Source organism: Flavobacterium beibuense, from assembly GCF_004151245.1.
In the GTDB taxonomy this organism is placed as follows: domain Bacteria; phylum Bacteroidota; class Bacteroidia; order Flavobacteriales; family Flavobacteriaceae; genus Flavobacterium; species Flavobacterium beibuense_A.
On record NZ_JUIW01000006.1, the window covers coordinates 230216 to 287886 of the forward strand.

Annotated in this window: 51 protein-coding genes (2 of these 51 running past the window's edge); 24 read left to right on the forward strand and 27 right to left on the reverse strand. The window is 36.8% G+C overall.

Translation table 11 applies throughout. The features are described from left to right. Together NU09_RS10045 and NU09_RS10050 are read right to left on the reverse strand one after the other, a co-directional pair. On the reverse strand, positions 1-283 hold the 5' portion of the coding sequence (locus NU09_RS10045) for a DUF2752 domain-containing protein (protein WP_129751152.1). Its footprint begins 125 nt before the window's first position; only the first 283 of its 408 coding nucleotides appear in the window; its start codon is at positions 281-283; its stop codon lies beyond the left edge, outside the window. Positions 284-289: 6 nt separating this feature from the next. Then, positions 290-625: a TM2 domain-containing protein gene (locus NU09_RS10050; protein WP_129751153.1), complete on the reverse strand. Its 336-nt coding sequence runs from the start codon at positions 623-625 to the stop codon at positions 290-292. Positions 626-816: 191 nt separating this feature from the next. Between NU09_RS10050 and NU09_RS10055 the strand changes: the two genes are divergently transcribed. Continuing rightward, positions 817-2082 (forward strand): aminotransferase class I/II-fold pyridoxal phosphate-dependent enzyme, encoded by a 1266-nt coding sequence (locus NU09_RS10055; protein ID WP_129751154.1) that lies wholly within the window; start codon positions 817-819, stop codon positions 2080-2082. A gap of 72 nt (positions 2083-2154) precedes the next feature. Here the strand turns inward: NU09_RS10055 and NU09_RS10060 are convergent, their stop codons facing one another. Together NU09_RS10060 and NU09_RS10065 are read right to left on the reverse strand one after the other, a co-directional pair. Further along, a complete protein-coding gene (locus tag NU09_RS10060; protein ID WP_129751155.1) occupies positions 2155-3273 on the reverse strand; it encodes a GTP cyclohydrolase in 1119 nt (372 codons plus the stop codon). Continuing rightward, positions 3274-4245, reverse strand: coding sequence for a transporter (locus NU09_RS10065; RefSeq protein WP_129751156.1), 972 nt, complete (start codon positions 4243-4245; stop codon positions 3274-3276). It lies immediately after the preceding gene. Between the two features lie 123 nt (positions 4246-4368). Here NU09_RS10065 and NU09_RS10070 point away from each other — a divergent pair, with 123 nt between their 5' ends. The 3 genes from NU09_RS10070 to NU09_RS10080 all read left to right on the forward strand — a co-directional run bounded on the left by NU09_RS10070 (position 4369) and on the right by NU09_RS10080 (position 8573). Further along, positions 4369-4632, forward strand: a complete 264-nt coding sequence (locus tag NU09_RS10070) for a DUF4834 family protein (RefSeq protein WP_129751157.1) — start codon at positions 4369-4371, stop codon at positions 4630-4632. A gap of 149 nt (positions 4633-4781) precedes the next feature. After that, positions 4782-7268: a YfhO family protein gene (locus NU09_RS10075; protein ID WP_129751158.1), complete on the forward strand. Its 2487-nt coding sequence runs from the start codon at positions 4782-4784 to the stop codon at positions 7266-7268. A gap of 6 nt (positions 7269-7274) precedes the next feature. Continuing rightward, positions 7275-8573, forward strand: a complete 1299-nt coding sequence (locus NU09_RS10080; protein WP_129751159.1) for a glycosyltransferase family 4 protein — start codon at positions 7275-7277, stop codon at positions 8571-8573. A 367-nt stretch (positions 8574-8940) separates the two neighbouring features. Here the strand turns inward: NU09_RS10080 and NU09_RS10085 are convergent, their stop codons facing one another. The 3 genes from NU09_RS10085 to uvrA all read right to left on the reverse strand — a co-directional run bounded on the left by NU09_RS10085 (position 8941) and on the right by uvrA (position 13136). Then, entirely contained in the window at positions 8941-9303 is a 363-nt protein-coding gene (locus NU09_RS10085; protein ID WP_129751160.1) for a glyoxalase, read from the reverse strand. 181 nt (positions 9304-9484) lie between these two features. Beyond that, positions 9485-10168 (reverse strand): J domain-containing protein, encoded by a 684-nt coding sequence (locus tag NU09_RS10090; protein ID WP_129751161.1) that lies wholly within the window; start codon positions 10166-10168, stop codon positions 9485-9487. 175 nt (positions 10169-10343) lie between these two features. After that, positions 10344-13136: an excinuclease ABC subunit UvrA gene (uvrA, locus tag NU09_RS10095; protein ID WP_129751162.1), complete on the reverse strand. Its 2793-nt coding sequence runs from the start codon at positions 13134-13136 to the stop codon at positions 10344-10346. Between the two features lie 95 nt (positions 13137-13231). Here uvrA and NU09_RS10100 point away from each other — a divergent pair, with 95 nt between their 5' ends. The 4 genes from NU09_RS10100 (at position 13232) to NU09_RS17080 (ending at position 15067) form a co-directional block, all read left to right on the forward strand. Continuing rightward, positions 13232-13531 carry a hypothetical protein gene (locus tag NU09_RS10100; RefSeq protein ID WP_129751163.1) on the forward strand — a complete coding sequence of 100 codons (300 nt, stop codon included), beginning with the start codon at positions 13232-13234 and terminating at the stop codon, positions 13529-13531. 44 nt (positions 13532-13575) lie between these two features. Next, positions 13576-14043 (forward strand): YdeI/OmpD-associated family protein, encoded by a 468-nt coding sequence (locus NU09_RS10105; protein WP_129751164.1) that lies wholly within the window; start codon positions 13576-13578, stop codon positions 14041-14043. Positions 14044-14285: 242 nt separating this feature from the next. Continuing rightward, the gene (locus tag NU09_RS10110; protein ID WP_129751165.1) at positions 14286-14870 is read left to right on the forward strand and encodes an RNA polymerase sigma factor; all 585 of its coding nucleotides are present in this window, start codon (positions 14286-14288) and stop codon (positions 14868-14870) included. A gap of 50 nt (positions 14871-14920) precedes the next feature. Further along, entirely contained in the window at positions 14921-15067 is a 147-nt protein-coding gene (locus NU09_RS17080; protein WP_165357685.1) for a hypothetical protein, read from the forward strand. A 15-nt stretch (positions 15068-15082) separates the two neighbouring features. Here the strand turns inward: NU09_RS17080 and NU09_RS10115 are convergent, their stop codons facing one another. After that, positions 15083-15742: an endonuclease III domain-containing protein gene (locus tag NU09_RS10115; RefSeq protein ID WP_129751166.1), complete on the reverse strand. Its 660-nt coding sequence runs from the start codon at positions 15740-15742 to the stop codon at positions 15083-15085. Positions 15743-15777: 35 nt separating this feature from the next. Here NU09_RS10115 and bcp point away from each other — a divergent pair, with 35 nt between their 5' ends. Together bcp and NU09_RS10125 are read left to right on the forward strand one after the other, a co-directional pair. Then, positions 15778-16230, forward strand: a complete 453-nt coding sequence (gene bcp / locus NU09_RS10120; protein WP_129751167.1) for a thioredoxin-dependent thiol peroxidase — start codon at positions 15778-15780, stop codon at positions 16228-16230. A gap of 76 nt (positions 16231-16306) precedes the next feature. Beyond that, positions 16307-18814: a YCF48-related protein gene (locus NU09_RS10125; RefSeq protein WP_129751168.1), complete on the forward strand. Its 2508-nt coding sequence runs from the start codon at positions 16307-16309 to the stop codon at positions 18812-18814. Between the two features lie 30 nt (positions 18815-18844). On the opposite strand, the gene NU09_RS10130 is transcribed toward NU09_RS10125, so the two are convergent. Both NU09_RS10130 and NU09_RS10135 read right to left on the reverse strand, forming a co-directional pair. Next, positions 18845-19939 (reverse strand): transglutaminase domain-containing protein, encoded by a 1095-nt coding sequence (locus NU09_RS10130; protein WP_129751169.1) that lies wholly within the window; start codon positions 19937-19939, stop codon positions 18845-18847. A 63-nt stretch (positions 19940-20002) separates the two neighbouring features. Beyond that, entirely contained in the window at positions 20003-21472 is a 1470-nt protein-coding gene (locus NU09_RS10135; RefSeq protein ID WP_129751170.1) for a TonB-dependent receptor, read from the reverse strand. An 84-nt stretch (positions 21473-21556) separates the two neighbouring features. Here NU09_RS10135 and NU09_RS10140 point away from each other — a divergent pair, with 84 nt between their 5' ends. From NU09_RS10140 to NU09_RS10150, 3 genes are read left to right on the forward strand one after another with little or no spacing between them, the layout of a single operon-like run. Continuing rightward, positions 21557-22321, forward strand: coding sequence for an MBL fold metallo-hydrolase (locus NU09_RS10140; protein ID WP_129751218.1), 765 nt, complete (start codon positions 21557-21559; stop codon positions 22319-22321). 7 nt (positions 22322-22328) lie between these two features. After that, the gene (locus NU09_RS10145; RefSeq protein ID WP_129751171.1) at positions 22329-22829 is read left to right on the forward strand and encodes a hypothetical protein; all 501 of its coding nucleotides are present in this window, start codon (positions 22329-22331) and stop codon (positions 22827-22829) included. Positions 22830-22862: 33 nt separating this feature from the next. Beyond that, positions 22863-23345, forward strand: a complete 483-nt coding sequence (locus NU09_RS10150; protein WP_129751172.1) for a hypothetical protein — start codon at positions 22863-22865, stop codon at positions 23343-23345. A 43-nt stretch (positions 23346-23388) separates the two neighbouring features. Here the strand turns inward: NU09_RS10150 and NU09_RS10155 are convergent, their stop codons facing one another. Genes NU09_RS10155 through NU09_RS10170 form a run of 4 tightly spaced genes read right to left on the reverse strand, consistent with a single transcriptional unit; the run spans position 23389 to position 27540 of the window. After that, on the reverse strand, positions 23389-24033 hold the full coding sequence (locus NU09_RS10155) for an alpha/beta hydrolase (protein WP_129751219.1): 645 nt from the start codon (positions 24031-24033) through the stop codon (positions 23389-23391). A gap of 2 nt (positions 24034-24035) precedes the next feature. Further along, positions 24036-24359 carry a hypothetical protein gene (locus NU09_RS10160; RefSeq protein WP_129751173.1) on the reverse strand — a complete coding sequence of 108 codons (324 nt, stop codon included), beginning with the start codon at positions 24357-24359 and terminating at the stop codon, positions 24036-24038. Then, a complete protein-coding gene (locus tag NU09_RS10165) occupies positions 24359-25615 on the reverse strand; it encodes a dihydroorotase (RefSeq protein ID WP_129751174.1) in 1257 nt (418 codons plus the stop codon). Before NU09_RS10165 ends, NU09_RS10160 begins: the two co-directional genes overlap by 1 nt. Beyond that, on the reverse strand, positions 25612-27540 hold the full coding sequence (locus tag NU09_RS10170) for a vWA domain-containing protein (RefSeq protein WP_129751175.1): 1929 nt from the start codon (positions 27538-27540) through the stop codon (positions 25612-25614). Before NU09_RS10170 ends, NU09_RS10165 begins: the two co-directional genes overlap by 4 nt. Positions 27541-27656: 116 nt before the next feature. Between NU09_RS10170 and NU09_RS10175 the strand changes: the two genes are divergently transcribed. Continuing rightward, positions 27657-28769 carry a lactonase family protein gene (locus NU09_RS10175; protein ID WP_242501852.1) on the forward strand — a complete coding sequence of 371 codons (1113 nt, stop codon included), beginning with the start codon at positions 27657-27659 and terminating at the stop codon, positions 28767-28769. A gap of 13 nt (positions 28770-28782) precedes the next feature. Here NU09_RS10175 and NU09_RS10180 read toward each other — a convergent pair whose 3' ends face one another. From NU09_RS10180 to NU09_RS10195, 4 genes are all read right to left on the reverse strand, one after another. After that, positions 28783-30132, reverse strand: a complete 1350-nt coding sequence (locus tag NU09_RS10180; RefSeq protein ID WP_129751176.1) for a DEAD/DEAH box helicase — start codon at positions 30130-30132, stop codon at positions 28783-28785. Between the two features lie 67 nt (positions 30133-30199). Then, positions 30200-30850, reverse strand: coding sequence for a response regulator transcription factor (locus NU09_RS10185; RefSeq protein WP_129751177.1), 651 nt, complete (start codon positions 30848-30850; stop codon positions 30200-30202). 2 nt (positions 30851-30852) lie between these two features. Then, complete coding sequence (locus NU09_RS10190) at positions 30853-31623, reverse strand: sensor histidine kinase (RefSeq protein WP_165357686.1); 771 nt, start codon at positions 31621-31623, stop codon at positions 30853-30855. A gap of 637 nt (positions 31624-32260) precedes the next feature. Beyond that, on the reverse strand, positions 32261-32977 hold the full coding sequence (locus NU09_RS10195) for a hypothetical protein (RefSeq protein ID WP_129751179.1): 717 nt from the start codon (positions 32975-32977) through the stop codon (positions 32261-32263). A 261-nt stretch (positions 32978-33238) separates the two neighbouring features. On the opposite strand from NU09_RS10195, the gene NU09_RS10200 reads away from it, so the two are divergent. The 4 genes from NU09_RS10200 to NU09_RS10215 all read left to right on the forward strand — a co-directional run bounded on the left by NU09_RS10200 (position 33239) and on the right by NU09_RS10215 (position 41416). Then, the gene (locus tag NU09_RS10200) at positions 33239-34951 is read left to right on the forward strand and encodes a hypothetical protein (RefSeq protein WP_129751180.1); all 1713 of its coding nucleotides are present in this window, start codon (positions 33239-33241) and stop codon (positions 34949-34951) included. Between the two features lie 135 nt (positions 34952-35086). Beyond that, positions 35087-37063, forward strand: coding sequence for a T9SS type A sorting domain-containing protein (locus NU09_RS10205; RefSeq protein ID WP_129751181.1), 1977 nt, complete (start codon positions 35087-35089; stop codon positions 37061-37063). A gap of 168 nt (positions 37064-37231) precedes the next feature. Then, positions 37232-38989 (forward strand): APC family permease, encoded by a 1758-nt coding sequence (locus tag NU09_RS10210; RefSeq protein WP_129751182.1) that lies wholly within the window; start codon positions 37232-37234, stop codon positions 38987-38989. A 153-nt stretch (positions 38990-39142) separates the two neighbouring features. Beyond that, complete coding sequence (locus NU09_RS10215) at positions 39143-41416, forward strand: T9SS type A sorting domain-containing protein (protein WP_129751183.1); 2274 nt, start codon at positions 39143-39145, stop codon at positions 41414-41416. Between the two features lie 270 nt (positions 41417-41686). Here the strand turns inward: NU09_RS10215 and NU09_RS10220 are convergent, their stop codons facing one another. From NU09_RS10220 to xylE, 4 genes are all read right to left on the reverse strand, one after another. Next, positions 41687-43684 (reverse strand): glycoside hydrolase family 97 protein, encoded by a 1998-nt coding sequence (locus NU09_RS10220; protein ID WP_129751184.1) that lies wholly within the window; start codon positions 43682-43684, stop codon positions 41687-41689. Positions 43685-43944: 260 nt separating this feature from the next. Next, entirely contained in the window at positions 43945-45267 is a 1323-nt protein-coding gene (gene xylA / locus NU09_RS10225; protein WP_129751221.1) for a xylose isomerase, read from the reverse strand. A 1-nt stretch (position 45268) separates the two neighbouring features. Then, positions 45269-46762 carry a xylulokinase gene (locus NU09_RS10230; protein WP_129751185.1) on the reverse strand — a complete coding sequence of 498 codons (1494 nt, stop codon included), beginning with the start codon at positions 46760-46762 and terminating at the stop codon, positions 45269-45271. Between the two features lie 23 nt (positions 46763-46785). Then, entirely contained in the window at positions 46786-48399 is a 1614-nt protein-coding gene (xylE, locus tag NU09_RS10235) for a D-xylose transporter XylE (protein WP_129751186.1), read from the reverse strand. A 251-nt stretch (positions 48400-48650) separates the two neighbouring features. Here xylE and NU09_RS10240 point away from each other — a divergent pair, with 251 nt between their 5' ends. The 5 genes from NU09_RS10240 (at position 48651) to trxA (ending at position 52036) form a co-directional block, all read left to right on the forward strand. Next, the gene (locus NU09_RS10240) at positions 48651-49316 is read left to right on the forward strand and encodes an NUDIX hydrolase (protein ID WP_129751222.1); all 666 of its coding nucleotides are present in this window, start codon (positions 48651-48653) and stop codon (positions 49314-49316) included. 46 nt (positions 49317-49362) lie between these two features. Next, the gene (locus NU09_RS10245) at positions 49363-50406 is read left to right on the forward strand and encodes an aldose epimerase family protein (RefSeq protein WP_129751187.1); all 1044 of its coding nucleotides are present in this window, start codon (positions 49363-49365) and stop codon (positions 50404-50406) included. 118 nt (positions 50407-50524) lie between these two features. Beyond that, on the forward strand, positions 50525-51424 hold the full coding sequence (locus NU09_RS10250; protein ID WP_129751188.1) for a DnaJ C-terminal domain-containing protein: 900 nt from the start codon (positions 50525-50527) through the stop codon (positions 51422-51424). A 3-nt stretch (positions 51425-51427) separates the two neighbouring features. Beyond that, a complete protein-coding gene (locus tag NU09_RS10255; RefSeq protein WP_129751189.1) occupies positions 51428-51721 on the forward strand; it encodes a chaperone modulator CbpM in 294 nt (97 codons plus the stop codon). 9 nt (positions 51722-51730) lie between these two features. After that, complete coding sequence (gene trxA / locus NU09_RS10260) at positions 51731-52036, forward strand: thioredoxin (protein ID WP_129751190.1); 306 nt, start codon at positions 51731-51733, stop codon at positions 52034-52036. A gap of 1 nt (position 52037) precedes the next feature. On the opposite strand, the gene NU09_RS10265 is transcribed toward trxA, so the two are convergent. Then, positions 52038-53393 (reverse strand): MBL fold metallo-hydrolase, encoded by a 1356-nt coding sequence (locus NU09_RS10265; protein WP_129751191.1) that lies wholly within the window; start codon positions 53391-53393, stop codon positions 52038-52040. Between the two features lies 1 nt (position 53394). Then, positions 53395-54225, reverse strand: a complete 831-nt coding sequence (locus NU09_RS10270) for an ATP cone domain-containing protein (RefSeq protein WP_129751192.1) — start codon at positions 54223-54225, stop codon at positions 53395-53397. Positions 54226-54543: 318 nt separating this feature from the next. Between NU09_RS10270 and hemN the strand changes: the two genes are divergently transcribed. Continuing rightward, on the forward strand, positions 54544-55908 hold the full coding sequence (hemN, locus tag NU09_RS10275; protein WP_129751193.1) for an oxygen-independent coproporphyrinogen III oxidase: 1365 nt from the start codon (positions 54544-54546) through the stop codon (positions 55906-55908). A gap of 78 nt (positions 55909-55986) precedes the next feature. On the opposite strand, the gene NU09_RS10280 is transcribed toward hemN, so the two are convergent. The 3 genes in view from NU09_RS10280 to ccoG are tightly spaced (at most 17 nt apart) and all read right to left on the reverse strand, a layout consistent with a single transcriptional unit that may run on beyond the window. Further along, a complete protein-coding gene (locus NU09_RS10280) occupies positions 55987-56688 on the reverse strand; it encodes a sulfite exporter TauE/SafE family protein (protein WP_129751194.1) in 702 nt (233 codons plus the stop codon). 17 nt (positions 56689-56705) lie between these two features. Next, positions 56706-57155: a FixH family protein gene (locus tag NU09_RS10285; protein ID WP_129751195.1), complete on the reverse strand. Its 450-nt coding sequence runs from the start codon at positions 57153-57155 to the stop codon at positions 56706-56708. A gap of 12 nt (positions 57156-57167) precedes the next feature. After that, on the reverse strand, positions 57168-57671 hold the end of the coding sequence (gene ccoG, locus NU09_RS10290) for a cytochrome c oxidase accessory protein CcoG (RefSeq protein ID WP_129751196.1). The gene runs 915 nt beyond the window's last position; only the last 504 of its 1419 coding nucleotides appear in the window; the start codon falls outside the window, past its right edge; the stop codon is at positions 57168-57170.

The following is a 57671-nucleotide window of genomic DNA, read 5'->3' on the forward strand; positions in this document are numbered from 1 at the left end:
TAAAAAGAATGTCGTATAAAAGCCAGAGCGGTAAAACCAATAATCCGGCTGCTATAATGTATCCGAAGGGATTGAGCAGTAAGGCATCGTAAAAATTGCCTTTTGATATCTCAATAATGCTACGGGTACTGCCACAAGAAGGGCAGGCTATACCTGTTATGTTTTTAACAGGGCAGAAGGTTAGGTTATTATTTTGGTGTATATGTAATATAGACCATGCTGTATAAAAATAACCCGCTGTAAATACTGTTACTAAAATCAGATATAGCCTGTTTCTTGTCATAATTTATTAAAGAAAAGCCTGAAGTTTTTCCATGTTTTTATCTCTGGTAATATCCATAATAAGGAACCAGTCTATAATTGTCCATATACCAGCGCCACCACAGGTAAGCAGTTTGGCTACACCAAGACCGATATCACCTATAAGAAAACGGTCAATTGCCAGTCCGCCACCTACTATTGATACTATTAGTATTGTTGTAGGGTCTTTTAGATCCAGTGACTGAATCATGGCCCATTTCGATTCGTCTGCCATTAACAGTCTTTCGCGAATATAGTTTAAATGTTCGCCTTTAAAATACTTACCGTTCATCATGATGAACATGTCTACTTTTTGAGAATCCATAAAATTGATTGATTTTGGTTGTTAATATTGTTTTGATTTTGATTTGATGCTTAAATATATACATCGTCCTTAACAAATAAGTAACATTAACTGTATATTTGTTACACGTATTCTTGAAAATTATTATGAAGGTATGGATATAATAATTACTTTTGGTGCGTTTTTTTAAACATAGAAAAATTTCTAAAACAATGGTAAAAGATTTATTTGACAGGATACAAAAAAATAAAGGCCCTTTAGGAAAATGGGCTTCACAAGCTGAAGGTTATTTTGTTTTTCCTAAACTGGAAGGCCCTTTAGCAAACAGAATGATGTTTCACGGTAAAGAGGTTATTAACTGGAGTATAAACGATTACCTTGGATTAGCAAATCACCCTGAAGTAAGAAAAGTTGATGCTGAGGCAGCTGCCGAATTTGGTGCTGCATACCCTATGGGTGCAAGGATGATGTCTGGTCACACATCTGTTCACGAACAGTTGGAGCAGGAGCTTGCAGCATTTGTACACAAACAATCGGCATATTTATTAAACTTTGGTTACCAGGGTATGGTGTCTATTATTGATGCCCTTGTTTCTAAAAACGACATTATTGTATATGACGTAGACTCTCACGCATGTATTATAGACGGTGTTCGTCTTCACATGGGTAAGCGTTTTACATACAAGCATAACGACGTAGAAAGTTTAGAGAAAAACCTTGAGCGTGCTACTAACATGGCCGAGACTACAGGCGGAGGTATTCTTGTAATTACCGAGGGTGTATTTGGTATGAGAGGGCAGCAGGGTAAACTTAAAGAGATTGTAGCTCTTAAAGAGAAGTACAACTTTAGGTTATTAGTGGATGACGCACACGGTTTCGGTACACTTGGTAAAACAGGTGCCGGAGCAGGTGAGGAGCAGGAATGCCAGGATGGTATTGATGTTTACTTCTCTACGTTTGCAAAATCTATGGCAAGTATAGGAGCATTTGTCGCTGCTGATAAAGACGTTATTGATTTTCTTAAATATAACTTACGTTCGCAGATGTTTGCTAAATCATTACCAATGATCTTAGTGAAAGGGGCTTTAAAACGTTTGGATTTACTTAGAACAACTCCACAGCTTAAAGACAAGCTTTGGGAAAATGTAAATGCATTACAAAACGGATTAAAAGAGCGTGGCTTTAACATTGGAGATACTAATACATGTGTTACACCTGTATACCTTGAAGGTAGTATTCCTGAAGCTATGGTAATGGTAAATGACCTTCGTGAAAACTACAGTATTTTCCTTTCTATAGTTGTGTATCCTGTAATACCAAAAGGAATCATCCTTTTGAGAATGATCCCTACAGCTACTCATACTATGGAAGATATCAACATAACGCTTGCTGCGTATGAAGCTATCCGTGAGAAACTTGTAAATGGTACTTATAAGAAAATTGCTGAGCAGACAACAGTTGACGTTTCTGCAGAGTAATTAAAATATACTAAATAAAAAAGCCTCCTTTATTTAAGGAGGCTTTTTTGTTTACAAGACTTAACGGTTAGCCTATAAGTCCTTTTTATATGTCTTTCTGCGTTTGTGGATAATAGGGTTAAAGTTTTTCCACAGGTTGTTCATGGCATGGTTTTCTTCAAGCTCAGGAGTCCTTATACAGTTTTCTATCTTGTTTTTAGTGAATACCTTATGGAAGTCATCAAAAATAATGGCTGTAACGCCTTTGTTCTGATATTCCGGGTCAATACCTATAAGGTAAAAAACAACGTCCCTGCTGCTTTTACGTGCCTTTAAAAGGTGGATAAAACCAAACGGGAACAGTTTGCCTTTAGCTTTTATAAGTGCTTCAGAAAAAGAAGGCATTACTATCGTAAATGCTACCATATTATCGTTTTCATCCATTACAAATTTTATGTACTCCGGATTGATAAGTCCAATATATTTCTTTTTAAAGTACTCTATTTGTACATCACTTATAGCTACAAACGATGAAAGCCTTTCATAAGTAGTATTAAATAACTTAAACATTTTGTCTACATAAGGCATAACCTCTTTTGTGGAAGTAAAGCTTACCGACTTAAGGTTGTATCTTTTTCTGATAAGCTCGCTTGCTTTTTTAAAAGGGGCTGGATCCACATCAGTCATAGAGAAGATACTTTCCCTATACTCTTTTTCAATTGTAAAGCCCAGTTTTTCAAAATGTTCCTTGTAGTAAGGATAGTTATACCATGTAATCATGGTGCCTATCTGGTCGAACCCTTCGGTTAGTACACCTACTTTATCTAAGTTAGAGAAGCCCATAGGTCCTTCTACGTGGTCAAGATTGTGTTCACGGCCATATTCGTATACTTTTTCAAGGAGTGCTTTTGTAACTTCAATATCGTCAATTACATCAAACCACCCAAAGCGTACTTTTCTTTTTTGCTGGTTATTTACTTCCTGCCAGTTGATAATGGCAGCTGTTTTTCCTACTATTTTACCGTTTTTATAGGCCAGGTAGAATTTAGCCTCGGCATTTTCAAATGCAGGGTTTTTTGTCTTGTCAAAACTTTCAAGTTCTTCGGCTATTATTGGCGGAACCCAATACGGGTTATCTTTATATAAGTCGAACGAAAACTTTACAAAGTCTTTTAATTCGATTTTGGTTTTAGCTTCTTTTATAGTAATCATTTAATCTTCTCCTGTTTCAAATTCGTCTACGCGTTCTTTTTCTTTGTCCTTTTTCTTATCTTTTTTCTCTTCTTCTTTACTCTTTTCTTCCTCAAACTCAGCTTTACCAGGTAAAAGTATATCTCTGTAATCGGCATCAAAGCGCCATGATATACCTACACCTCCGTATAAAATGAAAGGAGTATCCTTAAAGTTTTTACTTATGGAAGCATCAACTTGTAAATTATCACTCAACAGGCGGGCAGCTCCTAATCTGAAAATAGCATCGGAGTAATAGTCACTGCTATATCCCTGGAATTCTCCAAAAGCTGACCATTTGTCATTAAATCCGTGTGTCAGTGTAGAGATAAATCCTATGCTGGGGTATTCGGTAGTTATCTTATCAGCAATAATATTGTTTACCCAAACCCATCTCCCGTAGTGGTTATGGGTAATAATCATAACTTTCGGACTAACCTTATCCTGCGGGAAAGTATACACACTCTTACCACCTACAAGGTTTACTCCGGCATAAGCAGCTACGGCAGGTATAAGGTTTCTCAACTTAAATTTATGATTGGCTTTCCAGCTGTATAAGTTTGGTTCCGGATTATAGTTTTTATCAGGATCGTAAATAAGGTATTTAGCTCCTAATATAAATGTTTTAAAGTCGTTACGGGTAGTGGTTTGCAGTGCGTTATCATACCAGTCAAACTGATACTGCACATCGGCAATAAACTCCAGTTCCTCAAGAAATGCACCATAGCGAAGCTGTAAATCCAGTCCTGCACCTTTGGCATCGTAGTTTAAAATATCGTGGTCTTCCCAAATACCATAAAGGCCCGATTCAAGTTGTAAAACAGTTTTACCAACTGCAAATCCTGACATGGATTTTCCCGGTCGGTTAGAGTTTATCTGATCGGTATATTGTGCATGTAAGCACGCAGATGATAGTAGTAAGGCAAGCGGAAAAATTTTTTTAATAAAATTCATGTTTGGCTCGTTTATTGAAAGTAATAAATTACATTTTCCCAAAAGTAGTATATTTTATTATTTTAAGGAAGGTAATTTATTTTTAAGGAAGAGATTCCGTAATTTTGAGAAAAAGTTATTACAATGGATACTGCAAGTTTTACAGGTTTATTAAAAACGATATTCTGGATTATAGTAATTTATTATTCACTTAGGTTTATTATGCGTTTACTGGCGCCTGTACTTATACAGCAGGTTGTTAAGAAGGCAGAGCAGAATTTTTATGGTAAGCAACAAGAATATTACAACCAGAATACCAATACTCAGCAGCAGTATGTAAAAAAAGAAGAACAGCCTAAAGAAAGTAAAAAAGTAGGCGAATATATTGACTTCGAAGAAATTGACTAAATAAAGCATAATCCCTCTTTAATGGAGGGATTTTTTATTTTATACCCTTTTATTAATTACTGTCTTATGGCAGTATTTTTAATGAAATTAAGTATCTTCACGGCGTTTAATCAAAAATCCGTAAAGGAAAAGAAATTAATAAAAGGTATATGAAAAATATCAGTAAGACCTATCAGCACCTGATTGCTATTGTTGGTTTTGTAGTTGTTTCGCTTATTTACTTTTATCCTGTTTTACAGGGTAAAAAAATATTCCAGTCAGACATTGTTCAGTACACCGGAATGGCAAAAGAGCAAAACGACTTCAGGAAAGAGATGGGGCAGGAGCCTTACTGGACAAACAGTGCCTTTGGAGGTATGCCAACTTATCAGTTAGGGGCAAATTACCCGCATAACTATATCAAGAAAATTGATAGTGTTTTACGTTTTCTTCCACGTCCTGCAGATTATTTATTCCTTTACTTTTTAGGGTTTTATATACTTATGATGGCTTTACGGGTTAGTCCGCTTAAGGCCTTTTTTGGTGCGCTTGCCTTTGGTTTGTCCACTTACCTCGTTATAATACTTGGAGTTGGGCATAACGCAAAAGCACATGCTATAGCCTATATGCCTATGGTTGTTGCGGGGGTTATAATGGTTTTCCAGCGAAGATATGTAGTGGGCGGATTGCTCACCATGATTGCTGCGGCACTCGAAATTAATGCCAACCATTTCCAGATGACCTACTACCTGTTACTGTTATTATTGATACTGGCTGTTTATTTTATAATTGAGATAATTAAGGATAAAGAATTTAAACATCTGGGTAAAGCGATAGGTGTGTTTGTTGTTGCCGGGATACTGGCCTTTGGTGCAAATGCCACTAATCTTATGGCTACTTCAGAGTATACCGGTTTCAGTATGCGAAGTAAAAGCGAGCTTACCTTTAATCCTGACGGTAGTGAAAACACCACAAAATCAGCCATGGATTATAGTTATATTACCGAATATAGCTATGGGAAGGCTGAAAGCTTTAACCTTATTGCACCAAGGCTTTTTGGTGGCGGTGCACGCGAGGATGTAGGCGAAGGGTCTCACATGTATGAATTTATACTTGGAGTAGGGGCATCTCCGGCTGAAGCCAGGGAATTTGCAGCCAATGTACCTACTTACTGGGGTGATCAGCCAATAGTTGAGGCTCCGGCATATATAGGTGCTATTGTATTCTTTTTAGCGATACTGGCCTTATTCATAGATAAGCGTAAAATAAAATATGCCTTTTTGGCAGGAGCTTTATTGTCGCTTATGCTTTCTTGGGGTAAAAACTTTCCGGGGCTTACAAACTTCTTTATCAATAATGTACCGCTATATGATAAGTTCAGAGCAGTATCATCTATACAGGTAATACTGGAATTATGTTTCCCTGTGCTTGCAATAATGGGATTACAGTCCTTCTTTAAATCAGAAAAGGAACAACAGTTAAAATCGCTTTATATAGCAGCAGGTAGCGTTTTAGGTATTTTAGTTATGCTGTTCCTGTTTAAAGGTTCGTTTGATTTTACAGGAGGAAGCGATGAGCAGATAAGACAGATGTACGGACAAATGGGACCTGATTTTGTTGAAGCATTAAAGGTACAGCGAGCACAAATGTATAGTTCAGACCTGTTAAGGTCCGGAGCGTTTATTCTTATTGCAGCAGCTGCACTATGGTTGTTTGTAAGTAAGAAAATAAGTGATATGACAGCTGTTTTGGTAGTATGCTGCCTAATGGTTATCGATCTTTTTGCTATCGACCAGAACTATGTAAATAAATCCAACTTTAAGAGTGCAAGACAGGTTGACAAACCTTTTGATGCTACTCCGGCAGATGAATATATACTTAAGGATACCACTAACTACAGGGTCTATGAACCATATGCAAGGCTACAAGGAAGAACTTCTTACTTCCACCAGTCAATAGGGGGGTATAGCGCAGTAAGACCACAAAGAACAGATCAGTTGTTTACTTATAACGTTGAGAGTAATCTTTCATCCCTTTTTACGGCTGTTAATCCTGAAACGATGAGTTTTGACAAGTCACTTCCTATATTGGATATGCTTAATATTAAGTATGTGCTGCTACAGTCTCAGGACGGGCAGGATATACCGGTTGAGAATCCGAATGCTAACGGAAGTGCCTGGTTTGTGAGCTCTGTTAAGGAAGTTTCAACACCGGATGAGGAAATGAAATCTTTGGATAACCTAGATACTAAAAATGTAGCTGTAGTTAACAAAACCAAATTTGGCAAAGAGTTAAGTAAAACATCTTTTGTAAAAGACAGTACGGCAACAATAAACCTTGTAACACATGAGTCTAATTATATCAGATATAAGACTGATAATGCAAACGACGGTTTAGCTGTTTTCTCAGAAATATATTATCCGAAAGGATGGAATGCTTTTATAGACGATAAACCGGCAACACACTTCCAGGCCGATTTTGTACTACGTGCCATGTATGTTCCGGCAGGTAAACACACCATAGAGTTTAAATTTGAACCTCAGGTTGTAAAAACAGGAAGTACCATAACGCTTATAAGTTTTATAGTTATGATACTGTTAGTGGTTGCAGGTGTTTATCTTAAAAAGAAAAAAACTCCGCAACCTGAAAAGGAATAGGTTTTAATGGACAAAGGAACTAACAAAAAAGTACTTATAGTAACCTACTATTGGCCTCCTGCGGGAGGGCCGGGTGTACAACGTTGGCTTAAGTTTGTAAAATACCTTCCTGATTTTGGTATTGAACCCATTGTCTATATACCTAAAAACCCGACTTATCCTTTAATTGATGAAGGATTACAGAGGGAGGTGAGCTACGGTACAAAAATCCTTAGGAACAATATAATTGAGCCCTATGGCTGGGCATCGGTATTTTCTAAAAAGAATACCAAAAAGATAAGCTCGGGTATTATCCCGGATAAAAAGAAGCAGTCGGCATTGCAACGATTAATGCTGTGGGTTAGGGGTAACTTGTTTATTCCTGACGCAAGGGTATTATGGGTAAGGCCTTCGGTAACTTATTTGTCGAATTATATTTTAGAAAATAAAATAGATACTATTATCACTACAGGTCCGCCTCACAGCCTTCATTTAATAGGCATGGAGCTTAAGAAGAGGCTTAAAGTGGAATGGATAGCCGATTTTAGGGATCCGTGGACAACCATAGGCTATCATAAGGAACTTAAGCTGTCTGCTAAATCGCAGCTGAGGCATAAGGATATGGAAAAGGCTGTACTAAACACGGCTGACAAGGTAATAGTAACCAGCTCTACCACTAAGGCGGAGTTTGAAGCCTTAACCGATAACCCCGTATCTGTAATTACCAATGGTTATGATATGGAAAAGATTACTAAAGAGCCGCTTGATGAAAAATTTACACTGGCACATATAGGCTCTTTTCTATCAGAGCGTAATCCTGAAATCTTATGGCAGTCGCTGGCGGAACTTGTTAATGAAAATGAAGCCTTTAAAGAGAAGTTTGAACTAAAGCTTATAGGTGCTGTTAGTCAGGAAGTATTTAATGCTATTGAGAAATACGGATTGTCTGATTATGTAAACGCCATGGGATATGTTTCGCATGACGAGGCTATTGCACAGCAGCGTAAATCGCAGGTATTACTCTTGGTGGAAATAGATTCACCTGATACCCGATGCATCATTCCGGGTAAGTTATTTGAGTATATGGTTTCTGAAAGGCCTGTACTAGCAATAGGGCCGGATGGTGCAGATTTTGCACAGATAATTAAGGCTACCAATACAGGGATGTTTGTAACATATAATGAAAAAGAATTGCTTAAAAAGGCTATTGAAGGCTATTTTAAACAGTTTACAGAAGGTAGTTTAAAGTCACATCCTATAGGTTTACAGCAGTATTCGCGTAAGAACCTTACAGGGCAGCTTGCAGATTTGTTAAAACAAAGTTAAAAAACAAAGATTTAGTTTTTTAAAAGCTCTAAAATTCTAACCTTTAGCTGGTTAAAAAGAAAATCCCGCTATTCTGGGAGAATAACGGGACTTAACAAACCAACCAACCAATTATTAACAAACCTCAAAATTAAAATCCTGAGATTTAATTAATTATTTACAATTACCGTGCCAAAAATTAACCTAAGGTTAATTATTTTTACAGCAATTGATAATACAAAATTAACGAATATTTAATTAATAAATTATAATTTACCTTTTAAATGTAGTTTCTTAAGTGAAATTTAATTTTGGATAACTAGTTGAAATTCTTCGTAGTACCTATAATTACTGGTGTTTAGAAGAATTTTTTGTATGTCGGAAAAAATTAAAAAAATTCTCCAAAGTGCCATAAAACTCCACTCGGGTCATGCACGAAACATTCACTGCCCCAATCCATCTCGCGAATAGGTACTAATCGCACTCCATCATATTTTTCAGAAAGGCCTAAAGTAACCAGTTTATCCCAAAAACTTTTTACATCATCAATTTCCATAAATACCATGGTATTGTCTATCCAGTCTTTTATATAGGCACGCTGAAGGTAAAAAGCCTGATTTCCGCTTTTAAACACCGACATATTGTGAGATAATACCTTTTCTTTAAAACCAAGGTCACGGTAAAAACTGCGCGAAACCTCAAAGTCTTTAGATCCTATAAAGGGGCGTATGGATTTGGCATTATGATTCATTGTTTAGAAAAGTTTTTTATAAGGTTTCTTCTTTATTAGCCAATAAATATAAAAAATGAGAAATGGAGACCATACAATTATAAAAAGTAATATCATAATTAATCAAATATTTATAGAATCTAAATGAAAAGAGGTTATATAAATATATCAATTATTATTTTATAATTTGTGAGAAAAAAAGCTACCGATTTTGCATATACAAAAAGAAAATAAACAATAACACAAACAGCAGGAACATAAATATAGCCGTACGGGAAGGAGGGTTGTCCTTTATTTCCTGGATGTTCTTTTTTTCTGTTTTGGTATCGTTGTTAGGGCGTACCGTGCTAATGAGTTTTATCCTGTTTAGCATGCGTACATTGCCATCAGCAATTTTAATAAGCTTTTCATGTATTGCAGGCCTGTTCTCTTCGTTAAGGAAGATACAGCAGGTAAGCGCTTCATCTATTATGAGGTGATTTACACCTATGTCCTGTTTTCTTATCAGGAGGTAAATGTTTTCGTCGTTCAGCAGGTTGTCAATTACCCTGTAGAGTGCTGTTTTGTTAATGTGCCCACCGGCATTCATTACGGCTTCCTTAATTTTTTTAATCTGTATAAGGAATTTTACGGGCGATGGTTTACCGGGTTCGCTGTATACCCTGCGGCCTTTTTTAAATCCTTTAAGATAATCATATTCAATTCTTGTTTCTTCGTCACTTAGTATGATGTAGGATTCTAATATCTCCTTAAAGCTTTCTTCGCTGTCTTTGTCGCCATTATTTTTATCAGGGTGGTACTTTACCGCCAAAAGCCTGTAAGCCTTTTTTATTTGGGCCTGCGAGCAATTGGGGGTAACACCCAGTATTTCATAATGGTTTTTCATTTAAGCAATCATTCGGATTGTAAAAATAAGGAATTTTGGTTGTGGTTTTTATATGTCATAGGCTGTAATTGCGAGGAGGTACGACGTGGCAATCTTTTAGTTTAAACCAAGGAGATTTCTCACTTCGATGCTCTACGTTCGAAATGACAGTGCGTAACCAGCAACTCGTAACAAATTATATCTTCTCCTTCAAATACTTTCCTGTTTCTGATTTAGGATTTTTGGCAATCTCTTCCGGAGTACCGAATGCAACCAGATGCCCGCCGTTTTCACCACCTTCAGGCCCAATGTCTATAATATAATCGGCACACTTAATAAGATCAAGGTTGTGTTCAATTACAATAATAGAGTGTCCTTTATCTATAAGGGCGTCAAACGAAGCCATCAGTTTCTTTATATCATGGAAATGGAGTCCGGTAGTAGGTTCGTCAAATACAAACAGTGCTTTGTCTTTTGTAGCTCCTTTTACCAGGAACGATGCCAGCTTAATACGTTGTGCCTCACCACCCGAAAGGGTAGAGGACGACTGACCCAACTGCACATACCCTAAACCAACATCCTGTAGCGGCTGTAGTTTCTGTACAATTTTGGCCTGCTTGTGCTCCCCAAAGAATGCCAGTGCATCATCTATGGTCATGGTAAGCACATCGTCTATATTTTTACCTTCAAAGGCAACTTCCAGTATCTCTTTCTTAAAGCGTTTTCCGTTACAGGTTTCACATTCAAGGTGTACATCGGCCATAAACTGCATTTCTATGGTAACCTCACCTTCACCTTTACAGGTTTCACAACGGCCCCCGTCTACATTAAAGGAGAAATGCTTCGCCTGATAGCCACGCAGTTTGGAAAGCTTTTGCTTGGAAAACAAATCCCTTATATCATCGTACGCCTTTATGTAAGTAACCGGATTGGAACGCGAGCTGCGGCCTATAGGGTTTTGGTCTACATATTCAATATGCCTGATGTGTGAATAGCTGCCCTGCAGTTCGGTAAACTGTCCTGCTTTTTCGCCCACACCTTCAAGCTTTTTCTGTATGGCAGGGAAAAGTATCTTTTTTACCAGCGTACTCTTACCACTACCCGAAACCCCTGTAATTACCGTAAGGCAATCCAGCGGGAAAGTAATATCTATGTTTTTAAGGTTGTTTTCACGTGCGCCAATAACATCCACATGGTTTTTAAACTTGCGGCGTTTTTTAGGTACGCTAATCTCCAGGTCACCGTTAAGGTATCTTGCTGTAAGTGAGTCCGACTTCAATATCTCAGCATAAGTACCCTGAGCTACCAGTCGGCCACCAAAGGTGCCTGCTTCCGGCCCGATGTCTATGATCATATCGGCAGCCTTCATGATATCCTCGTCGTGTTCAACCACAATTACGGTATTGCCCAGATCGCGAAGCCCTATAAGTACTTTAATAAGCCTTTCGGTATCTTTAGGGTGAAGCCCTATACTTGGCTCATCCAGAATATACATAGATCCCACAAGGCTACTGCCTAAGGATGTTGCCAGGTTAATACGCTGCGACTCACCACCCGATAGGGTAGATGACCTACGGTTAAGCGTTAGGTAATCCAGTCCCACTTCCTGAAGGAAACGCAGGCGGTTGTTTATCTCTATAAGCAGGCGCTTGGCTACTTTCTGGTCATATTCTGATAGTTGGATGCCATTGAAGAACTCGATAAGGTTTTTAATAGGCATATCCACAAGGTCGGATATGGTATGGTTATCTACCTTTACGTGATTGGCTTCCGGTTTAAGGCGTTTACCCTTACAGGCAGGACACTTGGTTTTGCCACGGTAACGTGAAAGCATCACACGATTTTGTATCTTATAGTTTTTCTCTTCCAGTTCGGCAAAAAAGTCATCCAGTCCGGTAAAGTACTGGTTACCTTTCCATATAAGCGCTTTGTCGCTTTCCGATAACTGGAAGTAGGGTTTGTGTATAGGGAAGTCAAATTTGTGTCCGTTGTTAACCAACTGGTCACGGTACCAACCCATACTCTCACCACGCCACGGATAGATTGCATTTTCATAAACCGAAAGGTCGGTATTTGGTATTACAAGCTCTTCGTCTATACCTACAATGCTGCCGTAACCTTCGCAGGAAGGACAGGCACCATATGGGTTATTAAAACTGAAAAGGTGTACGTTAGGCTCAAGGAAAGTAATACCATCCAGCTCAAAATTGTTGCTATAGGCAAATCGTTTTCCGGTGCTTACATCCTGAAGGAATGTTTCGCCCTTGCCTTCATAAAATGCAGTTTGTACAGCATCGGCAAGACGGTTGTAAAACTCCTCTTCGTCCTTAACCACAATACGGTCTATAATAAGCATTACCTCTTTGTTGGCAAAGTCGGTACTGCCTATAACCTCGTCAAGGCGCAGCATCTCGTTATCTACCAGTATACGGGCAAAACCCTGTTGTAATAGTACACCAAGTTTTTCTTCCAGTGTACGGCCTTTTTCTATATGTATAGGCGAAAGCAATAGCCAACGGCTGCCTTCTTCCTGTTTTTTTACCTCTTCCACCACATCGGTTACCGTATGCTTTTTCACCTCACGACCCGAAACAGGGGAGTAGGTACGGCCCACACGGGCAAAAAGCAGTTTTAGGTAATCGTAAATCTCGGTACTGGTACCTACGGTAGACCTGGCATTGGTAGTGTTTACCTTTTGCTCTATGGCAATAGCGGGCGCTATCCCTTTAATGTACTCTACTTTTGGTTTGTCCAGTCGGCCCAAAAACTGACGTGCATACGACGAAAGGCTTTCCACATAACGGCGCTGTCCTTCGGCATAAAGCGTATCAAACGCAAGGCTCGACTTACCGGAACCCGAAAGTCCGGTTATAACCACAAGTTTGTTGCGCGGAATGGCTACATCCACATTTTTAAGATTATGCAGCTGTGCGCCTTTTATAATTATGTTTTTTTTGGGTTCGAGTGTTGATATATCGGTTTTTATCATAGCAAAAAGGGTAATGCACAAAGATACTATTTTAGACCGAAAATTTTGTTAAAGGGGAGAAGGGATAAAGAGTTATATTTGGAGATAAAAAAGTTATGGAACAAGGACTGTTTGATATTATAGAGAGCTTTGCAATTCTTAAGAGAGGTGAGTTTTATATTATAGGCAATCTTAAAGAAGGTAAAGTTCAGGAAGGTTGGTTTATTAATATAGCATTTAATCCATCTTTAGCATTAAGTTTAAGAATAGCTTCAATAGAAGACGTAATTATATCAAATGATGAAATGAACTATAAGTTGTTAATAATAAGAACCGACAAGGAGACTATGGATTTATTATTAGCATTAAAAATAGGGGCTGAGTATGCCAATATAAGTATTGAGGGTAAGGATTAAATTATAAGAACTATATTGTTATAATCTCTACCAAAGTTATAGATATGGAACCTCTAACAGATAACGAATACCTCTTGCAAAAGTTCCCCGGAAAGGGAGGGTGGACCTATGCGACCATTCCTCAAATAAAACCAGATAAGGAAGCACCTTTTGGCTGGGTTAAGGTAAAAGGTAATATAGATGGTTATGAAATAAAAAGTTATCACCTTATGCCTATGGGTAACGGTAACCTGTTTTTACCTGTTAAGGCAGAAATTCGTAAAAAGATTAAAAAGCAGGCTGGGGATTATGTACATATAACATTGTATAAGGATGATTCGGTTTTTGAAGTGCCACAGGAAATTACAGACTGCCTTAAGCTCGAGCCGGGTGCTTTTGAAAAGTTCTTTGCAATTACAAAAGGACAACAGAAAATATTTGTTGACTGGATTTACAGTGCTAAAAAAGAGGAAACTAAAGCTAATAGGATTGCTAAAATGCTACAAATGCTTGAAAAAGGGGAAATGTTATAAAATTCATAAAACTTTGAAAAATGCTTTATACTCTGCTGTTTTTGGGGAATTTTAGTTTATTTATTGCGCTCCAAATGTTAAAATTTAGATTTATTTTTGCATATTAAAATTAAATTATGCTATATTTGGGATATAATTAATTCAAAATTAACATTGCCTATAGAAAAAATTACTTTTTAGGAACAGAAATAAAATTCTGGCTATTTATCGAACCCAAATTCAAAAAACTAAAAAGTATTGCTATGGCTAATGTTGTAATCCCAGATGCCGTTCTGGTTAAGAACTATATGAGCGGCGACGAAAATGCTCTTGCTTGTTTAATCAACAGGCACCAATCAAAAATCTACGGTTTTATTTACTCTAAAGTTACTGACAGGGATATTGCAGATGATATCTTTCAGGATACTTTTATTAAGGTTATCAAAACCCTTAAATCAAACGCGTATAATGAAGAGGGTAAGTTTCTTCCGTGGGTAATGCGTATTTCGCACAACCTTATTGTGGATCACTTCAGAAGAAATAAGAAAATGCCAATGCACCGTGAGACTGAAGAGTTTTCAATCTTTTCTATCATGACAGATAATGCTCCTAATATTGAGAGTATGTTAATTACTACTCAGGTAGAAAACGACCTGCAAAGACTTATTGAAGAGCTACCTGATGACCAGAAAGAGGTACTTCAAATGAGAATTTATCAGGATCTTAGTTTTAAGGAAATTGCCGATTTGACTGATGTTAGTATTAATACTGCATTAGGAAGAATGAGGTATGCTCTTATGAATTTGAGAAAACTGATAGAAAAAAATAAAATAATTTTGACGAATTAAACAATATGGGGGCTTCGTTTTGCGTTGTATAGAAAATTAAACATACATACATGGCAAAACTTTACTCTAAAAAGAAATTAGAAGCTCCGGAAATGTTACCAAAGAAAGAAACCATTGCATTTTTACTTAACTATTCTAAAGCATTGACGATAGTTAAGACTTCCGGTAACATTACCTTTGAGAGCATTGCTAATTAAGGAAACCTCCCGCTATTAACGGGAGGTTTTTTTATTGTACTCGTCTAATATGGTTTTGCGGCCTATAGTTCGTGTAATAGTGTCTTTCTCTAAATTCCAGCCTCGTGCAGGTGAATATTCCCTTCCGTACCATATAATCTGTAAGTGAAGGTCATTCCATAATTCTTCCGGAAAAAGTCTTTTGGCATCCTTTTCGGTTTGCACCACATTTTTACCATTACTGAAACCCCAACGGTACATTAATCGGTGTATATGGGTATCTACTGGAAAAGCAGGTACACCAAAAGCCTGAGACATAACCACGCTGGCCGTTTTGTGGCCTACAGCAGGTAATGCTTCCAGATCTTCAAAATTGGCAGGTACTTCACCGTTATGTTTATCTATAAGTATTTCAGACAGGCCGTGTATACCTTTTGCCTTCATTGGCGAAAGCCCTACAGGTTTAATTATTTCCCTTATTTCATCTACCGATAGTTTTATCATATCATACGGATTATCGGCGCGTTCAAAAAGGAGAGGGGTTATCTGGTTTACCCTTACGTCGGTACTTTGTGCCGACATCAATACGGCAATAAGCAGTGTATAGGGATCTTTATGATCTAACGGAATAGGAATAGTTGGATATATTTTGTTTAAGGTGTCTATTGTAAACTGTACCTTTTCTGCTTTGGTCATTTTTATGTATTTTTATGAAAAACAAATATACACTTATGACTACATTAAAAAAAGGAGATAAAGCTCCTGATTTTTCGGGAATTGACCAGGATGGAAACAAGCATACATTAGCCGACTATAAAGGTAAAAAACTGGTTGTTTTCTTTTATCCTAAAGCAAATACCCCGGGATGTACGGCAGAAGCCTGTGATTTAAGAGATAATTTTGAACGTTTTAAAGCCAATAACTACGAGCTTTTAGGTGTTAGCGCCGACTCGCAAAAGGCACAGGGTAAGTTTAGGGATAAGTATGAGTTTCCTTTTCCGCTTATTGCCGATGAGGATAAAGCAGTGATTAACGCCTTTGGCGTATGGGGACCTAAAAAGTTTATGGGCCGTGAGTATGACGGTATTCACCGAATCACATTTGTAATAGATGAAAACGGTATTATTGATGAGGTTATAGAAAAGGTAAAGACCAAGGCACATGCCGAACAGATACTAAAATAAAAAAGCAGCCAACAGGCTGCTTTTTTATTTTAGTATCTTCTGGAATTAGAAGTATATTTGGTGAAAATATAAAATCATGTTTAAAAAAAATATACCTTCTATTTTCTTTTTCTTTCTTTTTTTAGTTGCTAATGCTCAATGTGGGGATTATAGCCGCCTTCTAACTACTGGTCTAAGTAAAATACAGTTCTTTGATGATTTGCATGGTATTGCTTATGGATATAATACGTTGATAAAGACAGCAGATGGAGGTGATAGTTGGGAGTTTATTGATTTGCCAATAGTTCCTATGAATTCAAGTGAATTATTAAAAGTTGAAGTGATTGACGAGGACAATGCCGTTATTGCAGCATATAAAACCTTATTTAAAACTGATGATAAAGGTCAATCATGGTATCCAATTCCTTTGGAGATTCAAAGTTTAGAACTTACATCAGTTAGCTTTATTAATAACCAGACAGGGTTTATACTAGGAAAATCCAATGATGAAGAGATCCATTTATTTACTACCTCAGATGGTGCTAATACTTGGTCTGAATTAACAACTGACATAAATAATATTTCTGAATCAATTATTTCATTAATAGATATGAAGTTTGTTAACGAAAGCATAGGATTTATTTGGATTGGAGGTACAATATATAAAACTATTGACGGAGGTTATAATTGGCAGCAAATTGAAAATCCGAATAGTCCGTCTTCTATTTTAAAAAAAATAGAGTTGTTAGAAAATGGGCAGCTGTTAGCATCGTTTCATAATGGTCAATTGTCCTATTTTTATATGTCTTCAGATTTAGGCGTATCATGGGAAATTATGCCTGAATTGTCATATGATATGAATGACGAAATATATGCTACTTCTTCTTATTTTGATGTTTTTGAAAATAAAATACTAGTTATAGGTCAAACTACAGGAAGTAAGGGTCTTATTGTTTATGATTTTGAAAATGGAGTAATAGAAAATACCTTTAATATTCAAGCTTTTTTTTCAGAGTTTAATGATGTATGTGTAATAAATGAAAATACTATATATATAGTAAATAAATACGGTTTAGGATCTGACATGACATTAGGAAGAGAAATTTATAAAACTATTGATGGAGGAAATAATTGGGAGAGATTTGATGCACTTTCTTTGATGGGTGATTCTACTCAGACTAAATTATTGTCTAAAAGTAATGATAAATATGTATTTTTTAATTATGGTGGGTCTTTAGCTTCAGGACCAAAATTTAGTATATATACTTCTGATAATAACGGTGTAACATGGAAAGAGAAAGTAAGTCAAATAGAATCGGGCAATCTTTTGAATGTAATGCAAAATTATATTTGTTACATAACTTTTTCAGAAACCTTTGAAGGAATCTTGCATGAATCATTTGATTTTGGTGATACCTGGGCAGAAACTACATTTGCATTTCCTACATTTTCAAATACCCCGATTAATAGTTTATCACAATTTGAACAGTTAGGTCAAAATACCCTGATAAGAAAAATGTCTGGCGAAGGTACTATATCTTCTGATAAAGGAGAGACATGGACTTATATTAACTTACCGGATGCTATTGAAGATTCTGGTTTGGCAAATATTGAAGTCAAATCATTAGATGAAATATATGTATGGGGGGTAAATGATTTAGGAGATATGATAAATTTTGATTTTTATTTATATAAATCTGTTGATTTAGGTCAAACATGGGTTCAAATAGTTGATTTGCCAAATGTGGGGGTAGGTAATGCTATTTTTGGGGATGAAGAAGCACTTATTTCAGTAGGAAATAATATTTATTACAAATTAGATTTGAGTAGTAATAGTTATTCGCAAATAACTTTTATTCATCCTATGAATGAAACTTATGTCATTCCTGAGAATTTACTTATTCTTTCTGATGATATTTGGGTTTTACTTACAAATAGCATTTATATATCTAATGATGATGGTCAAACTTGGAATCAAAAAAATTGTAGTGTTTGTGATCCTCAAACATTAAAGGCTATTATTAATTCTGAAGGGAAAATTATATTGAGTAGCAAAAAAGGTATTGAAAGATTGGAACCATACGTTCCAAGTATACCTGTACTAATAGGTAATACAACCGTATATCTTGATTCTGAAGAGAACTATTATGTGGCATATGATGGTTATGCCGATGCTGAGTGGGAATTAGTATCTGGTGGTAATATTGGTAATACAAATACAGAAGCACAGTATATTACAGTTAACTGGACAGAGCCAGGAGATCATGATATTAAAGTAAAACATATAAATGATTGTGGAGAATCCGATTATGCGATATTAACAGTTACTGTTCTTAATGAACTATCTATAGATGATTTATCTAAATCTGATGTCATTGTATCACCTAACCCTTTTAGTGATGAGGTTAATATAACACTCGAGAACTTAGATGGAAAGTCAGAGGTTAAGATTGTCTCATTAGCAGGACAAGTTGTTTTTGAAAAAGTGTATGATGACTCATCTGAAATTATTATTAAAAACTTAAACAAGCTCTCGTCAGGAGTATATCTTTTGATAATTGAGAATGATGATAGCAGTTATGTAAAGAAAATTGTAAAAAGGTAACAATAAAAAAGCAGCCAACCGGCTGCTTTTTTATTGAATATTTACTTTGAAATAAAAGGCTGTTGGCCATCCATCTATTCCAACCTCTATATTTCTTATCCTGTCATCACGTATCATGTAATCAAACACTATAGTTGTATCTTTAACTTCCCTTTTAAAATCAACTGAGTCTTTCCATTCCATATAGAATACACTATTACTGTCTTTATCAATATAATAACTTTCTATAGGTTTTAATACCGAGGTTCTGTTTGTGTTGTTTCTTATCCTTACCAGGTGTGGTCCTGCATAATTAACTACTTTAAGCTTAAAATGGATAACGTTACCAACCCTTGCATTAATTATACCTGATTCAGGTTTGACGATTTTTATGTAAGGTATAATTCCTTTTTCGTAATAAGGTTGATTTTTATAGTCTTCCATAGCATTTACGTATGGTTTATGTCTTATCCACTCAGGGTCTTCAGGAAAGTGGTCAATCAGTAGTTTGTCGTGAGGAATAAGCCAATAAAAATCATTACGGCGTTTAACAAAACTTTCGAGTTTTCCTTTTTCATTTTTAAAACAAAAACCGGCTCCCCAGGTTGCATCTATATGGTAGTATTTGTCATCAATGAGCATTACGTTCCAGGCATGATCAAGCTTTCCTGTTTTTCCTATTTCCCCTTTTTTCTGTTTTATATATCCGCTAACAACAGAACTTTGTATACCGGATAAGTCACACATTTTTTTAAATAGCCACGAATATCCGGAACAGATCGCTTTCTTTTTAGTAATTATATTTTTTAAATAGTTGTCTTCCCATTTGGCGTATGCTTTACCATACTCTTTTCCTGCCTTATGCTCAGGCATGCCCATATCGCCGTCACCTTTATTATATGCTTTATAGTCGTATTCTATATTTTCTGTAATCCACATAAATATGGCACGGCTTTTCTCCAGCTGTGTAGTACAGTTTTTGGTTAGTTCACTAACTAATAAAGGTATGTCTCCTTTGTACTGGGTATAAACAGCAAGGCTATCAATTTCGTAATAAGGATTGTTGAATTTATAAAGCTTCTTTTCCTGAGCATTGCTTAAAAGGGTAAAGAGGATAAGGGTAAAGTAAATAAGTATTTTTTTCATTAAAAAGTAAGGTGATAAAGCGTAAATATAAAGAAAAAGCAGCCAATCGGCTGCTTTTTGATATTATTGGTTTTGTTCTGCTACAAGTTTTTTAGGATCGTAACCAAACAAATGGTTTTTCTTAATGGTTTCGGCTACACCCGGAGGGAGCATATCTTCCCAACCCGATTTTCCTTTGCTTATCATTTTTAATACCTCACGGGAGAAGATGTCAAGGTGATGTTCGTCCACATCCTTAATATCTATAACCTTACCATTGAATTTAAAGAACTTATAAAGTTCTTTCATTCTTGGGTGTACCATAAGGTTTTCAGAATCAACAATCTCGCCATTTTCTTTCATAGGGTACAAGAATACTTTAAGGTCGCGGTAGAATAGTTTACCAAATGCCTCGAGTATACCTCCGCTAAGGTGGCGATAGTATTTTTCGTCAAATATATCTACCAGGTTGTTTACACCCATTGCAAGTCCCATGCGGGCTTTGGTGTAGCTGGAGAAGTATTCAACTACTTTGTAATATTCCTGGAAATTGGAAATCATAACCGTTTGCCCCAGCGAACAAAGCAGTTCTGCTCTGTCCATAAAGTCACGCTCATCAATCTCCCCTTCAGATCGAAGGTTAGAAAGGGTGATTTCAAATATTACAAGAGCTTTATCTTTCTCAACTTTGTTTTCTTCGATAAACATTTGGTATGATTTCTCATACATGTCCATGTTTACCTTAGTAACCGGGCGGAAGCTACCTCTTAATGCAAGAATATTTTTCTTGTAAAGGATGGCTGCCGGAAGTATGTTGTGGCCATCCGGGCCAAACATTACCGCATCGGTCATTCCGTTTTTAACAAGCTGAAGGCTCATTAAGCGGTTATCCACATCGGCAAAGCGCGGACCTGAAAAGTTGATAGTATCAATTTCAAGCTGGTCTTTGTCTAAGTGATCGTATAAATAGCGTAAAAGTTTTTTAGGATCGTTGTATTTGTAGTAAGCACCATAAATAAGGTTAACACCCAGTATACCCAGTGTTTCCTGTTGTAGCCTGGCATCGTTTTCCTTAAAACGTATGTGAAGGGTAATTTCGTTATAATCTTCATCAGGTTCAACCTGGTATTTAATACCTATCCATCCGTGGCCTTTAAACTGCTTGGCAAAGTCTATGGTAGCAACGGTATTGGCATAGCTAAAAAACATCTTGTTGGGGTGCTTATCCCTTTTTAGCCTGTTTTCAATAAGCCTTACCTCATGTGCCAGCATTTTTTTAAGTCGGCTTTCGGTTACATATCTGCCGTCTTCTTCGTTACCGTAGATGGCGTCGCTAAAGTCTTTGTCGTAAGCAGACATGGCTTTTGCTATCGTACCCGAAGAACCACCAGCCCTGAAAAAATGGCGGACGGTTTCCTGTCCGGCGCCTATTTCTGCAAAAGTACCGTATATGTTCTCGTTAAGGTTTATCCTTAGAGCCTTGTCCTTTATAGAAGGAACGTGCTCAATAATCTTGTCTCCTTTCAGAGTGATATCAGAATCTTTTAATTTCATGGAAGTGCAATGATATTTGCAAAGTTAGGAAAAGAGGACTTTTAATAAAAGATAAATCCTATTTTTGTAAAAAAATAACGTGTGATTAAAGTATGGTTTTTAGGAACGGGAACTTCACAGGGCATACCTGTAATAGGATGTAACGACCCTGTTTGCCTTAGTAATGACCCCAGGGATAAGCGCCTTCGCGTATCGGTACTGATACAGTGGGACGATTATTCATACGTTATTGACTGCGGTCCTGATTTCAGGCAACAGATGCTTACTTCCCAATCCCAGAAACTTGACGGCATATTATTTACCCACGAACATGCAGACCATACCGCCGGACTTGATGATATAAGACCTTTTTTCTTCCGTCAGGGAGATATTCCCATATATGCCCATAAAAGGGTTTTAACCGAGCTTGAAAAAAGATTTGATTATATTTTTGAACAGGAAAACAAATATCCGGGAGCACCTTCTGTAAAAGAGCATGAGGTAAGAAACAATGAGCCTTTTACATTGGGTAATAAAACCGTAATTCCGGTGAATATAATGCATGGCAGCCTACAGGTTTTTGGATACAGAATTGATGATTTCGCTTACCTGACTGATGTTAAGGTAGTTGAAGCCGAGGAAAGAGATAAACTTAAAGGGTTGAAAGTACTGGTGGTTAGCGCTCTTAGGGAGGCGGAGCATCCTACGCATTTTAATCTTGATGAGGCTCTTGCGTTTATAAATGAGATTAAACCGGAAAGGGCTTACCTTACCCATATTAGCCATTTGATGGGATTTCATGCCGAAGTGCAAAATAAATTACCGGAAAATGTGTTTTTAGCTTATGATAACCTACAAATAACCCTATAACCCAATTATGAAAAAGAACATTTTTTTATACCTGTTTATTTTCTCTTTACTTATTAATGTTTTTACATACATGTACTTTACTAATAAGATGAAGTTTGAATCTACCAGAATTGAAAACCTTGAAATTAAGACTAACTCCTTAAAAGACAGTCTTAAAATGGAATCGGATAAGTTGTATGATGCTAATTATTTCACTTTAGAGCAAAATAATAATGCACAGGAATACTTTGCCGGTATGGATATAGAGAAGATACAAATAGCTGTAAGAGATGCTATTTATTCAGGTAACGCTAAAGCAGGAGGGAACCCTTTAATAAACTATCCGCAGATAGAAGGAAGGCCTTTTACAATTAACAGCTATAAGATACTTAATAACCGTTGGGTAATTGTCGATTTTTCTAACGGGAAAGTTTATGGAGAATCTATACTTAAATATTTTGTTGAAGACGACGGAAGCATAACTTTTGAGACTGCTGAGTCACTTTTACATGCCAATACGTTTAATTAATTTTCGTATTTTAGATTAATCAAATAGAAGACGATGAAAAAGTTATTGATGCTGCTGTTTGCAGGACTGTCATTTATTTCCTGTGAGCAAATGCTTAAAGATCGTGGAGGGGATGCAGAAGTTGAGCCGGAGAAAAAAGTTGTTTTAGGGAATGATAAGGATGCTAAAGGATGTGTTACTTCTGCAGGATACAGATGGTCTTTATTAAAGAAGGAATGTATAAGGGTTTTTGAAGACGGATACAGACTTAATCCGTTAAACGAACTGAAAGAAACAGGAAACTCGCTAAGCGCTTTTATTATTTTTAATGATGATAAGTCGGTTGCAGAACTGTTTTTACCCGATGGTTCAAAATCTTATCTTTTGTCTAAAAAAGAAGACGGGATTTATAAGTCAGATGAATGGGAACTTGAAGTTAATAAAGACTATACCTTATCTAAAAACGGTGTAGCAGCTTATGCCGGAGCACTTATTGAAGAGCACCGCGTAACAGGAGATGATAACGAACAGAGTTAAAAAAATATACAGTAATAAAAAAGGCGGTTTTAAACCGCCTTTTTTATTTTTTTAGCCATGCTAATAAATCGTAGAAGTTTTGCGGTGTTACACCATGCCCTACAGGGTATTCATGATACTCCACATCAAGATTAAGGTCTTTTAGTACTTCCGGGGCTTTTCTTGCCCAGTCTACCGGTATTACCTGATCTACCACACCGTGAGATATAAAGAAGCGTAGTTTTTCAATATCTTTTATATTAAAGCCTTTTTCAATAATATCAAGGTTAAGGTAACCGCTAAGAGCTACTACTCGCTGTATCTTTTCAGGATAGGTAAGCGCGATAGAATAGCTTAAAATAGCTCCCTGGCTAAAGCCTAAAAGGGTAACCTTGTCTGCATCTATAGGATATTTTTCTAAAAGCTCATCAATAAACTTTACTATCAGTTCCCTTGATTCTATTGCCTGATTGTCATCAGAGAATTTATTCATATCCGAATCAAAGCTAATGGCATACCAGGCGTTTCCGTATGGAGGGATTTGGTAGGGTGCCCTTGCAGAGATTATATAGTATTCTTCGGGTAACTGAGAAGCAAAAGAAAACAAATCTTCTTCGTTACTGCCATAACCGTGCAGCAGCAGAATTAACGGATTCTTTTCCTGTTTTACTTTAGGCTCTCTTATTAAATAATATAAAGATTCACTCATCATTAAAGTCCTTTAAAAAGTTTTTGAAAAAACGGACCAACTATTGGTGCTAATGACATTTGTCCCTGTATAGCTCCTAAAAAACCAAATACCCAAAGTATAAAAAAGAACAGGTAGAAAGCAGAACTCACCATCCAGCTGTCAAAATATCCGATAGGGTAACCTAAAGCTAAAAAAGTAAGTATTAATCCTAATGCCTGGCGTATATGAAAAGAGGCAAACGGGCTTTTTGTTTCACTGTTTTGAACAATAGCTATAATAGTACCTATTATGGTTAAGTAACTTATTATGGCAATGGTTTTTCCGTTATTATTTTCGGTATTCATTATTCGTTTATAATTAATTTTCCGTTGTTGTATATTCCGTATGCCTTACCTTTAAGTTCCTGTCCTAAAAAGGCAGAGTTCTTAGATTTTGAAAGGATATCGGCTTTTGTAAAGGTATGGTTTCCTTTTGTGGTAAACAGGGTAAAGGATGCCTTAGCATTCTCCTCAATGGCATGGTCTTCTACCTTAAAGATTTTTTTACCCGCTGTTAGTTTTTCAACGATAACATCTGTAGGCAATACATTCATTAATGCGCCAAAAGCAGTTTCAAGCCCTACAGTACCGTTTTTAGCCATGTCAAATTCCATCTTTTTCTGCTCAATGTCAAGCGGATTGTGGTCGCTTGTAATAATATCAATAGTACCGTCAAGAACACCTTCAATAAGCGCCTTTCTGATAGCATCCGGCCTTAGTGGCGGAGTTACTTTGTAACGGGTATCAAAATCTTTTAGTACTTCATCTGTCAATACCAAATGATGTACCGAAACACTGCATGTTACATTAAGTCCTTTAGCTTTAGCTTCACGTATCAGTTGTACAGATTTTTCGGTAGAAACTGTTGGGATATGCATTTTACCACCTGTATATTCAAGAAGGAACAGGTTACGGGCAATTTGTAATTCCTCTGCAAGGGCAGGTATGCCTTTAAGTCCTAATCGTGTACTTACTATGCCTTCGTGTACAACCCCTTTTCCTTTTATCTTGCTGTCATGTGCATAAGCAATTACAAGTCCATCAAAATCCTGAACATACTGTAATGCTATTTTAAGCAGGTTAGCATCGGCAAGGTCTTTATTATAATCACCAAAAGCAACTGCTCCGGCGTTTTGCATGTCATATAATTCGGCTATATCAAGGCCTTCGCTTCCTTTGGTAAGAGCCCCTATAGGGTGTATCGATGTAGCTGCATTACGGGCTTTACTAAGTACAAAACTTACATCTGCCTGATTATCTATAACAGGGTTTGCGTTAGGTTGCAGGGCAACATCGGTAAAACCGCTTCTTGCTGCAACATTAAGTCCGTTTTTAATGGTTTCCCTGTCTTCATAACCGGGCTCACCAAAGCTTACCGAACTGTCAAACCACCCTCTGGATATATGAAGGTTATCCAGTTGTATAATGTCAAAATTTGCTTCTTCGGCAATATCTTTTCCTATTTTGGTTATTACACCATTTTCTACTTTAATATCAACAGCCTGATTGTTGAATTTGCTGTTTTTATCAATAATGGTAGCGTTTTTAAAGATCAGGTTCATTTTACAAATTTTTGGATAAAAAGTTCTAATAACAGGAATACCAGCGTGCCGATAATAAACCATTTCCATAATTCGCTGGCAGTCCTTTGTGATTTAATATCGTTGTATACGGTTGAAACAGAATCTGTTTTTGTATAGTCTTTTAAAATGTTTTCGTTTTGCAGGCTCAGGTTACTTTCCGTTCGCGGATAATTAAAACTTACGTTCTTTAAAACCTCGTTGTTCTTAACCACGCTGTAGTTTCCTGCCGTTTCCGGATAATCGCCAAAAGAGAGCTTAATCTTGTTGTTAAGTATCTGCTGCATAGGGATAAAGTCGGTCTCCTCGTTTTTAATGGTTACTACTTCATCTTTAGAAAGCAGGGCATCTATAATTAGGCTTTGGTTTTCGCCTATTGTAATAGCTATTATACCTGTTTTTCCGCTGTTTTGAGCCATATTGTAAAAAGTAGGCACAATAAGCGGAGAGTTTTGAAAATTACTGTTTTGCTTATTGATAGCTGCCGAGAAGATATACACATTACCCAAACGGTTTGTAACCGATGCCAGGAAAGGGGTTTGATCGGCATAGCTTAATATTGGCAGGGCAGTGCCTGAAAGGGTGTAGGCCGAGTTTACCTTCGGGTATTGAAAATTATCGATTTTCTTCTCAAAAACAGTTTGATATAGTGGATGGCTAAATGAAATTTTAGTGATTTGCCTTTCGGTTTGTGTTGCTGCCTGAATTGTGGCGTTACCAAAGACCGAAAGCAGGCTGTTAAGGTTTTGTACAGAACCATCTGTAGCAGGTATAATAACGACATTACCGCCTTTTGCATAAAAAGATTTAAGGGTAGTAATTAATGCCTGAGGTATTTCCTTAAGCTCGTTAAGTATTATGGCATCCTGTTTTTCAAGACTGTTATAGTCTATAGCTCCTAACTCTGACGAAGTGAAAACAAAGTCGTCTTCGGTATAAATTCTGGAAAGGAAGTTGTTTTTAGCGTTTTCGCCAATAGCCAGTACATTAGATTTTTCAGGTTTAGTGATACTGAAATAATAATCGTTATCGTAAGAAAGGCTATTGTCTGAAATGGAAACATATCCGTGAAAATCTTTTTTAGGGATGGTGAAAGTCAGCGTTTCTGATGCCTCAGTAAACTTAGCAAGCGTTTTTGCTGTAAGTTCCTTGCCGTTGTATAAAGCTACAGATACATCGTTATCTGCTTTTCCGTAAGCCTTAAGCGTAACTCCTATTTCATAAAAATTATCCAGTGTTTGTGAAATGTAAACACTGTCTACAGCCACATTGGCTTTGTTTTCGGCTTTTGGGACTATAAAGTATACAGGTTTATCTGAATCAAGGCTGCTTATATTTTTGGTGTCTAGATTAATTGCATCGGTAATAACCACAATGTCTTTTCCTGTATTCGGTTTTTTTGTTTCTGCTTTGGTAAGCAGGAAGTCAGGATGAAAAGGCACCGAGCTGTAATTAGTGTTTTGCAGTTCTTTTTGTATTGTCTTTACATCGGTATCCCAATAGGCTCCTGTAGTTGTAATAAGCGAAAACTGCTGGTCTTCGGGGGTGTTTTCCAGTATATCCTGTACAGCCCTTTTAAGCAGTTCGCCCTTGCTTCCTTTTGCCTGCATTGAAAAGGAATTATCCAGCAGGATAACCATTTCGTTGCTTTTATTATTGCTGTCGTTCGCTTTAAAAAAGGGTTGGGCAAAAGCTATAATAAGGCATGCCAGTAAAAACAATCGTGTAAAAAGCAAGAGCCATTTCTTGATTTTAGAGCTTTTGCGGGTTTGCATATTAAGCTCTTTAAGGAAACGCACATTTGTAAAATATTCTTTCTGAAAGCGGCGCAGCTGGAATAAATGTACCAGGACGGGAATTACCAACAGGAATAAGAAGTAAAGGATTTCCGGGTGTTTGAACTGCATTTAGTTGAAAGTTTGTCAAAAATACAAATTTTTATTCTAAATGAAACAGCATATTCTCAGGATAAATTTCACATAATATTTAAATACCCTATTTTTGTTATCCTTAAATTACACACATGAAAATAGCCCGTTTACTTATTTTGTTAGGGTGCATGAGTTTACATGCACAGGATAATTATAACCTTATTGTAGGTACTTATACAAACGCCTGTCCAAGCAAGGGAATCTATGTGTATGATTTTAATGCAGCTACAGGAGAAACCAAACTTAAAAACAGTACCGAGGATGTTATTAACCCAAGCTATGTAACCGTTTCGGGAGATAATAAGTTTTTATACAGTGTTAACGAAAATGGAGAAGAAAGTACAGTTAGTGCTTTTAAGTACAATGCTGCTACCGGAAAAATAGAGCTGATTAATAAAAAAGATTCCAAAGGTGCCGACCCATGTTATATAATTAATGATGATAAGCATGTAATTGTGGCAAATTATTCAGGTGGTACAATAGCTGTTTTCGGGAAGGATAAACATGGCGGAATTACAAAAGCCAAACAGGTTATAAAACATAACGGAAGCAGTCTTAATAAGCAGCGCCAGGAAAGTGCCCATGTGCATATGGTGTATTTTTCTCCTGATAAAAAATATGTTTTTGCCAATGACTTAGGTACTGATAAGATTTATGTTTATAAATATGATAAGGATACCGATGATGAGGACAGTATATTAGTACTAGCCAATACTATTGATGTGAAAGGAGGTAGCGGACCAAGACATTTGGCTTTTAGCCCTAACGGTGTTTTCTTTTATGTACTGCAGGAACTGGATGGTACACTAACCTCTTACAGTTATGTAAAAGGGAAAGTTGAGAAGGTTCAGGAAACTACTATTGTTGCTGCCGGATTTACCGGACAAACAGGAGCAGCTGATATTCATATATCTCATGATGGTAAATATTTGTATGCTACTAACAGGGGAGATGCCAATACCATTACCGTATTTAAGGTACATGCCAATGGAAGGATTAATCAGGTACAGCAAATAACTACAGAAGGGCAGGGGCCACGTAACTTTGCTTTTGGGCCTAAGGAGAATTATTTACTGGTTGCTAACCAAATTAGTAATGATATTATATTGTTTAAAAGAGATAAGACTACGGGTTTACTAACCGATACGGGGAAATGTATAGAGCTTTGCTCTCCGGTTTGTTTAGTGTTTACTCCGGCTAAGTAATAAAAAAGAGGGATTATTTCCCTCTTTTTCTTTTTTGTGCTTTTTTCTTCTCGGCGTTACGGTTTCTTGGTTCTGTCTTTTTAGGGTTTCTTTTACCCGGACCACCAAGGTTAACCTTTTTGTTTTTGTCTTTTTTATCATGAAAGGCACCAGCGCCATCAAGTTTAGGTTTCTTTAAAAGAAACTTTACTTTCTTTCTCTCTTTTTCAAATTCAAGTAGCCTTTCTGCAATTTCAATATGTTCAGGCATTGAAAGTATTTCAATTTCCTTTTCCATTAAAAGCTCGGCTTCAATTTGCAGTTCTTCCTCTTTAGGGCCTATAAAGCTTATTGCTATACCGGTCTTATCGGCACGTCCTGTACGTCCAATACGGTGAATGTACTGCTCTTCAACCTCAGGAAATTCCATGTTTATTACATGAGATACATCCGATATATCAAGACCACGGGCCATAACATCGGTAGTTACAATACCTCTAAGTCCGCCATCCTGAAAGGTAGCCATAGTGTTTAGCCTGTAATTTTGCGATTTGTTGGAGTGTATAACACCAAACTGACCAGGAAAAGCCTCGTCAATCTGTTCCATTAAAATATCGGCAGTCTTTTTATTGTTTACAAACACCAGTACCCTGTTCATGTCCTCATTGCTTTCCAGCAGGTGTTTAAGTAAATTTATTTTTGTAAGGAAGTTTGGCACATGGTATCCCAGCTGTTTGATTTTTTCAAGCGGTGTACCCGATGCTGCCAGTGTTACCTCTTCAGGAAAATCAAAGAAATCGTTAAGTATTTCATCCACATCGTCTGTCATGGTAGCAGAGAAAAGGATATTTTGCCTTTTTTCCTTCATCATGGAAAGAATGGATGTTACCTGAAAACGGAATCCAAGGTTAAGGATTTCATCAAACTCATCAATCACCAGTTTTTGAAGGGCGTCAAAACGTACAACATTATCCAGTGCAAGGTCCATTAGCCTTCCCGGTGTGCCTACAAGTATATCCACACCCTCATAAACAAGGTTCTTTTGTGTATTAATATTTACACCCCCATATACACCAAGTGTACGGATTGACATGTATTTAGACAATTTTTCAACCTCTTCGGCTACCTGTACCACAAGTTCGCGGGTAGGTAATATAATAACTACACGCGGAGTATCCGTTTTAGCAAATTTCCATTGTTTTAATATAGGGAGTAGGTAGGCAAAGGTCTTCCCTGTACCTGTTTGTGCAATACCCATCATGTCGCGGCCTGAAAGTATTACGGGCATCGATTTTACCTGAATAGGCGTAGGGGTTTCAAACCCAAGTTCGTCAAGTGCTTTTTGAAGCGATTTAGGTAAATCAAGATCGTGAAATGTGGCCATTGCATTTTATTTTGTGCAAAGATAGGGTTTTTAAAAGCATTTATTTGCACACATCTTTTTAACCTGATTAAATAAATGGAGGGGTAAGCCTGTGTTTAAAAGAAAACAGTACCAGCCCTACTTTAGATTTTATTTCAAACTTTTCAAACAATGAAGTCCTGTAAGCTTCAATAGATTTAACCGACACGTTCATTAAATCGGCCATTTGCTCATAAGTAAGTTCTCTTTCATCGCAAACCAGCTCTAAAAAATTAAGTTCTCTGTCGGTAAGTTTTATAGAATTTTCATTTTCTGAAGGGAGATTATAGTTTCGCATACGCCTTAAAATATCGGTTACATTGTTATAGCCAATATTTATAATATTTTCTATGGCATATTTTAAATCGTGTGACGTACAGTTTTTATGTAAAAAACCTCTGGCACCATAATGGTAGGCAGCATTTATAATATCTTCATCAAAGTGTTGTGTAAGTAGTAATGTTTTGTATTCTTCCTCCTTTTTTTCAAGCTCCTTTAGCACTTCAAGTCCGTTTAAACCAGGCATGGAATAGTCCAGGATAATTAAATCAGGCTGTTTGCTAAAAGGGAGCGATTCAAGAAAAACAGATCCACTGTCAAATTCATATAATACATTATAATTTATTTTCTCAAGTAACTCTTTTAGTCCCTTACGTACAATTTCATGATCGTCTATAATACATATATTAAACTTTTCCATTACTAAGTTTCGGTTAGTTTTATCGTTGTACCTTCGTTTAGAACCGAATTTATTTCAACATCATAATTAATTAAGGCAGCACGGTTTGTAATATTTTTTAATCCAAGGGATACATTATTGTTTTTTGCAACATTGTAATCAAATCCTACTCCGTTATCACTTATCTTCATCATAAATTTTGGAGAGGTTATAAGTTCTATGTTTACCTGTGTTGCTTTTGAGTGCTTAAAAATATTGTTTACAATTTCCTGAAAAATTCTGTAAATCACAATTTTATTATCGGGGTCAAAAGATTTATTCCCTTTGTCTGAAGTGTTTAAACTGATTTTTATACGATTGTTTTTTTGAAGCCTTGTTACTTCACTTTCAATAGCTCTAACGAGATTTTGCTTTATAATTAACTGGTTATTAAGGGAGTGGCTGATACTCCTTATCGAACCCGATAATCTTTTCAACTGTTGTGAAACAGGTTCTATAACTGGTTCCAGTTCAGGAGAATCAAGCTTTATGTTTTCCAGCATAAAATTAATGTAGGTAAGTTGCTGGCCGGCATCATCATGTAAATCCTGAGAGATGTTATTTAAAACCTCTTCCTGAGTTTCTAAAACAGTTTCGGTAAGTGTTTTTTGAAAATCAAGATCTTTTTGATAAATAAGCCTGGTATAGCCTTTAACCTTGTTGATATATAATTTTATTAATAAAGCACAAAACAGTACCAGCAGGCTTACAAACAATAAGCTAATAATAATTCCAAAAGCTATTTTATTGTCCATTTTTAAGCTTATTTTCCTTATAAATATACACATTTATAAGGGTATAGTAAATGAAGTTAACAAAGTAGCCTATAAAATCATACAGGCTTATATGATTTATAATTATTGTATTTGATATAACCTTACTTTTAAACCCGAAAATAAAGCTGAGCCCGAAAATAAAGATTATGGGAGAGAAAAGTAACAGGTAGTTGTTAGAAGAAAAAAAGGAGAGATTATCTTTTTTTAGTTCAATAAAACTTATACAAATAAAAATAAGAATGTAAATAAAACCACCGGTTATAAATGTATAATGATTAAATTTTACAGGACCTTCATAGAACAAAAAGTTAAGAAGTGAAATAACAAAAAAAGCCATAAGAATTAAAAATATGGCTTTTTTAGCTATAAAGTTTTTACATAAAATATAAATCCATAAACTGTGGTGCAAAAATGCAGCAATAGTATATAATGCCCTAAATTCATTACCTGTTGAGAGTAAAAACAAAGTAATAATTTCTGTAAAAAATGACAGTGTAAGAATGCTTAATACAACTTTGTTTTCGGTTTTGTCAGGTTTTAAAAAAAACCATGCCATAAAAAAAGTTATAGCAACAAAAAACTGTGTAGGTTTTAATATCTCTGTTAGAAGCATTTATTATATAGCAGAATTATCTTTAGTAGGGTTTTGAGAAAAATCAAAATAAGAAAACGTGCCGCCGTTATATTGAATCAGGACCTTTTCATTTTGATTAGTATCTCTAAAAACATTGAAATCTAAGTCAGCATTCATATTACCATTTATTATACTCTTTATAAAAGGTATAGAGAAACATACTTTGTTTTTGTCGAAATTGCCAAATGAATATATTTTTGAAGGATTGTTTAAATCAATTTGAAGGTAATGCCTGTAGTTATCATTATCAAAATTACCTCCAATATTTGCTAATTCCTTTTTTATTGTTGCCACATTTAACCTTTTATATCCTGTAGTAGGAATAGTTACCCCCGAAGGTTTTAAGGTATGGGCCGCTTTTATATATCTGTAAGAAGCGTTATAGTTAATTTTATCTTCATTTTTAACTAACCAATTGGACCACTCTGTATTGTCTGTACCTGTTTTTTCAACATCTATAAATATATCTAAATCATTTATAATAGAATAGATGCAGTGTTTGTTTTGAGTTCTCCAGTTTTTGTCGGTTTTTAGGTAGTCAACAATAATTATGTTGTTTAAACTTTTTACAGAATCGTTTTCTGCTGTTTGGGCTGTCCTTTGTGAAGGTTCTTTTGTATTAGGCACAGGTGTTTCTAGTGTTTTTCTGCACGATACAAGTGTAAATGTTGCTAAAAAAATTAGTAATAAGTTTTTCATAATGTAAGGTTTTAGACGTTAATAGTATGCTTTGGTTTACAGCAAAGTTGAGGTATAATAAAAAATAGCACAATAGGTAAAACCCTACTGGTAAAGTATGTTTTTACATAATTAAAAGTAAGGAATATCTGTTAAAGTAGCATTCTTATTGATTGATAATCTTATGTATAGGCTAAAAACTTTTTTAGAATAGGGTTTTGCCTATAAAAATGCTTTTGGGATAACAGTAGCTTTGAGCTATAACCACAACAGCATTAAAAAATGAAACATTTAATCACCTTAGTATTTATTTTATTTTGCTCTTTAAGTTATGCGCAGAATGCGCCCTTTGAAGAGGCAAAGCAGGAACTGAAAGAACTTTATTCAAAGTTTACCAATAAGCAATTAGAACATAATAAAGAAAAGAAGAAACTTGAAGATAAAATTGCTGCTTACGATTATGATATTAAAGATGAAACACTAAAAACGCAACAATTAAAAGAAGTGCTTGACAGTATTTATATTAAACAACTTGTAGTAAAAGATAAATATTTGTTGAAAGGTGTACCGGGTGATTCCCTTACTGCTTATTTTCCTGTGCAGAAAAATTATACACTCACAGAAAAATCTTTAGTACCTAAAAAGAAAGATGAGGGAGAAAAGGAGGTATACATTATGTATGGCGACGGCAAGATTGTTGAAGAAAATGTTTTTAAAGGCGATAAAAGAGCTGAGGAAGTCTTTAAAGATATTTTTTCTATTAAAAGCGAAACCTGCCTTGGTAGTTTAGAGATACCGGGAGATAAACAAAAAATACAATTGTATACAAATAAATTCGCTCCTGTAAAAGATTCTTCAAAATATGTTTGCTTTAAAGAAGTTAAGTTTTCAATAAGAGGGGGAACTATTCACGATATAAGGGTATATGCTACAAACCAGGATAAGAGCCAACAATATCTTTTTGAAAACAAGATACCTATATCATTACTTAATTATACTCAAAATGCAGATAAAAACTATTTATTTCTAAAGATAGTTTCGTCTTTAAATACTGATACAATTCCTGATATATCTAAAAAGACGGGCACTCCGGCTAATCTCTATACTATAAAGCTAACTGATGTTTTGGTATATCTACCTAATCCGGGTAATAATTTTGTTCCTGAAGACATAGAATTTACACTGCCAACCAAGGATGAAGGGGCTAAGGACGCATTCAAACAAAGCAGAAGGGTATATAAAGTAAATCAGGATACTAACCTTCAAAGCATAATGGAAATGCGTACTTATACTGATTTTCTAGGGTTGTTTGACGATTCTGCAAATGGTATAGTTCAAATTGAGGGAAATGCAGATTTTTTTATTGCACCTTATCAATCAATTAGAGCATTTCCTTCAAATTTTTTCAGAAAAATATCACCGTATGTTCATTATTCAAGACTTGATGAGGACAATAGAGGGCTAACGCTTGCAAATGGTGATACAATAGGACATTTTAGGATTCCAAGAAGACTGGAAATTATAGAAAAATCATATTTGGATATGGGACTTATTCTAGATATCTTTAGTTTTTCTCCAAGGAAAGATTATCCTTTTAATATTAATCTATTTGGTTCTTTACGCTATCAGATTGCAACTATTGAACAGGAAGATGAGGAAAATGTAAATTTTAAGACTTATGGATTAGGAGGTGGATTAAGATTTGAATTCAGAAGATTTAATAATTTCGGATTTACATTGACACCAGAATTTACCTTTTATAACCATTTAAACCGATATGAATTTTTAAACAATCCGGATAATTTTTGGGTACTTAGAAATGAAGCAGAAATATATTATTATCCAGGAGAAACTAAATCACAGTCTATATTTTTAAGGCTTAGAACTTTTTGGGATACCGATGATGGTGAAGACTCTTTTTTTCAGCTTCAGTTTGGCTATAGGTTCTCTATTGGTTTAGGGAGTGTAAAGCAAAAACCTAGTAGTACTGATTAAAATTTTAAAGCCTGTTTATACAGGCTTTTTTTATTATAAAAAAATAGTAGGGGATTTTAGTTTTTAAATGTTTAAGTAAAAAGTTAGCTAAAACTTTATGGAAACAATATTTTTTTAACCTAAAATCAACTTGCTATGAAATTAAGATTACCTTTTTTAACCTTAATGGTTTTATTTGTTACCAGTGTATTTGCACAAACTACAGCAAACCAACCGCCTGATATTATGCAATGCAGCTATGAAATTTTTGACCTAACACAACAGGATCAAATTATTTTAGGAGATCAGGATCCTGAAATCTTTATGGTTACCTATCATGAGACACAAATTGATGCTGAAGCTGGGACAAATGCTATCCCTAATCCCATGCAGTATATTTCAATGGGAAACCAACAAATTATTTATGCAAGAGTATCAAATGCTGATGATGATAGTTTTGCTGTAACTTCTTTTTTGATTATGTGGTCAAGCTGGGAAGAAATACCTACCAACCCTATAAGTCCGATTGATGTATGTGATAGTGATGAGGACGGAATAGTTATAGTAGACCTTACGAGTGTAATTGATGAGGCTCTTGACGACCCTTCTTTATATAACATTACATTCCATTATATAGAAATGGACTTAATGAACGGTAATAATCCTATAGAGAATCCTGAATCTTTTTCTACGGATCAGATGGGTGAATGGTCAGAAATATGGATTAGAATAGAAAATCCTGAAACAGGATGCTATGAAATTCAATCAATTATTATAAATATAGTACCATGCACCGAAAATTTACTTTCCGGAACCCTTACTTTAGATTCTGAAGGTAACGGTTGTGAGAGTGGAGGTACTCCTGCAGCTTATGTTATGGTTTCACTTACTAATGGAAATGATTTCCGTTATACATTTACCGATGCAAACGGAAACTATACATTTTTAAATGTACCGGATGGGGTAAACTATATTAGCGTGATGGGACAGGGACCACAAACCTATCAAACTGTTCCGGCATCATACACGTTAACTACACCGGGAGTAATAGAGGGTAACAATTTTTGCCTTACAGCACCAGATCCGTATAATGATGTAATGGTATATATACTACCGTATCAGTTACCTAGACCTGGATTCCCTTTCCATTGTAAACTGTTACTTCAAAATTTAGGTAATACTACACTTAACGGTGCCGTTACACTTGAGTTTGATGATACTATCATGACTTATGATAGTTCTTCTCCTATGATGAATTTAACGGGTAATATTCTTGATGTTTATTATGCCAATCTTGAGCCATTTACACCACAATATGTAGATGTTTATTTTACAGTATTTACTCCGCCAACGGTAAATGCGGGAGATATTTTAAACCTTGTAGCTAATGTTACGGCTGTTGAAGGAGACGATAACCTTTCAAATAATGTTGATGAACTTGATCTTGAAGTTGTAAACTCATTTGACCCTAATGATATTGCGTGTCGTGAAGGCGAGTATATTACCGAAGAGCAGGCAGACGGATACCTTCATTATCTTATAAGGTTCCAAAATACAGGTAATGCCGATGCTGTGAATATAAGAGTAGAAGATATTCTGGATGATAAGTTTGATGTAGCAACTTTCCAGCCTATAGCTTCAAGCCATGATTACAGAGTAGAGATAGAAAACAATACGGTACAGTTTATATTTGATAATATTAACCTGCCTGGAGAAGAAGTTAACGAGCCTGAAAGCCATGGTTATGTAAGTTATAGAATAAAGCCAATGCCAAACGTACAGTTAGGTGATACTTTTGAAGCTACAGCAGGTATTTATTTCGACTTTAATGAGCCTATTATAACAAATACCGCTACCACAACTATTCAAAGTCTTAGTGTTGCCCAAAACAGCAAAGGTTTATTTGTTTTATATCCAAACCCTGCAAAAAACATGGTAAATATTGACTTTACAAAAAATACTGCTAATACTGTTAGCATTAGCGTATCTGATATTTCAGGCAAAACAGTACTTGCTAAAAATATTAGCAATGGCGAAAATTCATTTGATGTTTCATCACTTACATCAGGAATGTATTTTGTAAACATTAAAGCAGATAACAAACAACAGATTATTAAATTGATGATAGATTAAATATTAATTGTTACTAGGTTAAATACCCTGGCCATTGGTCAGGGTATTTTTTTGTTTTTATAATTTTTAATTGATAAAAATTAACCGCCTTTTTGTTAAAAAATTCATCATTTACAAGAGGAAGGTTGTTTTAATTACTTAATTTTAAATAACAAAACAAACCAATTCATGAAAGATAAAATAGTTCATAAGCTTAATGAACTGCAGGCTACTGCTATTTGTGGTAACGATATCAGTTCATCCTGCTTATATGTATCTGCCTTAACTATAGGATATGCAGGACAATATGCCTGGATATCACTTTTAGTGGTTGCGGTAGTATTATTTATGTTCAGGAAAATCTACGGTGAAGTAGTAGGTGCACTTCCGTTAAATGGAGGGGCTTACAATGTTTTATTAAATACCTCTTCTAAAAGGGTAGCCTCTATTGCCGCCATATTAACCGTACTCTCCTATATGGCTACGGCAGTTATTTCGGCAGGTGAGGCGATGCACTACCTCCACAATATCTTTCACGGACTTAATATAGAAATAGCAACGATTATTGTTTTACTCATATTTACAGGCCTGGCAATAATAGGTATAGGTGAATCGGCAGCAGTCGCGGTTTTTATCTTTATAGTTCATTTAGCTTCATTAACATTGTTGGTGGTAACTGCAATATTCTTTTTAATTAATCATGGTACTGAAACTTTTGAGTTTAACTGGAGTCTTCCCCATAACCCCCGGGGTATTGTGTATACCCTCTTTTTAGGCTTCTCGGCTGCAATGTTAGGTATTTCGGGTTTTGAGAGTTCTGCCAACTTTGTGGAAGAGCAGCAGCCCGGAGTTTTCAGGAAAACCCTGCGTAACATGTGGGCTATAGTCAGCTTTTTTAATCCGGTAATAGCCCTGCTTATTATAGCTATTTTACCCATAGTTCAACTAGACGGGCATAAGGAATCGTTATTGTCTTATCTGGGGCAAACTACAGGAGGCAACTGGTTATCATGGATAATTTCTATAGATGCTGTTTTAGTATTATGTGGTGCGGTTCTAACTTCTTTTGTAGGTGTTTCGGGACTACTTAAACGTATGACGTTAGACCGTATTTTACCTAACTATTTCCTTAAGGAAAATAAGAATGGAAGTAGTTACAGGATAATAATAACCTTCTTTATTTTATGTGTTTCTGTTTTATATGCTACTAAAGGTGACCTTGCATCTCTTGCAGGGGTTTATACCTTTTCTTTTTTAGCGGTTATGGCACTATTTGGAATAGGAAACCTGCTGCTTAAAATAAAGAGGAAAAGATTACCCCGACCGGAAAGAGCAAACGCCTTTGTTGTTGTTATTGCCATATGTTTTATAATAATAGGCTTTAGGGGTAATATGGTTGTAGGTGATAATGGAGAGGGAATGCAGGCATTTCAAACCTTTGTTCAATACCTAGTACCTGCTCTCATATTTGTTTTCCTTATGCTAAACAGGGCGGTTCTTATAAATGTGGCGGTAAGTGTAGTATCCTATTTTTACAAACCTATACGAAGATTTACAATAGTAAGTAACCGTTATCTGGAAAAACTGAATAGGAAGATACACTCTCAGGAGTTTGTTTTCTTTACAAAAGGCGATAACGTGGGCATACTTAATAAGGTAATGCAGTATGTTGAGGATAATGAAACCACAAAGAAACTAAAGATCGTAAATGTAAAATCTTCAGAAACTAATAATGAAGCCCTAAAAAAAGATTTAGAGGTTTTAGATAGAGCCTATCCGGAGATACATATTGAGTTTATAGAAATAAACGGAACATTTGGTCCTGACCTTATAGATGAACTTTCTGAAAAATGGGGCATCCCTAAAAACTTTATGTTTATAGGTTCACCCAGTGATAAATTCCCTTACAGGGTTTCAGAACTGGGAGGCGTAAGGCTCATTATGTAAGGATTATATTAAAGAAAAAAAATAAAAAGGTAGGGTTTTTATAATCTTGCCTTTTTTTATTGGTTTTATGTTAACGTATATTAACATTGGTTAACTTATAACTTATTGATTTGTAGTTAGATTTACACCCATCTATTAATTATTTATACCATTATGAAAAAATTTACATTACTCACATTACTACTGATAATGTCTTTAGGATATGGTCAGGTAACAAACGAAGGACGCCCGGCAAGTTGGCGCATAAAAGGAATAGAAAAGCCTCAGGCTATTATAATGCCTTCCTTTAATCTGGATTCCATTCAGGCTGAAGACAGGGTAAGGGATTTAGATCAAAACAAGCCATGGCGTTTTGGTTATGAATTTCTTACGGATAATAATCTTCAAAACAGCGGTGTTTGGCATACTATGCCTAACGGCGACAGGGTATGGAGAATTAGGTATGTATCTCAGGGTGCAAAGACTTTAAATTTTTTGTTCTCAGATTTTTATATGCCTAAAGGAGCAAAAGTATACCTGTACAATAATGACAGGAGCGATTTGCTGGGGGCTTATGACGAAAAGCAGAATAATGAAAGCAGGGTGTTGGGAACCTGGCTGGTAACCGGAGACGATATATGGATAGAGTATTTTGAGCCTGCTGCTGTAGCAGGGCAGGGTAAGCTTGAAATCTTTAAAGTAGTACACGGCTATCGCACGGTTACTTTAATTAACCCTGACAGTAATATTAATAACTCTCAGGACTGTCATTTTGATGCCGAATGCTTTTTGGAAGGTATTAATAATATCAAGGATATAAGCAAAAAATCGACAGGACTTATTATCGTTAATAATTCTAACTTTTGTTCGGGTACTCTTATTAATAATGTGAATAATGACGGCACCCCATATTTTCTAACTGCAAATCACTGTTATTCCGATCCAACGGAATGGGCTTTTATGTTCAATTGGGTAAGTCCTAATCCTGTTTGCGGAGGCGAGCAGCAAAGTGCCAATAATGCACCTAACTACTACCTAACCGCCAGTGGTGCACAGTTGAAAGCAAGAAAAGAGGAACCTGATTTTATGCTGGTTGAAATGACCTCGGATATTCCTGAAGAATGGGATGTTGTTTGGTCAGGTTGGGACAGGAGTGATGTACCCCCACCTTTTACTTATGGGCTTCACCATCCTTCAGGAGATATTATGAAGCTTAGTTATGATGCCAATCCTCCAATTCCACAAGATATAGAGGATAATGATATGGGATATATCTGGGTACAGGAAAGTATTGAAGTAGGTGCACTGGAGCCGGGATCGTCAGGTTCAGGTATGTTCGATAATACCGGAAGGCTTATAGGGCAGGCATGGTTTATAGCAGGTAATGTATGTAACGGTATTAATACAGGAGGGCTTTTAGTAGGCTATGGCAGGTTAGGGGTTTCATGGGATATGGGTGAAACACCGGATACAAGACTTAAAGACTGGCTTGATCCTGACAATACTGGGGCAATAACTACCAATTGGTACCCTCCGCAGGAATTTTATACCCTGGATGCTAAGGCTATTTTTTATGAACACGGATATAATCCTTGCGGTAATCAGGTAGCACCTGTTTTAAGATTAATCAATAACGGTACTCAAAATCTTACTTCTGTACAAATAAGCTGCAGTTTTAATGGTACAGAGCCTGTAATTATAGACTGGACAGGAAATATAGCCGAGAATGAAAGCGCTCTTATAGATCTGCCTCAAAATGCAACCGTGCTAGGGGAGAACACACTGGAGGTTATCGTGCTTAACCCGAATAATGGTACCGATGAAAATACAGCTAACAACAGTATCTATGAAAGTTTTGTTACTCCGGATACTATTGAAACATCAAATGTAGTATTTACGATAACTACCGATACTTATGGCGAAGAGGTTAGCTGGTCCCTTAAAGATGCAAGCGGTAATGTTATATATAGTGTAGCACCTGATTCATACGGAGACAATACAACATACAGTCAGACTTTTATGTTAGAGGAAGGATGTTATACATTTACTATAAAAGATGTTTATGGTGACGGAATATGCTGCTCTCAGGGAGATGGAAGTTATTCGCTTACCACAACATCGGGAGAGGTGATTGTACAGGGGGGCGACTATGGAGCACTGGAAACCACAACTTTTAAAATGGCTGATAATTTGGGAATTATTGATATGAAAGAAGAAAACCTGACGATTTATCCTAACCCTTCGTCAGGGATATTTACTATAGCGTCATCACAAAATATAGAAGGTACTGCTTATACAATATATAATATGTTAGGACAGGCTGTAAAATCGGGTAGTTTTGCTTCCGGTGCAAATACTGTCGACCTGGCAGAAGTACCAGAGGGTATATACCTTTTACAGGCCTCCGGCAACGGAAGGCAACAAACCTATAAACTTATAAAAGAGTAAATAAAAAAGAGGCCAGTGGCCTCTTTTTTATTGTATAATTATCTTTAAAACAAAAGCTTTGTCGTCAACTTTTTGCTTAGGAGTTTAAAATGAAGCCTTTGTCATCCATGCTGAAATCAATTTTTTCATTCAATCCCAGTACCGATAGTGATTTAAATATAGGTACATTACCTCACAGTATTTCTTAGTAAACGACTTTAGGGTTACTTCGGTATTTGCAATGGTATGGTTATTAATAATAAAAAGTATAAGCAAATACTTATTCATTACTTACAGTTTTTTAAACCTTATGGCTGCACCACCGGAAGCACCAAGTTTAAGTATTAATTTATCTTTTGCTGTAACGTTTTGTTTTGTAATGCTTACCTTATCAGGGTTATGAGTTTCATCTGTTCCTTCTGCATCTGCATAGATTTGAGCTTCATATTGAGCATCTGCATCAAGGAAGTCAAGGCTTACTTCAAGATCACGGGCTTTCTCATTTGTAATACTGCCTAAATACCAGTCGGCACCTTTAATATCCTTACGCGCAGTGGTTATGTATTCACCTATAGCACCGTTAAGTACTTTAGTGTCTTCCCAGTCTGTAGGTACATCTTTAAGGAACTGGAATGCAGGGTTACCTTCGTAGTTTTCAGGCAGGTCGGCAAGCATTTCAATAGGTGAGTAGATAGTAACATATAGGGCAAGTTGTTTTGCTGCTGTTGTATGTACTCTTTTACCGGGATATCCCTGTTTTACCTCCACGTCTAGTATGCCTGGGGTAAAGTCCATAGGTCCTGAAAGTAATCTTGTGAACGGCAGGATAGTTTCATGGCTTGGTGGGTTACCCTCACTCCATGCATTGTACTCCATACCACGAGAGCCCTCGCGTGCCATCATGTTAGGGTAAGTACGTCTTTCTCCCGTATCTTTTATAGGCTCGTGGAAGTTAACGGCTAAACCATACTCAGCAGCTTTTTTAAGTACATAACGGTAGTAGTTTACACCAAACTGACCGTGATGCCATTCTTTCATGTTTAATTTAGAACCTACCTGTCCGATTTTTACGTTATGTATACCTAAACGTTTGTAAAGAGCAAAACCTTCGTCTATTTCCTTAAGGTAGTTAATAAGGTTAGAGCCTGTTTCGTGATAGCCGATAATGTTTACACCTTTGCTTTTGCCGTACTCAACCACTTTTTCAAGATCGAAATTATCGGCATTTTCAGTAAAGCTGAACATGTGCATTCTATTTTCATACCAAGCCGGAGTCCAGCCTTTGTTCCATCCTTCAATAAGCAGGTAGTTAATGCCTTCTTTAGCATTAAAGTCTATATATTCTTTAGCGTGCGCTGTAGTTGCTCCCTGGGTTTCACTTTCCCAAAACGTGTATTTACCTATGTGCATACCCCACCATATACCTGTATATTTAAAAGGCTCTATGTATGATGTGTCCGTTAATACGTTTGGCTCATTAAGGTTTAATATCATGTAGGAAGTGATAAGTTCACCCGGTTTTTCACCTATCTGTATGGTTCTCCAAGGAGAAGTAAAGGTTTCGGTTGTGCGTACTTTTACACCGTCTGCCCACGGTACCAGTTCCGATTTAAGGTTAGAACCTTCGGTATGCCTTAGTACCATACTGGCAAAATCTGCCAGGTTGGCTTCGTGGAAGCTTAGTACCACTCCGTCTTTATTTTCTATTGTTAATGGTGTATGTACTACGTCCAGTGTACTTACCGGAGAAGCCTCATACAGATACTCATAACGGTTTTCCTGATAGGCAGGTATCCACCATGCTTTACCATCTTCCTTAAGGTTAAAGGCCGTAGCCTCGTCCATAATAAAGATGCTGTCTTTTACATTTTGTTTAGGGAATACATAGCGAAAAGCCACACCGTCATCAAAAGCACGGAACTGTATCTCTAAATTGTGTTTTTCTTTGCTTTGAAGCTTAACCACCATTTCGTTATAGTGGTTTCTTATATTTTTCTTTTCGCCCCAAACTTGTTCCCACGTATCGTCGTGTGTTGAGGTTTGTATATCTAACAATTCAAAATCTTTGCTCAGGTCTTCATTTTTAAGGATAAATCCAAGAGCCGAGGGGGTAATAATTTCCTTGCTATCATGGTTAACGGTATAGGTAGGTACCGAACCGTCTAAAGAGAAGGTAATTTTGTTCTCACCGTTTGGCGATGCCAGTTGGTGCGTTGTGTTTTTAGTTTCCGAACAGCTGGCTATAAGCAAGGCTAGTAGAGAAGGTAATAATAGTTTTCTTGTGGTCATGATAATTATATAAATAGATGTGCTTAAAATTAATAAAACCGGGGACAGGAAGTCTGAAAACTGCCCCCGGATGAGTATAATTACTAACCCAAACAACTTAATTTATTTTATCCACTCAGCTTAAAAGCAGTTTTACCGATTTCTTACGTACGAAGTAAGCATACCAAATGGCCGTAAAGCCCTAAAAAAAGTCCGCCACGTAGTGTGGTAGCATTAGCTCCGTTTAGTTAGTGTTCGTTGTCTTTGCTCTCCTGGTAAGTCTAGTAAGCGTTGGCAATTATCTGTTCAAATAATTCCTGCCTTCCGCTCATAGGTTTTGGTTCTCCGTTTTTGCGGGCAATTTCATTAAGGTTTTCTAGAGTGAGCTCTCCTTTTTCAAACCTTGCTCCATTGCCTGAATCGAAAGATTCATAACGGTCTTTACGTAATTGTAAGTAATTTGTGTTTTTAAGTACATGATCAGCACAAATAAGGCCACGCGCAAAAGTGTCCATACCTGATATGTGCGCTATAAATTTATCTTCAACATCGATTGAATTACGGCGTACTTTGGCATCAAAGTTTATACCTCCGTTATTAAGACCTCCGCTTTGAAGGAATATCATCATTGCCTGCGTAGTTTCATAAACATCTATAGGGAACTGGTCTGTATCCCATCCGTTTTGGTAATCTCCACGGTTAGCATCTATACTGCCTAAAAGGCCTGCGTCTGCAGCTACCTGAAGTTCGTGTTCAAAAGTGTGCCCTGCAAGTGTAGCGTGGTTTACTTCAAGATTCAGTTTAAAGTCATCCTGTAAGCCATATTTATTGATAAACCCTACACATGTGGCAGCATCATAATCATACTGATGTTTTGTTGGTTCCATAGGTTTAGGCTCGATAAGGAAAGTACCGTTAAACCCTTGTTTTCTTGCATAATCCCTGCAAGTACCTAAGAACATGGCAAGGTGATCCTGCTCTCTCTTCATATCGGTATTTAAAAGGCTCATATAACCTTCTCGGCCGCCCCAAAATACATAGTTAGAACCTCCTAATGCAATAGTAGCATCAATGGCAATTTTAGCCTGTGCACCGGCATAAGCAACCACATCAAAATTAGGGTTAGTGGATGCACCGTTCATGTAACGCGGATTTGTAAACAGGTTAGAAGTACCCCATAGAAGCTTAATACCTGTTTCCTGCTGTTTTTGTTTAGCATACTCCACCATTATCTGGATACGCTCTTCAAACTCAGCAAGGGTAGGGGCTTCATCTACCATATCTACATCATGAAAACAGTAGAACGGAATAGATAGTTTTGACATGAATTCAAAACCTGCATCCATTTTATCTTTTGCTCTTGCAATTGCATTTTCGCTTTTGTTCCATGCATGGTTTTCTGTAGAAGCACCAAACGGATCGTCTCCCGTGTTGCATAGCGTATGCCAGTATGCCATAGCAAAACGTAAGTGTTCTTTTAGTGTTTTTCCCGCCACTACGCGGTTTTCATCATACCATTTAAAAGCAAGCGGATTGTTGCTTTCCCTGCCTTCAAATTTGATTTTATCTATATTCTTAAAAAAAGTTTGAGTGCTTGTCTCCATTTTATTCCTGTATATTAATATTGATTTTCCATTCATTGTATATCTCTGCATACTGAGCTGTTAGTGCGCTGTTTGGTTCTATACGCTCTAAGCATTCCAGTTTTTCAAAAACCTGGTCCAGGGATGCATAATACCCGTAACCATAGGCAGCACCACGTGCGGCACCTTCTGCGCCCGAGGTATTGTACAGCTCAACCGTTGTTTGAGTAGTATTGGCAAAAATTTCTCTAAACACAGGGCTCAGGAATAAATTGGCCTTTCCGGCACGTACTATATCACCACCGGCACCTATTGATTTCATTACGTCAAAACCATAGTTCATTGCAAACACAATTCCTTCGCAGGCTGCACGTACCAGTTGTGGTGAACTATGTATGTTAAAGTTCAGGTTTTGTATTCCTGATGTTGCTTCCTTATTGTTGAAGATTCTTTCTACTCCGTTACCAAAAGGGTAGAAGCGAAGCCCTTTGCTGCCTGGTTGTGCTTTTGCAGCTTCGGCATTAAGGGTTTCATACGAAATAAGTTCGGGTCTGTCGGCCGACATTATTTTTCTTAACCATTGGTATAAAATACCCGATCCGTTAATGCAAAGCATAACTCCGTTGTGCTTGTCGGCAGGAGCATTGTTTACATGCAGGAATGTATTGATGCGGTTATTGGCATCATAAATAGCATTTTGGGAAACAGCATATACTACTGCCGATGTACCTGCTGTAGTTGCAATTTCCCCGGGTTTTAATACGTTTAGTGATAATGCATTGTTTGGCTGATCGCCTGCACGATACGTTATTTTTACATTAGGGTTCAGCCCTAATTCTGTAGCTACCTGAGGATTAATTTGTGCCTGATTGCCAAAGTTTGGTACTATTTCAGGGATAATCTCTTTAGATATGCCCATAGCATCCAGTATTTCGGTTGCTAATCTGCCTTCCTGGAAGTTCCATAGAGCAGCTTCCGATAAGCCTGATGTACTTGTTTGTGCAACTCCGGTTAGTTTAGCAGCAATATAATCGCCCGGAAGCATCATGTATTTTGCTTTTTCAAACAGTTCCGGCTGATTGTCTTTTACCCATTTAAGTTTAGAAGCGGTAAAATTGCCCGGACTGCCTAATATTAGTTCCTGACATTTTTGCGCCCCAATGCTATTGTATATGTTATTACCAATTTGTGCAGCACGGCTGTCGCACCAAATAATAGACGGCCTTATAACATTCAGATTCTCATCTGTAAGTACTAGACCATGCATTTGATAAGCAATGCCTATTCCGGCTATTTTGCTTATATCAGTATTACGTTTTGTTTTAAGTAGTCCAATTCCGTTTTTTACATATTGCCACCAATTTTCAGGGTCCTGTTCGGCCCACCCGTGTTGGGGAGCGACAATTTCCATTTCAAAATCAGGTACGCTTACAGATGATATAGTAGTTCCGCTCTCGGCATCCAGTACCGAAAGTTTAATTGAAGAACTTCCTAAATCTATACCTAGAAAATACATTGTTTATTAATAGATTATAATTATTATTCTGTTTTGTTTTTAAGCCATAAATGCTCCATTTCCTCAAGGGTTTTCCCTTTGGTTTCAGGAACGAATTTCCAAATGAACAGTGCCGATATTATTGCCATAACACCATATATCCAGTAGGAAAAGCCGTGATTGAACATTTGTGTAAGCGATTCGTTATTGTTCATCATAGGGAAGGTCCACGATACAACAAGGTTGGCAAGCCATTGTGCGGCTACGGCTACTGCCATAACACCTTTTATCTTGTTAGGGAATATTTCTGATAGCAATACCCATGTTATAGGACCCCACGACATGGCAAATGCAGCAATGTATAGCAGCATAAGTAGTAGAGACATTGTTGCGCTACCCTGTGAGTACAACACGGTACCAAGACCTAACATACTTACAGCCATAACAACACTACCTATAAGCATAAGCTTTTTACGTCCGTAGTTATCTACCGTAAAGATTGCAAGTATGGTAAACAGCATGTTTATGGCACCTACAATTATGGTTTGTATCATAGAAGCATCGGTGCCTAAGCCCATTCCCTTAAAAATTTCGGGAGCATAGTACAGTACTACGTTAATACCTACAAACTGTTGGAAAACAGAAAGTAATATACCTATTACTACTATAGTCCAGCCATAAGTTAACCAGTGTGCTTTTTTTACATTAAAAGAGCTTTTAATTTCCTGTAGTATGGTTTGTGCCTTTTCAGGCCCGTTAAGTTTAGCAAGTACGCTGGAAGCTTCTGCCTCTCTACCTTTCATTACCTGGAAACGTGGTGTTTTAGGAACAAAAAGAAGGAAAAGGAAGAATAATGTTGCCGGTATGTTTTCTGAAAGGAACATTAAGCGCCATCCGTCTGTATTAATCCATTCGGTTGTCTGCCCCTTTACTATAAAGTAGTTTACAAAGTAAACGATAAGCATACCGCTTACAATAGCAAACTGGTTACATGATACCAGTTTACCACGAATGTTTGCAGGAGCCATCTCAGCAATGTAAAGTGGTGCAAGCATACTTGCAAGCCCTACACCTATACCGCCTATTATTCTGTAAACGATAAATGAAGTAAGGCTACTGCCAAAGAATACGTTTATAACCTCTGGATAAGCCGATCCTGTTGCCGATATAATAAAAAGAGCCGCCGATAACAGCAGCCCGTTCCTTCTACCTATAGAGTTAGCAATCCTGTCCCCTGCAGCAGCACCAATAATACAGCCTACAAGTGCGCTGCTTACCATAAATCCTAAAATAGAGTTCTGTAAATTTTCGGTAAGTACAGGAGGAAGGGTTAAAAACTGATAGTAATAAAAAGCCCCTCCAAGTACAACTAATGCTGTAATTATGGCATAAGCGGTACTTCGTTTGTAAAATCTTAAAATAAAAGAGGCCGTTAAACCAATAACAGCCACAGTACACAATGTGATAATAATTTTAAACTCACTGATTGCTGATGATGCCGCAACTACATTGTTTGACAGGTCGCTGATAAAATAATCATTTAGAGCGCCAACAGCACCCGAGATTACTGCAGTGTCATAACCAAACAGCAAACCGCCCAAACTGGCCACTGCTGTTATAAGATAAATGCTGCTTTTATTTATTTTAGTTGAATTCATAAATTACTATATCGTTTTTTCTTATGGTTTATTTGACCACAAGTATAAAACATATTTTTATTATTAACAAAATATTACCTAAAAAAATTTACATTTAATAAATATTAGGACTAATAGCAGTAGAATCGGAAAAAATTAACTGATATTAGCATTTTGAAAAAAATGCCTATATTCGTTGGCGTTTTTAAAACAAATGAGGGGTGAAAAAAATTATCGATAAAGAATCAGGAAGAATTATTGAACGGTCAGTAATGAACTCAATCACTATTGACTGTGTTATATTCGGGTTCGATAAGGGAATGCTTGAAGTGTTATTGGTACAACACGGAGAAGGTATACGAAAAGGAGAATGGGGTCTTCCCGGAGGATGGATACGGGAGGAAGAAAGTATTGATAATGCAGCGCACAGACTACTTGCCGATTTAACAGGGCTTGACGATATATATCTTGAACAGCTTAAAGCATTTGGTGAGCCTGATCGTTTTCCTTTAGGACGTGTAATTACCATTGGCTATTTTGCCCTTATAAAACGTGAAGATTATAATGTTCGCGCTGGTTTTACAGCATCGGATGCCAAATGGTATAAAATAAGTGAAATACCAAAACTTATTTACGATCACAATAAGATTTTAGACTATAGCCTTGAACACCTTCGCAACCGTGTTAGACAGGCTCCTGTAGGATTTAACCTGTTGCCTGAAAAATTCACGCTTTTTGAGCTGATGAAGCTTTATGAGGAAATTTTAGGAATAGAGATGGACAAGTCTAATTTTAGACGTAAAATACTTAAAATGAAGTTATTGGTTCAGCTTGATGAAAAGCAGAAAGACGTATCGCATCGCGCAGCTAAGCTTTATGAGTTTGACCAGAAAATATATGAAAAGCTTACTAAAAAAGGCTTTAATTTTGAATTTTAAAAGATAGGCTTTACAGCCTGTTTTTTATTTATAACCGCATCATTTAATGGATAATAACAGTACCGCTTTCAACAATGTTGCAAAGCCTTTCGGCATATTGCCAAACGGTAAGCAGGTTAACAGCTATACTATAGCAAATACCTACGGAATAAGCCTTACGGTAATTAATTATGGAGCTACCATAACTTCGCTAAATGTGCCTAACTCAAAAGGAGAAGTTTATGATATCGTATTGGGGTTTGACACCCTTGAAGGTTATATAGATTCTTACAGTCTTCCTTCATCTCCTTATTTTGGGGCAATTATGGGTAGGTATGCCGGACGCATAAAGAACGGAAAATTCAGTTTAAACGGAACAGATTATACCCTCAATACTAATTTAGGGGAGCATCATCTTCATGGTGGAAACTTAGGGTTTGGCCGCGCATTTTGGGAGGTAACAGCCGTTGAAACCGGTGACAATCCTTATATTAAATTTAAGTATGTAAGCCCTGACGGAGAAGAAAACTTTCCGGGAGAACTTACTATTGAGGTTAAATATACCTTAACTGAGGATAATGAAATAGTTGTGGATTATGAAGCGGTGAGTGATAGGGATACCATAATCAATCTTACACAGCATAGTTACTTTAATCTGGAAGGGCATAAGAATAATATGGTAAATCAAGATTTACAGCTCTTTACAGATTCTATTGTTGAGACTGACGAGTTAAATATACCAACAGGAAATTTTATTGAGGCAACACAACAAGGTTTTGATTTTAAGCAAGCTGCGCCTTGTCCTAAGGTTATAGATACTTCTTTTGTACTTACCGATAATGATAAACCTGCAGCAATTTTAAGCAGTAAAAAATCGGGACTTAAAATGACGGTACATACTAACCAACCTTCAGTACATATTTATGTGGGAGGGAACTGTTTTGGTAAACTTAAAGGTAAAGAAGGAGCCGATTATAACACGCTTAGTGGTATTTGCTTTGAAACCCAAAACTTTCCTGATGCTCCAAACAGGGGTAATTTCCCTTCAGCAGTTTTAAGGAAAGGGGAGAAGTACAATCAAAAATCCATATTTAAACTGGAAAACATATAATCATATACTATAAGAAAAGCCAGTTTGAAGTATAAGGGTTAAAAAAAGCTAAATCTTATTTTTCCTACTTGACAAAATAAGATATAAGCTGTAAATTTATACTGCAAACCAATGTTTTATGGAGTTTATAGATTATTATAAAGTATTGGGAGTTGATAAAACAGCAACTACCGATGATATAAAAAAGGCCTACAGGAAACTGGCCCGCAAACTACACCCCGATTTAAATCCGGACGATAAAGAGGCGCATAAAAAGTTCCAGCAACTTAATGAGGCTAATGAAGTACTTAGTGATCCTGAGAAAAGGAAAAAATATGACAAGTACGGTAAGGACTGGGAGCACGGCGAAGAGTATGAAAAATACAGGCAGTCTCACCAGCGTCAATCTACTTCACAGGGTTTTACAGGACACGAATTTGAAGGAGGGGATTTCTCTGACTTTTTTGAATCAATGTTTGGCGGTGGCGGATTTAACCGCAGTAGCCGTAGCAGGCAGGCCCGCTTTAAAGGGCAGGACTATAATGCCGAACTTACCTTAACCCTGGATCAGGCTTCTACTACCCATAAACAAACTTTTACGGTTAATGGCAAAAGCCTGAGAATAACTGTACCCGCAGGTGTTGCCGACGGTCAGGTTATAAAACTTTCAGGACAGGGCGGCCAGGGTGCAAACGGCGGTCCTAATGGCGACTTATATATTACTTTTTCCGTAGTGAACTCTGATAACTTTAAAAGGCTGGGTGATGATTTGTATGCCGAAAAGGAAATAGATCTTTACATGGCTGTTCTTGGTGGCGAATTTATGTTTGACACTATGGACGGAAAAATTAAACTTAAGGTTGCGCCGGAAACCCAAAACGGTACTAAGATAAGAGTAAAAGGAAAAGGCTTTCCGGTGTATAAAAAGGAGGGTAACTTTGGCGATTTATATATAACCTATACGGTTAAAATACCTACCAATCTTACAGAGAAACAAAAAGAATTATTTACAGAATTGTCTAACCTTTCTAAACAATAAGATATGGATAGCAGGGAATATATACCGGTAAAAATATTTTGTGAGCATCACCGCATAGAGGTTTCTTTTATCAGCTCATTGCAGGAGTATAACCTAATAGAAATTGTTAGTGTTGAGAAAGAAGACTTTTTACCTGTTAGCCAGGTAAGTGAGGCCGAAAGAATGATAAGGCTGCATAACGAACTTAATATTAATACCGAAGGACTGGATGCCGTTTTGCATCTGCTTCAAAAAATGAGGGATATGCAGGGTGAAATAGCCCAACTAAGGAACAGATTACGCTTTTATGAACCCTAATAAAAACCAATGGATAAATTTAATCAACTTATAAACGGAGATAAACCTGTACTGGTAGATTTTTTTGCTACCTGGTGCGGGCCTTGCCAAATGCTGGCTCCCATTCTTAAAGAAGTAAAAGAGGATATGGGCGATGATATTACAATCATCAAAATAGATGTCGACAAGAACAGGCAACTGATGATGAACCCTCAGTTTCAGGTTAAGGGAGTACCCACAATCATGCTTTTCCAAAACGGTAAAATGTTATGGAGGCAATCAGGAGTGTTGCCTAAGGATGAAATAGTAAGAAGCATCAGGCAGCATATAAACTAATTTAAATCTCTATTTCAGTTCCCATTAAGGGAACACAACAATCAAAACCGTAGTGTTGGGTAATTTTAATACGCATTTCATCGGCAGGTTCATTTTCACCATGAACCAAAAATACCTTTTGCGGTTTCTTTTGCAGATCCGAAAGCCAGTTTAAAAGATCTTGTTGGTCACCATGTGCCGAAAGTCCCTGTATTTCAAGTATGTTGGCTTTTACAGAATAGTATTGTCCGTAAATCTTAATCTCTTTATCACCTTCTAAAAGCTTCCTGCCCCTTGTACCTTCAGCCTGATATCCTGTAAAAATAACCGTGGTTTCGGGTTTACCAATGCAGTGCTCAAAATAAGTAAGAAGTCTTCCGCCTGTGGCCATACCGCTTGCAGCAATCACTACTTTAGGTTTAGGATTTTCTATAACCGCTAGGGTATCTTCAAAACGTGATACTATAGAGAACATTCGTATCATTTCGGTGCATTCATAAGTAGTGAGTTTATGCCATTCGGCATTTTCTGTAAAAATGTTAAGTACATTGGCGCCCATGGGTGTATCCAGAATATAAGGCACATCAGGGATTCTTCCTTCTTTTTTAAGCTGCCATAATATAAACATTATAGATTGTGCCCTTTCTACAGCAAAGCCAGGTATTAATACCGTTCCGCCTTTAGCTATGGCATTGTTTATAAAAACTTCGAGTTCCAGTTTTACATCTGTATCAGGGTGTAGCCTTTTACCATAAGTACTTTCAAGAAAGATATAATCTGCCTTTCTGGGTTTTACAGGCGGGTACATAAGCACATCGTCATCACGACCTATATCTCCTGAAAAAACAAGGGTTTTACGTTCTGCATCAATAGTAATACTGCAGGCTCCTAAAATATGCCCGGCATTTGTAAAAACAGCAGATATTTCCGCATCCAGCGGTACATTCTCGTTGGGTTTAATAACCCTGAATAAAGGAAATACGTTTTCGGCTTGTTTAACGGTATAAAGTGGCTCTGCCTCTTTATGTTTTGAGTAATGTTCCCTATTTGCCTTTGCAGCTTCTTCTTCCTGAATTTTTGCACTGTCCAGTAGTATGAGCTTTGCTATTTCTTTTGTTGGTCTTGTACAGAATATCTTTCCTTTAAATCCCTGCTCTACAAGTCTTGGCAACCAACCGCAATGGTCAAGATGCCCGTGTGTAAGTAAAACATAATCTATTGTGGAAGGCAAAACAGGCAAAGGTTGCCAGTTAAGCTCCCGTAGTGCTTTCAGTCCCTGAAACAATCCGCAGTCTATAAGTATTCTTATTCCGTTAGTTTCTACAAGGGTTTTAGATCCGGTAACGGTGCCTGCACCGCCTATAAATTTTACTTTCATACTATAGGTAATTACAAAGTTCTGATGCTTCCTTTAAAATATTTTTCACCCGGTTATTGCTTATACCCAGTTTTTCAAGGGAATCGGAATTATTAATGAGTTCATTTACCAATATAATATCCAGTATAAGCAGTTTTTCTTTTTCTGCCATGCTTAACGTTGTAAGACAGGTTACAGGAAAAAGAAAGTTATTGTCTATTTTGGTTTTTATGTTGTCTTCGGGAGGGTAATTCCAGCTTAACAATTCCAGTCCTGAGCAGTTGGCAAAGGTTATGGCGTCCGATGTAAAGCGGTTATTGGTAACAATAATACATTTGTTTATAGTATCAGCATCACTAAAAACAGGTTGTGTTACTGCCTTTACATCATTGAATCTTGACAGGATGTACATAGGTACCTTTACATCTGAATGTGTGTTTTGATTGCTATGGAACTTGCATTCTACTATGGCTATAGTACTGTCTTTTTTAATGCAGACATCTATTTCATGAGAAACACATTTACCTTTAAGGGTTAGGTTGGTTTTTGTTTCAAAACCTTCAAAGCTGTATAAACGGGAAATAAACTTTTCAAAGAAGAAGCCAGCAGGCCCCAGTTGTCGCAAAGCTGTACGCAGGTTATATCTTGCGGCATGGGCATTAGCTTCCTTTTTTAAAAGGGAAAAAGCCTGTTTGTAAATTTGCCTCGTACTAATACCGTGATACAGGCTTTTTTCAATTTTATTCAGGACGCTCTTTACGGTTGCAGTATCGGCTCCGGATTTTTCAAGGGAACGCTTTAGTTTGTTCCGGTCAAAATCTACAATATGGCCTGAATTTTTAACTACCTTCATATTAATGTGTTATTGTATAAAGTTAGCTAAAATTAGTATGTGTGACTTTAATAACAAATGACAAAAGTCATCTTATAAAAACTTCATTGTTTTCATTCAGTTTTTAAGGTTATCAATCCATTTATCCAGCGGTAGATTTATTATTAGTCCAAAGCCATGTTCACCATAAGGATATAAAGCATTTCACTATAACCCCCGTTTTTTAATAAGGCTTTATAGCTAGTGCTGGCTCATTACTCTTTTATAAGCTGACAAATATCATTTTTTAGGGTGAATAGTTGCGCTAATTTTGACTTATCACTAATAAAATCACTAATCATGGAAAATAACATACTGCAAAAATATAATGTTCCCGGTCCACGCTATACCAGTTATCCTACTGTACCTTACTGGGATAATGGCGGCTTTACCTCTGATGTATGGAAACAAAGCTTTTTACAGGCATTTGATGAAAGTAATGCTACCGAAGGGATAAGCTTGTACATTCACCTGCCGTTTTGTGAGAGCATGTGTACGTTTTGCGGATGTAATAAAAGGGTAACCCGCAGGCATGAGGTTGAAACAACCTATATTACCGCAGTGTTGAACGAATGGAATATGTATTGTGATATCCTTCCTGAAAAACCAAGGGTGAAAGAACTGCACTTGGGAGGGGGGACACCCACTTTTTTTAGTCCGGAAAACATTGAAATACTTATAAACGGAATTTTTGACAGGGCAGAGAAGGCTTCTGATTATGAATTCAGTTTTGAAGGACACCCAAACAACACGACAAGAGAACACCTGCAAAAGCTTTACTATCTAGGATTCAGGAGGGTAAGCTTTGGCGTACAGGATTATGACGAAACTGTACAGAAAGCAATACACAGGCTGCAGCCTTTTCAAAATGTGGCAAAAGTGACCTTTTGGGCAAAAGAGATAGGCTATACTTCCATAAGCCATGATTTGGTTTTCGGGCTGCCATTCCAAAAAGTGGAAACTATGGTTGATACTATTGAGAAAACCAAAGCCCTTAACCCTGACAGGATTTCTTTTTACAGCTATGCACACGTGCCCTGGATAAAAGGGAACGGACAGCGAGGCTATGATGAAAAGAACCTACCTCAGGGTGAGGAAAAAAGAAAACTTTATGAGATAGGTAAAGTACTGCTTGGGGAAAATAATTATCATGAAATAGGTATGGATCATTTCGCCCTTAAAAGCGACGCTTTGTATACCGCATTAAAAGAAGGAAAGCTGCACCGCAATTTTATGGGATACAGTGCCTCTAAAACACAGTTGATGATAGGGCTGGGGGTATCTTCCATAAGTGACAGCTGGTATGCTTTTGTCCAAAACGAAAAAGTACTTGAGGACTATTATAAACGAATAGAGAGTAATGAATTACCTGTTTTTAGAGGGCATTTGCTTACCGATGAAGATCTTGTTATAAGAAGACACATACTGAATCTTATGTGCAGTTTTGAGACTTCATGGGAAGACAGTTCATTATATTTATCTGAATTGCCTGAAATCTTATTAAGCCTTAAAGAAATGGAAAACGACGGCTTACTGGAGTTTGGTAAAAGCAGTATAAAAGTTACCGAAGAAGGAAAAACATATATAAGGAATATATGTATGGCCTTTGATTTAAGGCTGAAACGAAAAGCACCGGAAACTAAATTGTTTTCAATGGTTGTTTAAATCACCCTTACCAACCTAACCTTCCAAAAGAAAAGCCCCTGAAATTTTCAGGGGCTTTTCGCAGTTGTTTATGTTTAGTTACTTGCAGTGTGGTATTTCCTGAACAAAAAGGGAATTGGTTTCGGGTGAAAGGTAAGGAATACCTAATCCTAATCCCCTTAGGATAAAGAAAGCCCCTATAATGGCTACCGCATAAGGTATAAAGCTGTTAAGTTTATTCCTTAAGGGCGAAGTAAGCATGTTGCTTACATATACCACAACGCTCATCATAGGTATAGTCCCTATACCGTAAAGAACCATATAGAGTCCTCCAAAAAGAGCATTTTGCATGGTGATAGCACCAAATAGGGCTGCATAAACCAATGCACAGGGTAAAAAGCCGTTAAGAAGCCCGGTAATAAAAATAGCTTTATTGCTTTTTTTCCTAAATTGGCTCCCTAGGCTACTTTTTACACTACTTATTACTCTATAGATAGGCTTAGAGAAATTATATTTGGCAAACTTCTTTTCCGGTACTGCTATTATCGTAATCATAATAATGCCGGAGGCTATGGCAACGTTTTGCTGCATTCCGGCCAGGTAAAGCCCCCTTCCCAACAATCCGAATATAATTCCCAATGAACCATAAGCCAAGAGCCTTCCGGTATGATACAAAAGGATCTGTATGGTTTTTTTTGTTTCATTGGTGCGGTCTACCGGTAGCATCATGGCAATAGGCCCGCACATGCCCATGCAGTGCAGGCTTGATATTAATCCTAATAAAAGTGCTGAATATAGCATACTCTTATTTTTTATTTTTAATAAACCGTAATCTCTTTACTATTGAGGTAGCCTATACCCTGATATTCCCAGTCAACAGTAATGTTCCAGCGGCCGTCTACCAAATCACTTTTAGGTATGAGCAGATGAGAAGCCGATATTGTTATTGGTTGTTCAATATCGAGCCTTTGGTTAGACGGCCTGTACAGGAACACTTTTCCTTTTATTTTTGCAGCATCAAAATCCTCAGGGAATTCTATTTCTATTCCTTTTTGAGTGCTGTTAATTGTTAGTTGATGGTGCAGGCTAACAGCATTTTCTTCCCTGTTAAGTTTGTCCTGCAGTATTCTTTCCTGTTTATAGTAATCCTCTACAACCAGTTCGTTATCATATTTACTGTCTGATTGTACTTTGAATACAAAAAACAGTATAAAGCTCATAAAAAGAGCAAATGCGATTACAATCCCTGTTCCCCAGTTAAATTTCATAATCATTTGTTTTTAATTAAAAGTCCTCGGACCTAAAAAGCTGCTTGACTCGGTTTCTATAAGTCGGTCACCGTCATAAACCTCAAGCAGTATTTTTGTTTTGTCGTCTTTAAGTAATGCTTCATTGATTTCCACAAACAATGTTCCTTGTGCAATACCAGCCTTAGGTACTTTAAAATGAGGGTTTCCCACTACTTTAACTACCCCTTTAGGTGTTTTTAGCTTAAAGTAAACATCATTAAAGTCTTTAGTGGTTTTATTCACTATTTTGTAGGTATACACATTGCTAATGTTTTCTCCTTTGTGCTCGTATAATTGCCCGGGTAATCTTAGTACTGTGGCTTCCACATCATTTCTTAAAAACAGCATACCTGTAAATATTCCCATAAGGATTAGCAGTACGGCAGTATAGCCTTTCATTCTGGCAGTAAAAACAAACTTTTCCTTTTTGGTTATTTCGTCTTCACTGGCATAACGTATAAGGTCTTTAGGAAACCCGACCCTTTCCATTACAGT

Excerpts from the sequence above, each read along its gene's own strand:
- NU09_RS10050 (WP_129751153.1), bottom strand. The coding sequence starts at position 625 with ATGGATTCTCAAAAAGTAGACATGTTCATCATGATGAACGGTAAGTAT.
- NU09_RS10055 (WP_129751154.1), top strand. The coding sequence starts at position 817 with ATGGTAAAAGATTTATTTGACAGGATACAAAAAAATAAAGGCCCTTTA.
- NU09_RS10060 (WP_129751155.1), bottom strand. The coding sequence starts at position 3,273 with ATGATTACTATAAAAGAAGCTAAAACCAAAATCGAATTAAAAGACTTT.
- NU09_RS10065 (WP_129751156.1), bottom strand. The coding sequence starts at position 4,245 with ATGAATTTTATTAAAAAAATTTTTCCGCTTGCCTTACTACTATCATCT.
- NU09_RS10070 (WP_129751157.1), top strand. The coding sequence starts at position 4,369 with ATGGATACTGCAAGTTTTACAGGTTTATTAAAAACGATATTCTGGATT.
- NU09_RS10075 (WP_129751158.1), top strand. The coding sequence starts at position 4,782 with ATGAAAAATATCAGTAAGACCTATCAGCACCTGATTGCTATTGTTGGT.
- NU09_RS10080 (WP_129751159.1), top strand. The coding sequence starts at position 7,275 with ATGGACAAAGGAACTAACAAAAAAGTACTTATAGTAACCTACTATTGG.
- NU09_RS10085 (WP_129751160.1), bottom strand. The coding sequence starts at position 9,303 with ATGAATCATAATGCCAAATCCATACGCCCCTTTATAGGATCTAAAGAC.
- NU09_RS10090 (WP_129751161.1), bottom strand. The coding sequence starts at position 10,168 with ATGAAAAACCATTATGAAATACTGGGTGTTACCCCCAATTGCTCGCAG.
- uvrA (WP_129751162.1), bottom strand. The coding sequence starts at position 13,136 with ATGATAAAAACCGATATATCAACACTCGAACCCAAAAAAAACATAATT.
- NU09_RS10100 (WP_129751163.1), top strand. The coding sequence starts at position 13,232 with ATGGAACAAGGACTGTTTGATATTATAGAGAGCTTTGCAATTCTTAAG.
- NU09_RS10105 (WP_129751164.1), top strand. The coding sequence starts at position 13,576 with ATGGAACCTCTAACAGATAACGAATACCTCTTGCAAAAGTTCCCCGGA.
- NU09_RS10110 (WP_129751165.1), top strand. The coding sequence starts at position 14,286 with ATGGCTAATGTTGTAATCCCAGATGCCGTTCTGGTTAAGAACTATATG.
- NU09_RS17080 (WP_165357685.1), top strand. The coding sequence starts at position 14,921 with ATGGCAAAACTTTACTCTAAAAAGAAATTAGAAGCTCCGGAAATGTTA.
- NU09_RS10115 (WP_129751166.1), bottom strand. The coding sequence starts at position 15,742 with ATGACCAAAGCAGAAAAGGTACAGTTTACAATAGACACCTTAAACAAA.
- bcp (WP_129751167.1), top strand. The coding sequence starts at position 15,778 with ATGACTACATTAAAAAAAGGAGATAAAGCTCCTGATTTTTCGGGAATT.
- NU09_RS10125 (WP_129751168.1), top strand. The coding sequence starts at position 16,307 with ATGTTTAAAAAAAATATACCTTCTATTTTCTTTTTCTTTCTTTTTTTA.
- NU09_RS10130 (WP_129751169.1), bottom strand. The coding sequence starts at position 19,939 with ATGAAAAAAATACTTATTTACTTTACCCTTATCCTCTTTACCCTTTTA.
- NU09_RS10135 (WP_129751170.1), bottom strand. The coding sequence starts at position 21,472 with ATGAAATTAAAAGATTCTGATATCACTCTGAAAGGAGACAAGATTATT.
- NU09_RS10145 (WP_129751171.1), top strand. The coding sequence starts at position 22,329 with ATGAAAAAGAACATTTTTTTATACCTGTTTATTTTCTCTTTACTTATT.
- NU09_RS10150 (WP_129751172.1), top strand. The coding sequence starts at position 22,863 with ATGAAAAAGTTATTGATGCTGCTGTTTGCAGGACTGTCATTTATTTCC.
- NU09_RS10155 (WP_129751219.1), bottom strand. The coding sequence starts at position 24,033 with ATGAGTGAATCTTTATATTATTTAATAAGAGAGCCTAAAGTAAAACAG.
- NU09_RS10160 (WP_129751173.1), bottom strand. The coding sequence starts at position 24,359 with ATGAATACCGAAAATAATAACGGAAAAACCATTGCCATAATAAGTTAC.
- NU09_RS10165 (WP_129751174.1), bottom strand. The coding sequence starts at position 25,615 with ATGAACCTGATCTTTAAAAACGCTACCATTATTGATAAAAACAGCAAA.
- NU09_RS10170 (WP_129751175.1), bottom strand. The coding sequence starts at position 27,540 with ATGCAGTTCAAACACCCGGAAATCCTTTACTTCTTATTCCTGTTGGTA.
- NU09_RS10175 (WP_242501852.1), top strand. The coding sequence starts at position 27,657 with ATGAAAATAGCCCGTTTACTTATTTTGTTAGGGTGCATGAGTTTACAT.
- NU09_RS10180 (WP_129751176.1), bottom strand. The coding sequence starts at position 30,132 with ATGGCCACATTTCACGATCTTGATTTACCTAAATCGCTTCAAAAAGCA.
- NU09_RS10185 (WP_129751177.1), bottom strand. The coding sequence starts at position 30,850 with ATGGAAAAGTTTAATATATGTATTATAGACGATCATGAAATTGTACGT.
- NU09_RS10190 (WP_165357686.1), bottom strand. The coding sequence starts at position 31,623 with ATGGACAATAAAATAGCTTTTGGAATTATTATTAGCTTATTGTTTGTA.
- NU09_RS10195 (WP_129751179.1), bottom strand. The coding sequence starts at position 32,977 with ATGAAAAACTTATTACTAATTTTTTTAGCAACATTTACACTTGTATCG.
- NU09_RS10200 (WP_129751180.1), top strand. The coding sequence starts at position 33,239 with ATGAAACATTTAATCACCTTAGTATTTATTTTATTTTGCTCTTTAAGT.
- NU09_RS10205 (WP_129751181.1), top strand. The coding sequence starts at position 35,087 with ATGAAATTAAGATTACCTTTTTTAACCTTAATGGTTTTATTTGTTACC.
- NU09_RS10210 (WP_129751182.1), top strand. The coding sequence starts at position 37,232 with ATGAAAGATAAAATAGTTCATAAGCTTAATGAACTGCAGGCTACTGCT.
- NU09_RS10215 (WP_129751183.1), top strand. The coding sequence starts at position 39,143 with ATGAAAAAATTTACATTACTCACATTACTACTGATAATGTCTTTAGGA.
- NU09_RS10220 (WP_129751184.1), bottom strand. The coding sequence starts at position 43,684 with ATGACCACAAGAAAACTATTATTACCTTCTCTACTAGCCTTGCTTATA.
- xylA (WP_129751221.1), bottom strand. The coding sequence starts at position 45,267 with ATGGAGACAAGCACTCAAACTTTTTTTAAGAATATAGATAAAATCAAA.
- NU09_RS10230 (WP_129751185.1), bottom strand. The coding sequence starts at position 46,762 with ATGTATTTTCTAGGTATAGATTTAGGAAGTTCTTCAATTAAACTTTCG.
- xylE (WP_129751186.1), bottom strand. The coding sequence starts at position 48,399 with ATGAATTCAACTAAAATAAATAAAAGCAGCATTTATCTTATAACAGCA.
- NU09_RS10240 (WP_129751222.1), top strand. The coding sequence starts at position 48,651 with ATGAACTCAATCACTATTGACTGTGTTATATTCGGGTTCGATAAGGGA.
- NU09_RS10245 (WP_129751187.1), top strand. The coding sequence starts at position 49,363 with ATGGATAATAACAGTACCGCTTTCAACAATGTTGCAAAGCCTTTCGGC.
- NU09_RS10250 (WP_129751188.1), top strand. The coding sequence starts at position 50,525 with ATGGAGTTTATAGATTATTATAAAGTATTGGGAGTTGATAAAACAGCA.
- NU09_RS10255 (WP_129751189.1), top strand. The coding sequence starts at position 51,428 with ATGGATAGCAGGGAATATATACCGGTAAAAATATTTTGTGAGCATCAC.
- trxA (WP_129751190.1), top strand. The coding sequence starts at position 51,731 with ATGGATAAATTTAATCAACTTATAAACGGAGATAAACCTGTACTGGTA.
- NU09_RS10265 (WP_129751191.1), bottom strand. The coding sequence starts at position 53,393 with ATGAAAGTAAAATTTATAGGCGGTGCAGGCACCGTTACCGGATCTAAA.
- NU09_RS10270 (WP_129751192.1), bottom strand. The coding sequence starts at position 54,225 with ATGAAGGTAGTTAAAAATTCAGGCCATATTGTAGATTTTGACCGGAAC.
- hemN (WP_129751193.1), top strand. The coding sequence starts at position 54,544 with ATGGAAAATAACATACTGCAAAAATATAATGTTCCCGGTCCACGCTAT.
- NU09_RS10280 (WP_129751194.1), bottom strand. The coding sequence starts at position 56,688 with ATGCTATATTCAGCACTTTTATTAGGATTAATATCAAGCCTGCACTGC.
- NU09_RS10285 (WP_129751195.1), bottom strand. The coding sequence starts at position 57,155 with ATGAAATTTAACTGGGGAACAGGGATTGTAATCGCATTTGCTCTTTTT.